Source organism: Paenibacillus sp. RUD330, from assembly GCF_002243345.2.
GTDB lineage: Bacteria > Bacillota > Bacilli > Paenibacillales > Paenibacillaceae > Paenibacillus_O.
Genome location: NZ_CP022655.2, coordinates 170,172 through 225,645, shown reverse-complemented (window position 1 = coordinate 225,645; position 55,474 = coordinate 170,172). Strand labels below are relative to the sequence as shown.

54 protein-coding genes and 1 riboswitch (2 of these 55 only partly in view) are annotated in these 55,474 nt (G+C 61.6%); of the genes, 18 read left to right on the top strand and 36 right to left on the bottom strand.

Translation table 11 applies throughout. From position 1 onward, the window contains the following. Positions 1-599, top strand: the 3' portion of a protein-coding gene (locus CIC07_RS01030; RefSeq protein WP_076359542.1) for an exodeoxyribonuclease III. It extends 184 nt beyond the left edge of the window; the window shows 599 of its 783 coding nt (coding positions 185-783); its start codon lies beyond the left edge, outside the window; the stop codon is at positions 597-599. A gap of 125 nt (positions 600-724) precedes the next feature. Here CIC07_RS01030 and CIC07_RS01025 read toward each other — a convergent pair whose 3' ends face one another. The 3 genes from CIC07_RS01025 to CIC07_RS01015 form a co-directional block, all read right to left on the bottom strand. Continuing rightward, complete coding sequence (locus tag CIC07_RS01025; protein WP_076359543.1) at positions 725-2,554, bottom strand: DUF2339 domain-containing protein; 1,830 nt, start codon at positions 2,552-2,554, stop codon at positions 725-727. 189 nt (positions 2,555-2,743) lie between these two features. Next, positions 2,744-3,682, bottom strand: a complete 939-nt coding sequence (locus CIC07_RS01020; protein WP_076359544.1) for a 3'-5' exonuclease — start codon at positions 3,680-3,682, stop codon at positions 2,744-2,746. A gap of 175 nt (positions 3,683-3,857) precedes the next feature. After that, on the bottom strand, positions 3,858-4,289 hold the full coding sequence (locus CIC07_RS01015; protein ID WP_234993101.1) for a VOC family protein: 432 nt from the start codon (positions 4,287-4,289) through the stop codon (positions 3,858-3,860). A gap of 409 nt (positions 4,290-4,698) precedes the next feature. On the opposite strand from CIC07_RS01015, the gene CIC07_RS25635 reads away from it, so the two are divergent. The 5 genes from CIC07_RS25635 (at position 4,699) to CIC07_RS00990 (ending at position 11,327) form a co-directional block, all read left to right on the top strand. After that, complete coding sequence (locus CIC07_RS25635; RefSeq protein ID WP_076359545.1) at positions 4,699-6,357, top strand: helix-turn-helix domain-containing protein; 1,659 nt, start codon at positions 4,699-4,701, stop codon at positions 6,355-6,357. Between the two features lie 179 nt (positions 6,358-6,536). Beyond that, positions 6,537-7,544, top strand: a complete 1,008-nt coding sequence (locus CIC07_RS01005) for an ABC transporter substrate-binding protein (protein WP_076359546.1) — start codon at positions 6,537-6,539, stop codon at positions 7,542-7,544. A 9-nt stretch (positions 7,545-7,553) separates the two neighbouring features. Continuing rightward, positions 7,554-8,561 carry a FecCD family ABC transporter permease gene (locus CIC07_RS01000; RefSeq protein ID WP_076359547.1) on the top strand — a complete coding sequence of 336 codons (1,008 nt, stop codon included), beginning with the start codon at positions 7,554-7,556 and terminating at the stop codon, positions 8,559-8,561. Next, positions 8,554-9,642: a FecCD family ABC transporter permease gene (locus CIC07_RS00995; RefSeq protein ID WP_083688700.1), complete on the top strand. Its 1,089-nt coding sequence runs from the start codon at positions 8,554-8,556 to the stop codon at positions 9,640-9,642. The genes CIC07_RS01000 and CIC07_RS00995 overlap by 8 nt, the downstream gene beginning before the upstream one ends. A gap of 17 nt (positions 9,643-9,659) precedes the next feature. Further along, positions 9,660-11,327: an alpha/beta hydrolase gene (locus CIC07_RS00990; RefSeq protein ID WP_076359548.1), complete on the top strand. Its 1,668-nt coding sequence runs from the start codon at positions 9,660-9,662 to the stop codon at positions 11,325-11,327. 115 nt (positions 11,328-11,442) lie between these two features. Here the strand turns inward: CIC07_RS00990 and CIC07_RS00985 are convergent, their stop codons facing one another. After that, positions 11,443-11,595 carry a DUF1540 domain-containing protein gene (locus CIC07_RS00985; protein ID WP_076359549.1) on the bottom strand — a complete coding sequence of 51 codons (153 nt, stop codon included), beginning with the start codon at positions 11,593-11,595 and terminating at the stop codon, positions 11,443-11,445. A gap of 239 nt (positions 11,596-11,834) precedes the next feature. Between CIC07_RS00985 and CIC07_RS00980 the strand changes: the two genes are divergently transcribed. Then, positions 11,835-13,433, top strand: a complete 1,599-nt coding sequence (locus CIC07_RS00980) for an ATP-binding protein (RefSeq protein ID WP_076359550.1) — start codon at positions 11,835-11,837, stop codon at positions 13,431-13,433. A gap of 80 nt (positions 13,434-13,513) precedes the next feature. Here CIC07_RS00980 and CIC07_RS00975 read toward each other — a convergent pair whose 3' ends face one another. From CIC07_RS00975 to CIC07_RS00930, 10 genes are all read right to left on the bottom strand, one after another. Beyond that, on the bottom strand, positions 13,514-14,701 hold the full coding sequence (locus CIC07_RS00975; protein WP_076359551.1) for an anhydro-N-acetylmuramic acid kinase: 1,188 nt from the start codon (positions 14,699-14,701) through the stop codon (positions 13,514-13,516). Continuing rightward, a complete protein-coding gene (locus tag CIC07_RS00970) occupies positions 14,698-15,645 on the bottom strand; it encodes an N-acetylglucosamine kinase (protein WP_076359552.1) in 948 nt (315 codons plus the stop codon). Before CIC07_RS00970 ends, CIC07_RS00975 begins: the two co-directional genes overlap by 4 nt. A 54-nt stretch (positions 15,646-15,699) precedes the next feature. Continuing rightward, a complete protein-coding gene (locus tag CIC07_RS00965; protein ID WP_076359553.1) occupies positions 15,700-16,842 on the bottom strand; it encodes an exo-beta-N-acetylmuramidase NamZ family protein in 1,143 nt (380 codons plus the stop codon). 86 nt (positions 16,843-16,928) lie between these two features. Continuing rightward, positions 16,929-17,636: a PIG-L deacetylase family protein gene (locus CIC07_RS00960; RefSeq protein WP_076359554.1), complete on the bottom strand. Its 708-nt coding sequence runs from the start codon at positions 17,634-17,636 to the stop codon at positions 16,929-16,931. Between the two features lie 2 nt (positions 17,637-17,638). Further along, positions 17,639-18,643, bottom strand: coding sequence for a GNAT family N-acetyltransferase (locus CIC07_RS00955; protein ID WP_076359555.1), 1,005 nt, complete (start codon positions 18,641-18,643; stop codon positions 17,639-17,641). Between the two features lie 39 nt (positions 18,644-18,682). Continuing rightward, a complete protein-coding gene (locus CIC07_RS00950; RefSeq protein ID WP_076359556.1) occupies positions 18,683-19,543 on the bottom strand; it encodes a carbohydrate ABC transporter permease in 861 nt (286 codons plus the stop codon). 18 nt (positions 19,544-19,561) lie between these two features. After that, positions 19,562-20,470, bottom strand: a complete 909-nt coding sequence (locus tag CIC07_RS00945; RefSeq protein ID WP_076359557.1) for a carbohydrate ABC transporter permease — start codon at positions 20,468-20,470, stop codon at positions 19,562-19,564. 190 nt (positions 20,471-20,660) lie between these two features. Beyond that, the gene (locus CIC07_RS00940) at positions 20,661-22,100 is read right to left on the bottom strand and encodes an ABC transporter substrate-binding protein (RefSeq protein ID WP_076359558.1); all 1,440 of its coding nucleotides are present in this window, start codon (positions 22,098-22,100) and stop codon (positions 20,661-20,663) included. A gap of 62 nt (positions 22,101-22,162) precedes the next feature. After that, entirely contained in the window at positions 22,163-23,077 is a 915-nt protein-coding gene (gene murQ, locus CIC07_RS00935; RefSeq protein WP_076359559.1) for an N-acetylmuramic acid 6-phosphate etherase, read from the bottom strand. 299 nt (positions 23,078-23,376) lie between these two features. Continuing rightward, positions 23,377-24,240: a MurR/RpiR family transcriptional regulator gene (locus CIC07_RS00930; RefSeq protein WP_076359560.1), complete on the bottom strand. Its 864-nt coding sequence runs from the start codon at positions 24,238-24,240 to the stop codon at positions 23,377-23,379. 540 nt (positions 24,241-24,780) lie between these two features. Here CIC07_RS00930 and CIC07_RS00925 point away from each other — a divergent pair. After that, on the top strand, positions 24,781-26,052 hold the full coding sequence (locus CIC07_RS00925; RefSeq protein ID WP_234993102.1) for a 6-phospho-beta-glucosidase: 1,272 nt from the start codon (positions 24,781-24,783) through the stop codon (positions 26,050-26,052). Positions 26,053-26,073: 21 nt separating this feature from the next. Then, on the top strand, positions 26,074-27,069 hold the full coding sequence (locus tag CIC07_RS00920) for an N-acetylglucosamine kinase (RefSeq protein WP_076359562.1): 996 nt from the start codon (positions 26,074-26,076) through the stop codon (positions 27,067-27,069). Between the two features lie 263 nt (positions 27,070-27,332). Here the strand turns inward: CIC07_RS00920 and CIC07_RS00915 are convergent, their stop codons facing one another. Together CIC07_RS00915 and CIC07_RS00910 are read right to left on the bottom strand one after the other, a co-directional pair. Beyond that, positions 27,333-27,836 carry a DinB family protein gene (locus tag CIC07_RS00915; RefSeq protein ID WP_076359563.1) on the bottom strand — a complete coding sequence of 168 codons (504 nt, stop codon included), beginning with the start codon at positions 27,834-27,836 and terminating at the stop codon, positions 27,333-27,335. Positions 27,837-28,098: 262 nt separating this feature from the next. Beyond that, positions 28,099-29,019, bottom strand: a complete 921-nt coding sequence (locus CIC07_RS00910; protein ID WP_076359564.1) for a DMT family transporter — start codon at positions 29,017-29,019, stop codon at positions 28,099-28,101. A 98-nt stretch (positions 29,020-29,117) separates the two neighbouring features. Here CIC07_RS00910 and CIC07_RS00905 point away from each other — a divergent pair, with 98 nt between their 5' ends. Further along, complete coding sequence (locus tag CIC07_RS00905; protein WP_076359565.1) at positions 29,118-29,825, top strand: ArsR/SmtB family transcription factor; 708 nt, start codon at positions 29,118-29,120, stop codon at positions 29,823-29,825. 277 nt (positions 29,826-30,102) lie between these two features. On the opposite strand, the gene CIC07_RS00900 is transcribed toward CIC07_RS00905, so the two are convergent. After that, a complete protein-coding gene (locus CIC07_RS00900) occupies positions 30,103-30,642 on the bottom strand; it encodes a DUF2062 domain-containing protein (protein ID WP_076359566.1) in 540 nt (179 codons plus the stop codon). A gap of 186 nt (positions 30,643-30,828) precedes the next feature. Between CIC07_RS00900 and CIC07_RS00895 the strand changes: the two genes are divergently transcribed. Then, on the top strand, positions 30,829-31,083 hold the full coding sequence (locus CIC07_RS00895; RefSeq protein WP_076359567.1) for a hypothetical protein: 255 nt from the start codon (positions 30,829-30,831) through the stop codon (positions 31,081-31,083). A gap of 126 nt (positions 31,084-31,209) precedes the next feature. Here CIC07_RS00895 and CIC07_RS00890 read toward each other — a convergent pair whose 3' ends face one another. The 15 genes from CIC07_RS00890 to CIC07_RS00820 form a co-directional block, all read right to left on the bottom strand. Beyond that, complete coding sequence (locus tag CIC07_RS00890) at positions 31,210-31,830, bottom strand: hypothetical protein (protein WP_139334463.1); 621 nt, start codon at positions 31,828-31,830, stop codon at positions 31,210-31,212. A gap of 44 nt (positions 31,831-31,874) precedes the next feature. Continuing rightward, positions 31,875-32,777: an aldo/keto reductase gene (locus CIC07_RS00885; protein ID WP_076359653.1), complete on the bottom strand. Its 903-nt coding sequence runs from the start codon at positions 32,775-32,777 to the stop codon at positions 31,875-31,877. A 208-nt stretch (positions 32,778-32,985) separates the two neighbouring features. Beyond that, positions 32,986-33,912, bottom strand: a complete 927-nt coding sequence (gene opp4C, locus CIC07_RS00880; RefSeq protein WP_234993103.1) for an oligopeptide ABC transporter permease — start codon at positions 33,910-33,912, stop codon at positions 32,986-32,988. Then, entirely contained in the window at positions 33,909-34,883 is a 975-nt protein-coding gene (locus tag CIC07_RS00875; RefSeq protein ID WP_076359569.1) for an ABC transporter permease, read from the bottom strand. The genes opp4C and CIC07_RS00875 overlap by 4 nt, the downstream gene beginning before the upstream one ends. 33 nt (positions 34,884-34,916) lie before the next feature. Then, a complete protein-coding gene (locus CIC07_RS00870; protein WP_076359570.1) occupies positions 34,917-35,915 on the bottom strand; it encodes an ABC transporter ATP-binding protein in 999 nt (332 codons plus the stop codon). Beyond that, positions 35,908-36,933 carry an ABC transporter ATP-binding protein gene (locus CIC07_RS00865; RefSeq protein WP_076359571.1) on the bottom strand — a complete coding sequence of 342 codons (1,026 nt, stop codon included), beginning with the start codon at positions 36,931-36,933 and terminating at the stop codon, positions 35,908-35,910. The genes CIC07_RS00870 and CIC07_RS00865 overlap by 8 nt, the downstream gene beginning before the upstream one ends. Positions 36,934-36,939: 6 nt before the next feature. After that, on the bottom strand, positions 36,940-38,568 hold the full coding sequence (locus CIC07_RS00860; RefSeq protein ID WP_157741988.1) for an ABC transporter substrate-binding protein: 1,629 nt from the start codon (positions 38,566-38,568) through the stop codon (positions 36,940-36,942). 226 nt (positions 38,569-38,794) lie between these two features. Beyond that, on the bottom strand, positions 38,795-39,574 hold the full coding sequence (locus tag CIC07_RS00855; protein WP_076359572.1) for a DUF1684 domain-containing protein: 780 nt from the start codon (positions 39,572-39,574) through the stop codon (positions 38,795-38,797). Continuing rightward, positions 39,571-40,440 (bottom strand): alpha/beta fold hydrolase, encoded by an 870-nt coding sequence (locus CIC07_RS00850; RefSeq protein ID WP_076359573.1) that lies wholly within the window; start codon positions 40,438-40,440, stop codon positions 39,571-39,573. Before CIC07_RS00850 ends, CIC07_RS00855 begins: the two co-directional genes overlap by 4 nt. Before the next feature lie 265 nt (positions 40,441-40,705). Then, a complete protein-coding gene (locus CIC07_RS00845; protein WP_076359574.1) occupies positions 40,706-41,161 on the bottom strand; it encodes a hypothetical protein in 456 nt (151 codons plus the stop codon). Between the two features lie 223 nt (positions 41,162-41,384). Next, positions 41,385-41,693 (bottom strand): hypothetical protein, encoded by a 309-nt coding sequence (locus CIC07_RS00840; RefSeq protein ID WP_076359575.1) that lies wholly within the window; start codon positions 41,691-41,693, stop codon positions 41,385-41,387. 273 nt (positions 41,694-41,966) lie between these two features. Beyond that, positions 41,967-42,995, bottom strand: coding sequence for a FecCD family ABC transporter permease (locus tag CIC07_RS00835; protein ID WP_076359576.1), 1,029 nt, complete (start codon positions 42,993-42,995; stop codon positions 41,967-41,969). A 3-nt stretch (positions 42,996-42,998) separates the two neighbouring features. Beyond that, positions 42,999-44,075 (bottom strand): FecCD family ABC transporter permease, encoded by a 1,077-nt coding sequence (locus CIC07_RS00830; RefSeq protein WP_076359577.1) that lies wholly within the window; start codon positions 44,073-44,075, stop codon positions 42,999-43,001. Between the two features lie 269 nt (positions 44,076-44,344). Continuing rightward, a complete protein-coding gene (locus CIC07_RS00825; RefSeq protein WP_234993104.1) occupies positions 44,345-45,337 on the bottom strand; it encodes an ABC transporter substrate-binding protein in 993 nt (330 codons plus the stop codon). A gap of 170 nt (positions 45,338-45,507) precedes the next feature. Continuing rightward, positions 45,508-45,690 carry a hypothetical protein gene (locus tag CIC07_RS00820; protein WP_139334464.1) on the bottom strand — a complete coding sequence of 61 codons (183 nt, stop codon included), beginning with the start codon at positions 45,688-45,690 and terminating at the stop codon, positions 45,508-45,510. 12 nt (positions 45,691-45,702) lie between these two features. Here CIC07_RS00820 and CIC07_RS00815 point away from each other — a divergent pair, with 12 nt between their 5' ends. Beyond that, positions 45,703-46,176, top strand: a complete 474-nt coding sequence (locus tag CIC07_RS00815; protein ID WP_076359578.1) for a DinB family protein — start codon at positions 45,703-45,705, stop codon at positions 46,174-46,176. A gap of 185 nt (positions 46,177-46,361) precedes the next feature. After that, positions 46,362-46,934 carry a GNAT family N-acetyltransferase gene (locus CIC07_RS00810; protein ID WP_076359579.1) on the top strand — a complete coding sequence of 191 codons (573 nt, stop codon included), beginning with the start codon at positions 46,362-46,364 and terminating at the stop codon, positions 46,932-46,934. A 75-nt stretch (positions 46,935-47,009) separates the two neighbouring features. Here CIC07_RS00810 and CIC07_RS00805 read toward each other — a convergent pair whose 3' ends face one another. Beyond that, positions 47,010-48,146, bottom strand: coding sequence for a glycerate kinase (locus tag CIC07_RS00805; RefSeq protein ID WP_076359580.1), 1,137 nt, complete (start codon positions 48,144-48,146; stop codon positions 47,010-47,012). 229 nt (positions 48,147-48,375) lie between these two features. On the opposite strand from CIC07_RS00805, the gene CIC07_RS00800 reads away from it, so the two are divergent. Continuing rightward, positions 48,376-48,699: a 2Fe-2S iron-sulfur cluster-binding protein gene (locus CIC07_RS00800; protein WP_076359581.1), complete on the top strand. Its 324-nt coding sequence runs from the start codon at positions 48,376-48,378 to the stop codon at positions 48,697-48,699. A gap of 177 nt (positions 48,700-48,876) precedes the next feature. Here CIC07_RS00800 and CIC07_RS00795 read toward each other — a convergent pair whose 3' ends face one another. Further along, positions 48,877-50,448 carry an ABC-F family ATP-binding cassette domain-containing protein gene (locus tag CIC07_RS00795; protein ID WP_076359582.1) on the bottom strand — a complete coding sequence of 524 codons (1,572 nt, stop codon included), beginning with the start codon at positions 50,446-50,448 and terminating at the stop codon, positions 48,877-48,879. A 158-nt stretch (positions 50,449-50,606) separates the two neighbouring features. After that, positions 50,607-51,398, bottom strand: a complete 792-nt coding sequence (locus CIC07_RS00790) for a TerC family protein (protein ID WP_076359583.1) — start codon at positions 51,396-51,398, stop codon at positions 50,607-50,609. A gap of 414 nt (positions 51,399-51,812) precedes the next feature. On the opposite strand from CIC07_RS00790, the gene CIC07_RS00785 reads away from it, so the two are divergent. Both CIC07_RS00785 and CIC07_RS00780 read left to right on the top strand, forming a co-directional pair. Beyond that, positions 51,813-52,136 carry a hypothetical protein gene (locus CIC07_RS00785; protein ID WP_076359585.1) on the top strand — a complete coding sequence of 108 codons (324 nt, stop codon included), beginning with the start codon at positions 51,813-51,815 and terminating at the stop codon, positions 52,134-52,136. A 38-nt stretch (positions 52,137-52,174) separates the two neighbouring features. Further along, complete coding sequence (locus CIC07_RS00780; RefSeq protein ID WP_076359586.1) at positions 52,175-52,576, top strand: transporter; 402 nt, start codon at positions 52,175-52,177, stop codon at positions 52,574-52,576. Between the two features lie 428 nt (positions 52,577-53,004). Here CIC07_RS00780 and CIC07_RS00775 read toward each other — a convergent pair whose 3' ends face one another. Beyond that, positions 53,005-53,856, bottom strand: coding sequence for a bifunctional 5,10-methylenetetrahydrofolate dehydrogenase/5,10-methenyltetrahydrofolate cyclohydrolase (locus CIC07_RS00775; protein WP_076359587.1), 852 nt, complete (start codon positions 53,854-53,856; stop codon positions 53,005-53,007). Between the two features lie 60 nt (positions 53,857-53,916). Then, positions 53,917-53,998, bottom strand: a riboswitch (ZMP/ZTP riboswitch). Positions 53,999-54,141: 143 nt separating this feature from the next. Between CIC07_RS00775 and CIC07_RS00770 the strand changes: the two genes are divergently transcribed. Continuing rightward, positions 54,142-55,077, top strand: coding sequence for a phosphodiester glycosidase family protein (locus CIC07_RS00770; RefSeq protein WP_076359588.1), 936 nt, complete (start codon positions 54,142-54,144; stop codon positions 55,075-55,077). A gap of 13 nt (positions 55,078-55,090) precedes the next feature. Beyond that, positions 55,091-55,474: the start of a bifunctional glycosyltransferase family 2/GtrA family protein gene (locus CIC07_RS00765; protein ID WP_076359589.1), read on the top strand. Its footprint extends 654 nt past the window's final position; the window shows 384 of its 1,038 coding nt (coding positions 1-384); it begins with the start codon at positions 55,091-55,093; the stop codon falls past the right edge of the window.

Below are 55,474 nucleotides of genomic sequence, written 5' to 3'. Positions count from 1 at the left end.
GTTATTCCGGAACGGCCGTCTGGACCCGGATCAAGCCGTTGGCCGTCCGGTACGGACTCGAGGACGACTTCGAGGAGGAAGGCCGCATCCTCACCCTCGAGTTCGAAGGGTGGTACCTGGTCAACGTCTATACGCCCAACTCCCGGCGCGACCTGTCCCGCCTTCCGTTCCGGCTGGAGTGGGAGGAGCGCATCCTGCGCTATCTTCAAGGCCTGGATGCCGTGAAGCCTGTCATCCTGTGCGGGGACCTCAACGTCGCCCATCAGGATATCGACCTCAAGAACGCGCGCGCCAACCGCGGCAACTCGGGCTTCACCGAGGAAGAGCGGGGCCGGATGACGACGCTGCTGGAAGCCGGATTCGTCGATACGTTCCGCCACTTCCATCCCGATGCGGAAGGCGCCTATACCTGGTGGTCCTTCATGCCGAAGGTGCGGGAGAAGAACATCGGCTGGCGCATCGACTACTTCCTCACTTCGGAGCGGCTCCGTCCGCTGCTGAAGGACGCCTCCATCGACAGCGCCGTGCTTGGCAGCGACCATTGTCCGGTCGTGCTGGAGCTGGCTGACGAGCCGGGCCGTCCCTCTGCGGAAGCCTAGGGACGCCGCGACGGCAAGCAAGGCGGCCGATGCTTCTGCGGCGGAAGCCGCAAAGGTCGGCATGCCCCAGGGCGCATACGCTCTGGAGGCAAGCAAAAGAGGGTCCCTCGCGGGACCCTCTTTTGCTACTCGTTTTTTTGCTTGCTGTACATGATCCTCGATACAGCGATGCCCACCACCCCGAGACCGATGAACAGAATCGCGCGGACGGCGATCGTCACGCCCGGAACGTCGATGAAGATGACCTTCAGCAGGGTAAGCAGCACGAGCAGCATGCCGGCGAATCGAGCCTTCGGCCGCCGCAGCATGATTCCGGCCGTGATCAGCGCGATCGCATAGACGACCCACGCCGCGGACAAGATCAGCCTCTGGCTGTCCGTCTCCAGCGGCCTCGACGCTGCCAGCGTGAGCTGGGTCAAGAACACCAGGCCAAGCACTCCGGTCAGCCATAAAAGCGCTGCGGCGCCCTGCTTCGCTTGCGGGCTCTGTTTATTCGCCAGAACCATTCGGTACAGGACCAGCAAGCCCGCCAGCAGGACGATCCAGCTCAAGGTTTCCGGCGATGCGACGGCATCGATGGGCATCCCGATGATCCGCATCGCGCCGATGAAGAATACGATCGCCCCCGCTCCCTGCTGGTAGGGAGCGCGGATGCGCAGGCCGATCGCCAGAGCCAGCGTCCCTTCGACCGCGAGTGCCGCTCCCGCATAAGTGCCCGGCAGCGACTCGAGAAGCAGCAGCATCCACCCGAGCGTCGCCGTGACGGCGAGCAGCTCGGCCGCTTCCTTTTTCTTGGACAGCTGCGAGTAGGCCAGAAGGCTGTAGACAGCCGCGCCGATCCCGACCAAGATCAAATACTGGCTTTCATGCTTCGGCATCAGCAGCAGGTATGCCCACCCTGCCGTAACCGCAAAGGAAGCGAACGCAAGCCCTCTCCGCTCGGAGTAGACCGGAGCCTCCCGCCTCTCCAGCAGATACGCTGCGAGGAGAATGGCCTGCTGCAAGAGCTGGGCGCAGAGGAACCACCATTCCGCTCCATCGCCGGCTCCAAGAAGGGCGGCGACGAGGAGCGAAGGCTGCAGAAGCAGATAGGAAGCGGCGTACACCCAGCGGAGCCGAAGCCTCCAGCCGATAAGCAGCGCGGAAGCAGCGAACAGCCCTTCATAGGCGACAAGAATGGAGACATGGGGGGCATCGGAATCAAGGAGAAACGGAATCAGGCATCCGGCAGCCATGGCGAGCAGCATGAGAGACTGCGAGCGGTAGGCGAGCGCTGTCCTGCCAAACAGCAGGATGGCGATGCCGTAGAGGACGCAGGCCAGCGGTACGGACATGAATCCATACAGCATATGCGCCGCGAACAACGTCAGCACGAGCAGCGAATGCGCTCCGCCAAGCAGCGCCTGGCCGAGCGCTTCCCGCTTATGCCGCATCTGCCGGATGCCGGCTGCGAACATGCATGCCGCCGCCGCAGCGCCGAGCCAGCAGCGGACCGGGCGCGTGATCATGCCGGCATTGACGGCTGCGGCGAAGCCCCACAGCACGCCGAGCAGCAGCACGACGATGAAGATCCGCGGCAGCCACACCCTGCCGAGCAGATGCTCCCAATCGACTGGAGGAGCGGGCGGGCGAGAAGCTGCCTGCAAAGGCGCCGCCCCTGCTGCCGCATGTCCGGGAGGACCGGCAGGCCCCGAAGCAGATCCCGGCATCGAAGGATGCCCGCCCCCTGCATGAGATTGGGCCGGCGCCGTCTGCAGCGGATGCTCGGAAAGTTGCCCCCCGCTTGCCTGCTCGGCGGCCTCGGTCCTTCCGTATGCCGGTGCCGCAGCGCCTTCCCTCCGCTCCCCGCCGGACAACGGCAGGTCAGCCGCCTGCCGCTGCCGCAGCTCCGCCAGCTCAAGCGCCAAGCCCTGAATAAGCCGTTCCAACCGTTCGACTCTCTCTTCGAGCTTCATTTGCTATCCCCTTTTGAACGCTAAAATATGCCGGCTTGCTAAGAAGCGGCTCCAACTTAAGTTACACGCATCCGGCCCATTCCAAATCCCATTTCAGGATTATATCGGTTCAGAGTCCTTGTTTATCCAATCGAGCTTCCGTAAAAAAATGCCGGCGATGGATCGCCGGCATTCTGCATATATACACGCTTAAGCGTCCGCGCCTCTCCCGCTATGGGATTGCCCGGACGGACCTGCCGACGCCTCGCTTACAGCCTCGGGCCCTTCCGAAACGGCCGCAGCTTCCCGATCTCCCTGCGCTTCCGGACCATCTGCCGCTTCAGGCGACGATTCACCAGCCGGACGCATGCCTGGACGCGGAGTCTGCGGCCTCTTCGGCGCCTTCACGATCTCCGCCTCGTAGTAGACCCGCAGCTCCGCCGCCTTTTTGGCGTTGTCCATGTCCACCTTCGCCTTGGCCAGCTTATCGGCCACCAGCTCCCAGGTCGGCTGCACCTTCTGCACGGCGAGGCCGCGGATCGCATTTTTCACCATTCTCCGTTCCTTGGCATTGGAGTAGGTGTCCTTGTACTGCCGCGCGTCCGTATCATGCTGAATGTCCGGGAAGATGCGCCGGAAAATCTCCGCCGTCATGCGGGCGTCGTCCAGAGCCCGGTGGGCGCTGCCCTCGGCCGGAATGGCAAGCTCCGCCAAAGCCGCTTCGACGCTGACATCGTTGGTCAGGCTGCGCGCGCGCAAATAGATCTTGAGCAGATCATAATAAGAAGCCGCGAGCCAATAGGCATCGTCAAGCTTGTGCATGCGGGTATCCAGCACGATCCGCTTCATATCCTCGCCGCCCCACGTCACGAACGTGCAGGCTTCGCTCTTGCCCAGCCAAGCCAGAAAATGGCGGATGACCGGAACAAACCCGCTCGCCGCATCGATGTCCTCCTGCGGTATGCCCGTCTTCTCCCGAATGAAGCTGTTCAGCTTCGCAAAATAAACCGGCTTGATCAGCGCCGTGAACTCGTCGATCTTCTCCAAGGCTTCGTTCAGCCGGACCGCGCCGATCTCGATAACCTCCATCGGCTTGTCGCTGGCGAACTTCCGCCCGTTGAACTCAATATCCAACACGATATAATCCATGCTCTACCTCCGCTGCAATATCCATTGCTCCCATCATACACGATATGGGACGGTCAAGGACAGCGGAGCATCCTCCGGAAAATCCCCGTTCCCTGCCTGGTATGGCAGCGTTTGCCTCCGGAAGCGGCAAGAAGCCCCGTTCCCTGCCTGGTATGGCAGCGACGGGGCTTCTTGCTTATTCCCTGCATATCATCAGCTTATTGCCGTCCGGGTCGAGAACGACAAACCACTGGCCATGCTCGATCTCCGTCACGAGCCGGGCGCCAAGCTCCTTCATATAAGCGAGCGATTCCTCCAGCTTGTCGGTGAGAAGCATGAACGCCGGCGTCAGGATCGAAGGGGCTCCATCCGGTTCGCCGCCTCCCCATCTGGGCATCGTATCGAGGATCAATCCCGTTCCCTGCATCGGCAGCGGGCACAGATGGCCGAAGTGGATCGGGCAATCGTCTTCCGACAGCCCCAGCACCTTGCAGTACCAGCTGCGGGAAGCCTCGATGTTCCGCACCGGAACGAAATAGCTGCCGACCTTGTTTTTGATCGGACTTGCAGCAATTGCCGAACCAAGTGTCTCTTCGTTGGCGCCCATCGTTTTCCCTCCATGGATCATGTTGAAAGCCTCCGGCGAACAGGCAAGCGCCAGACCGGCCTCTGATCGCCCACATCCTTCCAATTCTATATCATCATATCAAATATCCGAATGACGGGCGTGCCATTTTTTTCAATCAGCCCCGCCGGGTTCCCGGCCCCTTCGTGCCGCCGAGCTTTCGGAAGCCGGAAGCCTGGCGCGCAGCGAATCAAGAACCTTGCTGTGCATAAGGATGCCCTCAAGACTCCTTCATTCCCAGTCGGCCTGAAATCGGTTATACTATGATAATGAGAATCATTATCGAATAAACCATATCATTCATCTCATTTGTGTCATTCATGTCATTCATGTCATTCATGTTATTCGTGTCATTCATGTTATTCGTGTCATTCATAGCGTTCATATAAATCGTAAAAGGCGGAATCCATCCATGTCGTATCCATTCATTCCCCTTGCCGCGGCAAGCGATTTCGGAAGCTGGACCCTGCATCTGAGAGGGGCGGACATCGTCACGCCTGCGGAGGCCGATCCCGGAGGCTCCCGGAGGCAGCTGCTCGCTTATCCCGTCCTCATGGCCTTGCTCGGCGGAGAATGCCGGCTAATAAGGGATTCTCGGCTTACCCTCATGCAGCCGGGGGTGCTCTACATCTGCCGGCCGGGCAGCACGATGGATCTGGAGGCGCAGAGCAGCCAGGCCACTATCGCCGTCCTGCGGATCGGGCTGTACGCTCCCTCCTCCCCCGATTCGCTTCAGCTCCGGCCCATAACCCCGGAGGAGAGCCTCTCGGTTGCGGAAGAGACGCCCTTTCCCGATGGCCGGCTGGAGGATGTCATGCGCAGCATCTATAACCGCTATCTCAGCGGCGAGGATCTGCTTCGCTGGCAGGCCCAGGCAGACGCCTTCCAGCTGCTGGTCAGGACGGCCGAAGCCTCGGAGGAGAGCAAGGCCGGGAAGACAGCCGGCCTGCTGGAGCGCGCCCGCCGGTACATCGACGGGCATCTCGCCGAGCCGCTGACGATGGAGCAGATCTCGGCCGGTACCGGCCTGAGCGCCAAGCACTTCGCCGACGTGTTCAAGAAAGCCTACGGCGCCAGTCCCCATGACTACATGACGCAAGCCCGGCTCGAAAAGGCGAAGCGGCTCATGCTCCAGGGCAGCCGCAAGCTCAAGGATGTGGCCCATGCGGTCGGATACGAGGATGAATTCTATTTCAGCCGCCTGTTCAAAAAAGAGCATGGCCTGCCGCCATCCCGTTATGTGGCAAAACGCAAAGTCCGCACCGCCGCCTACGGCTGCCCTTCCGCGCTCGGCTACCTGCTTCCGCTCGGCGTCCTGCCGCTGGCGGCACCGATGCATCCCAAATGGTCGGGCTATTACATCGAGCGGTTCGGCGCGGACATCCCCTGCCATCTCGACTACGGACCTGCGGTTCTGTCCGCAGGCCGCAATCTGGAGATTCTGCAGCAGGCGCAGCCGGATCTCATTCTCTGTCCGTCCACCGCGAGCGAGGAGGAGAGACGGGCGCTGGAGGCCATCGGCTCCGTCATGACCCTCCCGGAGGAGGAGGGTCGCGGATGGGAGCGAGGCCTGCGCGAGCTGGCGGAAACACTCGGCCTGCCGGAGGAGGCCGGCCGCTGGATTTCCAGGTTCGAGCGGAGAACCTCACAGATCCGCAGCCTGATCGCTGCGGCTTCCGGTGGAAATGCAGCTCCCGATGTGCTTCCCGTGCGCATGTTCAAGGACCGTCTCTACACATTCGGCTCGCAGGGCATCATGGACTTCCTGTACAGGGAGCTCGGCCTGGGAAGGCCGCCGTCCCTGCCCGATACAGCCTCGGCGGCGCTCCCTCTTGAGCTGGAGCAGATCGCCGAGGCCGAGGCCGGCCGGATTCTCCTGCTCGTCTGCCAGGAGTCCGAGACGCTGGAGCATTGGGAGCGGCTCAGCCGGTCTCCGGAATGGCTGGCTCTGCCCGCCGTGCGCAGGAAAAGCGTGATCAGGCTGCCATCAAGCCCGTGGAGGGAGTACTCGCCCATAGCCCTGGAGAGGATCGGCGAAGAGGCGCTCCGCATCTTCGGATCCGGTTCCTAGCCGGGCACCGGCATGGCGGCGAAGTGGCTCCGTATGGATTTCAATCATCCCCTGGCCGCAGATTGTCCATGAACCGTCCGATTTTTGTCCATGGAGGGAAGCTTCCACGGTCTCTATGATGGTAATGAGAATCGTTATCAATGACGGTGACCATCATTCGAAGGGAGTCTATATAGACGATGAAAAAAGTTCTGCTCGGCCTTATGCTCGTCACGATGCTTGGAACGACCGCTGCCTGCGGCAGCAGCAACCATAACGGAGGCGCCGCGAGTCCCGCTCCCGCCTCCTCGCCTTCGCCGGACAGCTCCGCAAGCCCGGCTCCATCCGCCGACCCGGCCGCTGCGGCGGTCAAAACCGTAAGCTACCTCGGCAAGGACTACACGGTGCCTCAGACGGCCCAGCGAATCGTCATCACCGGCGCGGTGGAAGCGATGGAGGATTCCGTCCTTCTGGACATCCATCCGGTCGGAGCGATTTCCTTCTCCGGCGCTTTCCCGGCATTGTTCCAATCCATTACGGACAAGGCCGAGCCGGTCGGAGAGAAAACCGAGCCGAACTTCGAGAAAATCCTGGCCTTGAAGCCTGATGTCATCCTGGCGTCGAGCAAGTTCGACCCGGCGGTCACCGAGAAGCTGTCCCAGATCGCCGTGACCCTTCCTTATTCCCACGTCTCGACGGATTGGGAAGCGAACCTGACGCTGCTCGGCGAGCTGACCGGCAAGCAGGAGCAGGCGGCCAAGGAAATCTCCCAATACAAAGAAGAGCTGGAGCAGGCCAAAACCGCTCTCGGCGAGAAGCTCAAAGATCAGAAGGTCGCCGTCATCCGGGTCCGCAGCGGCCAGATCGCCATCTTCGGTCCAACGCTGTTCTTCAATCCGATCGTCTACTCCGACCTCGGCTTGACGCCTCCGCCGGCCATCGCGGCAGCCAAGAAGCAAGAAATGCTGTCCATCGAGAAGTTCGCCGAAATCAACCCGGACCTCCTGTTCATCCAATTCTCCGAGGATGAGAACAAGCAGGCGGCGACCGCGCTGGACGATCTGCAGAAGAACCCGATCTTCAAAAGCATCAATGCGGTGAAAAACGGCAAGGTGTTCATCAACGTCGTCGATCCGCTGGCCCAGGGCGGAACGGGATACAGCAAGATCCAATTTCTGAAAGCCTTTGTCGAAAAAGCGGGCGCTTAGTCGAATCCGATGAGAACCTACCCCAGGCTGCCGGCCGTTATTCTTCTGATAACGCCGGCAGCCGCTTTATGCCTTGTGCTGCTGTCGGCTCTCTTCGGAGCCAAGTCCATCCATGCGGTCGATGTCTGGAATGCGGTCGCGCATTTCGATCCCGACAACGTCAATCATCAGATCATCCGCCATTCCCGCCTTCCGCGCGTCTTCGGCTCGCTGTTGATCGGCGCCTTCCTGGCCGTCTCGGGCGCGGTAATGCAAGGTATTACCCGGAATGCCCTGGCATCGCCGTCCATGCTCGGCGTTTCCGACGGATCGGTCTTTGTCGTGACGCTGTGCATGGTCTTCCTCCCCCAGCTCAGCTCCACGGAACTGATCGCGATGTCCATGGCCGGATCGGCCTTGGGAGCGGCGCTCGTGTTCGGCATGGCCTGGCTCATTCCCGGAGGAGGATCTCCGGTCAAGCTCGCCATTCTCGGCACGCTGGCCGGCATGTTCCTGAACGGCGTCGCGGATGCCGTGGCGATGTATGCCCATATTCCGCAAAAAATCAGCTTCTGGTACAACGCCCGCCTGCATCAGCTCGATCCCGAGCTCATTACGCTGGCGCTGCCGTTCGCGGCAGCAGGCCTCATCCTGGCGCTGGTCCTCGCGCGCTCCATCTCCGCCCTCTCGCTCGGAGAAGAGATGTCGGTCAGCCTCGGGCAGCGCGTCCGCCTGATCAAGGGGCTGTCCATGCTCGCTGTCGTGCTGCTGACGGGCACATCCGTCGCGCTCGCGGGCAAAATCGCTTTTGTCGGCCTGATCGTGCCCCATGTCGCCCGCATGCTGGCCGGTACGGACTACCGCCGCATCATCCCCGTATCCGGCGTGCTCGGAGCCTTGTTCCTGGCTGCCTGCGACATTCTCTCGCGTTTCCTGAACGCACCCTTCGAGACTCCGATCGGCGTCGTCACCGCCTTGTTCGGCGTGCCGTTCTTCCTCTATCTGGTCAAAAAGAAGGGAGGCGCGGCCCATGCCTGACAGCGACCCTGCCCGCAAGGGGAGCCGAGGAAGAGACGGCGGAACGGGCGGAGCCGCCCATTCGGGAGGCGGCAATATCTGGGCTGTGGCCGGAAGCGCCGCGGCGCTTATCGTCCTGCTCATCTACCTTGGTCTCACGAACGGCGAATTCAACGTCCCCGCCTCCGACATGCTGCGGACGCTGCTCCGCATGCAGAACGACGCGGATCAGCAGCTCGTCATCTTCCAGTTCCGCTTGCCGCGCATTCTGCTTGGAGCGCTGGTCGGGCTCGCTCTTGGAGCAGCCGGAGCAGCCGTGCAGAGCGTGACGCGCAACAGCCTGGCCGATCCCGGCATTCTCGGCATCAACGCCGGAGCCGGCATGGCCGTCGTCTTGTTCATGCTCGTCTTCCAGGACCTGATCGGCTCCTCCGGAACGCTCGGCATCATGCTCATGCCCCTCTTCGGCGTGGCGGGAGGCATGGCTGCGGCGCTCACGATCTTCTCCCTGGCACGCTCCAAAGGAAGCCTGGATCCGCAGAGGCTGATCCTCGTCGGCATCGCGGTCACGACCGGCTTCGGGGCGGTGACGCTGTACGCTTCCTTGAAAATGAATCCGAGCGACTTCGAACGCGCCGCCATGTGGCTGTCCGGCAACCTGAACGCAGCCAACTGGACGTATATCCTCTCCGCGCTTCCATGGGTCGCCATCCTGATTCCGGTTCTATGGAGCAAAGCCCGGCTGCTCGATCTGCTCCGCCTCGGCGACGACTCGCTGGCCAGCCTGGGCATCTCTCTGGGCCGCGAGCGCGGCAGGCTGCTGCTCGCCAGCGTCGGGCTTGTGGCCGCAAGCGTAGCCGTATCGGGAAGCATCGCTTTTGTCGGCCTCATCGCTCCCCATATGGCTTCCCGGCTGATCGGGATGTCCCATAGGCGGATCGTGCCGGTCAGCTCCCTCATCGGCTGCGCGATGGTGCTTGCCGGTGACTTCGTCGGCCGCACCGTATTTTCCCCGTCCCAGCTTCCCGTGGGCATCGTCATCTCGATCATCGGGGCGCCCTATTTCGTCTGGCTGCTCGCCAAGCAGCGCAGGCATGGATAAGAGAGGAATTGACCGCCATGACTACAATTGAAGCGAACGGCCGCAAGCTCGAAATCTATCTGCCGCCCTCCTACGGCCATACGGATCAGCGTTATCCCGTCGTCTACCTGCAGGACGGAGGATCGCTTGCGGCATGCTGCTGGAATCTCCTCGACAAGCTTCAGCGCGAAAAATCGCTGCCCGAGCTTATTCTCGCAGGCGTTCCGTCGCCGGACAGGAATGGCGAATATACGCCATGGCCGGCTGCAGCCGTGTCTCCCGGCCGGCCGGACTTCGGCGGCGGCGGGCGCGCCTATGTGGACGAGCTGGCCGATGTGATCAAGCCGGCCGTCGATCGCGCGCTGCGGACCAAGCCGGAACGGGAGCATACCGCCGTGGCGGGAGGCTCGCTCGGCGGCCTGATCTCGCTGTTCGCCGCCTTATGGCGCCCCGACCGGTTCGGAGCCGCCGGGCTGCTCTCCCCTTCCCTCTGGTTCGATGGAGTCATGGCAAGCATCCGCACCGGCGCGACGCCGGATTCCGCTCTTCGGCTGTATGTCAGCGTAGGCAGCTGCGAAGGCCGGTTCAAAGCCAACAGGCAGCGCGATATGGTGCCCTTCGTGCTTGAAGCTTGCCGAATATGGGAGAGCGGCGGCTTTCCCGGCGAGCAGCTGCGGCTGCATGTGGAGGAAGGCGCCACGCATGACCTGCTGTTCATGGCCCGGCAGCTGCCGGATGCCCTGCGGCATCTATTCGCCGGCAGCGCCGCCGACGAGCCGCCGGGGACAGCTGCCTCTTCCAGCCCCGGCGAAGGAATGCTTCCGGCAGCAAGTCTCGCGGGAAAGAAGGCCGGTGTGCATCCGCGGGCCTCCGATGCGGAAGCCTCGGCCTCTCGCCCGAACATGGACCGTGAAGACGGCCGCTACCGCGTGTCCGGCACGGAATCGTTCCTCATGCGAAGCCGCCATACCGGGCAGGAATATGAAATCTATGTGCATGTTCCGGGCAAGCCCGCTCCCCCAGCCGGATACCCGGTTCTCTATGCGGTGGACGGCAACGCCTACTTCGGCACCCTGGCCGAAGCGATGCGGCTCCAGACCCGCCATCCGCGCGGCCTTCCTCCCGGGATGATCGTCGCGATCGGATACCGCTCGGACGAGCCGTTCGTCACCGGCCGCCGGTTCGTCGACCTCACGATTCCGGCCGAGCTGGACGGGGTCCGTCCCGACGGCTCCGCCTGGCCGGACAATGGAGGTGCGGATCCTTTTCTCGACTTCATCTCTCTCGAGCTCATGCCGGAGATCCATCGCCGCTACCCGGCGGATCGCAGCCGCCAGTCGCTGTTCGGCCATTCGCTCGGCGGCTTCTTCACCCTGTATGCGATGATCTCCAGGCCGGGCCTGTTCAGCTCCTACGTCGCCGGCAGCCCGTCCGTCTGGTGGAAGGAGCAGGCGCTGCTCAAGCTGCTGCCCGATCTGGAGGCCAGGCTTTCCGGCGGCACGCAGCAAGCGAGGCTGCTGATCGCCGTCGGCAGCGCCGAGAAGCCGTTCATGCTGCAGGATGCCCGCGATTTGTACCGGCGGCTGCAGCCTCACGAGGGACATGGATTCCAGGTCCGCTACCTCGAGTTTCCCGATGAAGGGCATGTGTCGGTGCTGCATCCCCTGATCAGCCCGATGCTGCGGTTCCTGTTCGCCGATGATTAGAACTTTTTTCTCTCAACCACTTGATAACAATTATCATTATTGGTTATTATAGTAGAAGAGCATAACGAAAAGGACAGCCGCTGCAACGGCTGCCCCAAAAGATTCATATGCGTGATTACAGTTTCGGTTCGAACGTCTTGCAATCCGTCTCTTCGGATTGGCTGGCTTGTCCACGGTGGCTGACCACGTAGATCGACGAAGCGCTGCATTTGTTGCCGTCGGCCCAGTTCTTGCAGGAGTTCACTTCGCACAGAACGTCTTTTGCCATGATGATTCACCTCCATGGTTGAATTGTCAGGGTGTACAATCCCTTTACCTCAAACAGCCTGATATGAATCGATTCCAGCGATTCTTCGGGCTTATTTGCGTCCTCATACACGTACACCTACTGCCATGATACCCCTTTTCCATAGAGTCCGCAATGCAAGTCTACAAATTTTCCGGAGAGTTGAACGGCCCGTTTATGGTATTCTCAAAGTAACGAGTGTTCAGACAGGAGAACAGAGAATGGAGCTGCTTGATTTCGAGGAATTGAAACGATATTACCAAGCCATAGGGCTGGATTCCTCCGTTATACCCGATTTCAAGGACCGGCTTGCTGTCGACGCCCTGCGTCAAAGGAAATCCGATTACGCCGATGTGCTCGAGGTGTCGCTTGATCTGGCCGAACGGTTCCTCGGCTTGCTGCCGCAGGACCCGATGCTGGTCGCCGTCTCCGACGGGGAGGGCCATGTGCTCGGCTTCGGCGGCAATCCGGCCATGATCGGCTCGCTTCACGAGTTCAATATTGCCGAAGGCGTCCGTTACGGGGAGGAGGCCGCCATCAGCTCCATCACGCTGTGCCTGGAGCGCAACGAGCCCGTGCAGGTGATCGGAGCCGAGCATTATCATCTTCCGCTCCAGCAGATGGCCTGCTATACGGCGCCTCTGCCGGATCCGGAAGGCTCGGGCAGGATATACGCCACCATCTCGATCATGACCGTAGCCGACAACGCCCATCCCCAGCTGCTCGCCCTGCTCGGCACGATGGCCGATTCCATCGAGAGGGAGCTGTTGCTGCGCAAGCGGAACACCCAGCAGCAGATTCTGACGCAGGCGCTGCTGGAAACAAGCCACTTCGGCGTGGTCCTCACGGATGAGCGCGGAACGATCCTGACCTTGAACGACTCCGTGTCCCGCATGCTCAGCCTCGCAGACAAGCGGGAAGGCCTCGATGTCCGCAGCCTGCCCGTCGTCGGCCCCTGCTTCCGCCGGCTTCTGGACGAAGGCGGCGATCACATCGTAGGACTCGAGCTCTCGGACAAGCGCTTCAGCGTCCAGAAGCACTTCATCCTCGACATCGTTCCCGTCGTAGACGGCGACGGGCGGCTGATCCGTACGGCGGGCACGCTGCGGGAGACGACGGAAATGAAGCGGGCCGAGGAGCAGCTCCGCCACAACGAGAAGCTCGTGTTTGCCGGCCAGCTGGCCGTCGGCATCGCGCATGAAATCCGCAATCCGCTCACCGCGATCAAGGGCATGCTGCAGTTCACCTCGAGCCAGCTTGATCCCGCCCATTATTCCCTGCTCATGAGCGAGATCGAGCGGATCAACCTCATCACGGACGACTTTCTCGTCCTCGGCAGGCCGAAAACGCGCCCGCTCGCTATCCGGGAATGCTCCGGCCTGCTGGAGGAGACGCTTCAAATGTTCGAATTCCAATGCCGCCTCGAGAACATCTCGATAAGGCGCGAATACATAAGCTCCGGGCTGCTGCTCTGCGAGTGCGACCAGATGAAGCAGGTGTTCCTCAACGTGCTTCGCAACGCCTCCGAAGCCATGCCGCGCGGCGGGGAAATCTCGATCACGCTGGAGGCTGCCGACGGCCGCCAGACCATCTCGATCTCGGATACCGGAGCAGGCATCGATGCGGAAGGGCTCAAACGGGCGGGCGAGCCGTTCCATACGACCAAGCCGGGCGGCAACGGCCTTGGTCTCATGATCGTCAAGCGCATCATGGCCGCGCATGAAGGCAGCTTTGCCATCGACAGCATCGCGGGAGAAGGCACGGTCGTCACGCTGGAGCTTCCGCTTGCCGGCAGCGGCCGGCAGCCGATGCTCGATTGAAACGGAAAAAGGGTCGCGGAATGATTCCGCGACCCTTTTTTTCATCATCCGCATTATTCTCCAGCCTGCAGAAGCCTACATCAAGGAAGCGCGAGCTTCCCCATGACGGTCGGGCGCGATGCCCCCGTCGCGCTCGGCAGGTTGTTGGCCTGGCCGAGCAGGAAATCATGCCCGAGCAGGGCGAAGATGACGGCTTCCTTGGCGTCGTCCGGAATGCCCAGGGCGCTCGAGGTCGTTACCGACAGCTCGGGGAGCAGCCCGGCCAGCATATCCAGCAGCGTCGCGTTGTGGGCCCCGCCGCCGCTGACGACCAGCTCGTGAACCGGGCAGCGCGGCAGCACGAGCTGCCGGCAGGCGTCCGCGATGGATCGGGCGGTCAGAGCCGTAGCCGTCGCGACGATATCCTCGGGGCCAAGGCCGCGATCAGCGGCCCGCTCCAGGAAGCTGTCGGCGTAAGCGGCGCCGAACAGCTCCCGGCCGGTCGACTTCGGCGGCGGCATGCGGAAGTACGGATGCTCCAGCAGCTCGGCCAGCAGCCCGGCGTCCGGCTTGCCGCGCGCCGCCATGGCCCCTCCCGCGTCGTAGCCGGCCGCGCCGCCGGTGAGGCGATGCACCGCTGCATCGATGACCATATTGCCCGGCCCGGTATCGAAGGCGAACACATCCTGCGGTCCGGCTCCGGCAGGAAGCGCCGTGCAATTGCCGATGCCGCCTATGTTCTGCAGCAGCCGGCCGCGGTCGGGATGGCGAAGCAGCACAAGATCGCCGTAAGGGACAAGCGGCGCGCCCTGGCCGCCGACGGCGAGGTCGGCAGGTCGGAAATCGCCGACCGCGAGCACTCCCGTGAGCTTCGCAAGCACCGACAGATCGCCGATCTGCAGCGTCGACCTCGACAGATGGGGCTTGCCGGCGGGCGGCTCCGGCATATGCCACACCGTCTGTCCGTGCGAGCTGACGAAGTCCACCTCCGACATGGAGAGCCCGGCATCCCGCACCGCCTCCAGAACGGCGGCCGCGAACAGCTCCGCCATATAGACGTTCATGCCGCACAGGCTCTCCACATCGGAAGCCCCGGGATCGCACAGCTTGCGGAGGCTTTCCCGAAGAGGCTCCCCGTACGCGCGGGTATGGAAATGAAGCAGCTCGGCGCGGGCGTCCAAGCCGCTGCCCTCAAGCCGAACGACGGCCGCATCCACGCCGTCGAGCGAAGTGCCCGACATCAGTCCGACGCCGATCGCGTACGGACGGGGAGGCGTCCAGGCCATCATCGGCCTTCCCCTCCCCTGGCGGACTCCAGCCTGCATCGTCTGGACTCCAGCGCCAGCAGCACCGCTCCGTAAGCGGCGTCCCGCTTGGGCTCGACGCATCGGAGCCGCGGCAGCCGCGCGGACAGCTCCGCCCGGAAGGCCTCCCTCACGTAGGAGCTGCGCTCCAGCACGCTTCCAAGCAGGGCGATCTCGCCGTCCTCCATATCGAGCGCGGATGCGACCGCCGGCACAAGCTCTGCCAGCGCAGCTCCGCTATCCGCGGCGAGCCGCAGGGCGGCAGCATCTCCCGCATCGCATGCCTCGCCGAGAAGCGGCGAGAGCGCGGCGATATCCGCCTTGCTTCGGCCCAGCGCATAGACGTAGCCGACCAGCTCCGGCACCGAGCCGATTCCGAGCGCTCCGTAGACGAGCTCCGTCAGCGCGGTCGGCCCGATCCGGCCGTCGGCTGCGCGCACGACAGACGTCAGCAGCCCGCGGCCGATGCTGTAGCCGCTGCCCTCGTCGTCGATCAGATGGCCGAAGCCGCCGGCGCGATGGGCCGCTCCGCCATGGCTGCGGCCATAACAGATCGAGCCGGTGCCGGCGATCAGCACGATGCCGTGCAGCCGGCCGTGCGCGCCGGCCAGCGCCGTTTCATGATCGCCGGCGAGCGTCAGCGCGCCGCCGTAGCCGCCGGCACGGAGGGCGGCCTGCAGACGCCCTCCGACCGAGGGGTTGCTCACCCCGGCCGCTCCGATGCACAGGTCGGTGACGGCGTCCAGCGAGCCGCAGGCCGTCTCCAGCCCTCGGCAGATTTCCCGGATCGAGGCTTCGACCCGCTGTTCGTCATGGCCATTGTAATTGAGCGGTCCCGCAGGGAAGGAATGAATGACCTCGCCCCTCCCGTCCGCCACCGCCACGGCCGTCTTGGTGCCGCCTCCGTCCAGTCCCGCCACATAGCTCATGCTGATTCCCCCAAGCTTCAAGTCTGCGCAATCGCCGCGATGCGGTCCGGCTGCCTATTCGTACAAATGATACGCCTTCTTGCGCTCCGCGAACAGACGACTCTCGTCTGCGAACCTTTCCAATAAAGCGTCCGGACTTTCCGTCCGGTACCCCTCGTCGCCGCCGAGCAGGTCGATGAACGGCCTCCCGCCCTTGCGGTAAGGAGCGAGGTATTCAAAGGCCGGGAACAGCTCCCTGACCTTGAACAGCAGCCGTACGCCTGTCTCCACCGGACGCAGCGCCCTCTCGTCCAGCACATGCGCATATACGCCGCCGCATAGGGAGCCCTGGTGCTTGGACATATATGGATTGAAGTGCACCGGGCGGAAATGCACCCCGGGCAGCTTCAAGCGGTTCATTTCCTTGGCAAGGACTTCGCCGTCCACGAAGGGAGCCCCGATCGTTTCAAAAGGCGCCGTCGTGCCTCTGCCTTCCGACAGATTCGTCCCCTCGAACAGGCATGTTCCGGGATAGAGCAGCGCGGTATGGAACCTCGGAATGCCCATGGAAGGCGGAATCCATGGACGTCCCGTCTCCGGGAACAGCATGCCGCGCTTCCAGCCCCGGCATTCCGCCACATGAAGCTCGGCGTTCCAGCCGCGCTCCGCATTGGCCATCGAGGCGACCTCCCCGGCCGTCAAGCCGTAACGGACGGCCAAAGGATACCCGCCGACGAAGGAGCTGAACTCCTCCCTCCGCACATTGCCCTCGACCGTCGCGCCGTCCAGCGGATTGATCCGGTCCAGCACGACGAAGGGAACGCCCGCGACGGCGCAATCCTCCAGCGCGTACAGCATCGTATAGATGAACGTATAGTAGCGCGTGCCTACATCCTGTATATCGTACACGACGATATCGACCTCGCGCAGCATCTCCTCGGTCAGCCTTTTGGAATCCTTGCGATAGAGGCTGTAGACCGGAACCCCCGTCTGAGGGTCGACATAGGCATCCACCAGATCGCCGGCGCCGAGATTCCCGCGCACCCCATGCTCCGGGGAGAAAAGGGCGGCAAGACCGTACCGCTCATGCAGCAGATCGATCGTGGAGCGGAATTCCGCATCGAGCCCGGTCGGAGCCGTGATCAGGCCGATGCGCTTGCCGCGCAGCAGGCTGTCATAATCCGAGATCCGGTCGATGCCGTTCTGAATGAGAGTCATCCCTGCCTCCTTCTGCGGAAGACGCCGGGGTTCTCCCGCCTTCCGCTATCCGGCCGAAGCCGTTCGGTATTTTCCCTGGCAACCGCTTACAGCTCGGATTGGCGCAGACGCATCGTCTCCGGCGGAATCATGAACGTCTCCGCGTATTCCTTGCGGGCTTCGAGACCGCGCACGCGCGCCAGGCTCTTGTAGTAGTCCATATAATTGAACGACTTGCTGCCGGTGACGAACCAATGGGTGGACAGCGCCTCGATCCAGAGATCGAACGCCGCCTGGTCGAAGTCGACATAGACGTAGGGGACGTAGCCGACTGCGTCCTCCCAGTTCTCCCCGTAGTAGAGCTTGCCGGCAAAATGGGCCGGATGCTCCCGCTCCATCGCCTTCAGCCCGGCGAAAAACCGCGCGTCATTGACGATCCGGTGCGTCGTGGCATGGTCCTTGTGCATGCTGTTGCAGTGATGGGTGATGATGATGTTCGGCTTCACCTCGCGGATGACATCGCAGACGCGCAGGCGGATCGCCTCGTCGTCGGGAATCTCTCCGTCGGGAATCTCGAACACTCTCGCTTCGCCGCCGAGCATGCCGGCGAACGTATGGGCTTCGCGGATTTTCTGCTCGCGGTAATCGTTCACATCTTGGCCCTCGGGCACGCCTCGCTCGCCTGCGGTCAGCGCCAGCGTCGCGATGCGGTCGCCCTTCAGGCAATGGCTGGCGAGCACGCCGCCCGCCACCAGCTCGACGTCGCCTACATGCGCGCCGATCCCAAGAATCGTCAAAGGCTTTCTCTCGCTCATGTTCAGAGCTCCTTTCTCATGACGGCGAATTCCTTCACCGTCCGGAAACCGGCTTTTTCGTAGATGCGCAAAGCGGGGTTGCCGCTTCCGGTGTACAAGGACATGTAGTCCGCGCCGGCGGAGCGGAACGCTTCGCAGAGGCGGAAGAACAGGATCGTGCCGAGTCCATGGCCTTCATGGCTGGGCTCGACCCCGATGCCGGCGAAGTAGCCGCGCCCGGAGTCCTCGCGGATGACCGGCCCGGCAAAGCCTGCCGCCCGCCCTTCGTGGGCAGCGAGCAGCACCGGCACGCCCGAAGCGGCCGCGGAAGCGATCTCCTGCTTCCACAGCGGATTGCCGAGCGCCTCCAGCATCTCGGCCAGTCCGGCATGACGCGCCGCATCGAGCCGCTCCACCCGATAGCCGGCGGATGCGGCCCGCTCTTCCTTGGCCCGGATTTCATCCGGCACGGAGAAATCGCCCAGAGGCAGATACATGGCCCTCTGAAGGGCCCGTTCGGCATAACCGCGCTCCAGGAGCAGGCGGTGAAGGGCGCTTCCCGCCGGAACGCCGGGAGCGTTGTTGTGCTCATGTCCCGGCGTATCCGGGATGTACCAGGCCAGCCTCATCGGATTGAAGAAGAGGACCTCCGCCTGTTTCTTGCCCAGCTCGCGGAACCTGCGCTCCAGCTCATCCAGCAGCCGGCCCCTGGCGGCATCCGCCTCCGGGCCGCTGCGGACGACGACGCAGGTGATGTAACCGGCGACGTCGCCGAGCGGCAGCCCGCCGCCCGTGCAGCCGACGGCAAACCCGTCGACCCGGCCTTCCTTCAGCATGACGAAGGCCGTCCCCGCATCAAAGCTCGGATGCCCAGTCATGGAGGACCGGAGCCGCTCGGCGCTCATTTCCTTATAGCCGTCGCGCACGGCTTCCTCGTTCCAGAGCGCGACCGCTTCCTCTTCATAACGGTTGTCCCATGCGGCAATCTTGATGCTGTCCGCCTCCTTTGCCGGCCGCCCGGCCGGCATCGCTTCAGCCCGGCGGGATTGCTCCCGCAGGCCGGCTCGTCAGCCTTTTACGGCTCCGACAGTGACGCCTTCCAGGAAGTAGCGCTGCAGGCTGAAGAACAGGATGAACATCGGCAGCGCCGATACGGTCGCGCCCGCCATCATCGGGGCGAAATACGTCGTATTGGCGAAGCGGAAGTTCTTGAGTCCGACCTGGATCGTCTGCATGTCCATCGTGTTGGTCACGAGGAACGGCCAGAAGAACGTATTCCACGCCTCCATGAACGTAAGGATGGCCATGACGGCCATGACGGTTTTGGACAGCGGCATGACGATGCGGGTGAGGATCTGCCACTGGCTGCAGCCCTCCACCTTGGCGCTCTCCAGAATTTCCTTCGGTATGGAGCCCATGAACTGCTTGGCCAGGAAGATGTTGTAGACGGTGACCAGGCTCGGCGCGATCAGCGCCGTATACGAGTTGGAGATGTTGAAGACGTTGACGATGAGGATGTACAGCGGAACCTGCGTCACCTGGTACGGAATCATCATGGCGACGAGCAGGACGCCGAACAGGACCTTGCTGCCCCGGAAGCGGATCTTGGCGAAGGCGTAGCCCGCCATCGTGGCGAACACGACGTTGGACACCATCGTCACGGTCGCGACGAGCAGGGAGTTGGCCAGCCAACGGTACGAGTACTCGCTGTAATCGAAGAAGAACTTGTAGGAATCGAGCGTGATCTTCTCCGGCCACAGGGAATAGCTGACCGCCCCCGCCTCCACCGGATCTCCGAAGGAGGAGATGAACATGAAGTAGATCGGGAACAGCGTCGCCAGCGCGAACAGCAGAAGGAGGAAGATGATGACGGCATTGCGCAGGTTGCGCAGCATCGTGTTGCCTAAGTGAGTGTTGTATAAGCCCATGTCCCGGCCTCCTTCCGCTTAATATTCCACGTCTTTGCCCAGGAACTTGAACTGGACAAAAGCCATGACGGCGATGACCAGCGCGAGCACGAGCGATTGCGCCGCGGCATTGCCGAATTCGAAGTATTTGAATGCCGTGTCGAAGATCAGCAGGCCGACCATCGTCGTGGAATGGTCCGGTCCGCCGCCGGTCATCAGGTAGGCGTTCTGGAACACCTGGAACGAGCCGATGACTCCGGTCACGAGCAGAAACAGCGTGGTTGGCTTGAGGCAGGGCAGGACGATATGCCACATCTTCTGCAGAAACGAGGCTCCGTCGATATCGGCCGCTTCATAATAGCTGTTGTCGATGCCGAGCAGGGCGGCGACGTAGATGATGATGCTCGTTCCGTGGCTGGACAGCCAGGACATGAGCACGAGGGAGAACATGGAGGTCGCGCTTGCGCCGAGCCAGTTCTGGTTGCTGATGCCGAAAAAGCCGATCAGCTGGTTCAGGATGCCCGACTGCAGCGGATCGAAGATCCACAGCCATACGACGGACAGGGCGACGCCGGAGGCGACCGCCGGAAGATAGTAGATGGCTTTGAAGCTGGTCTGCATCCATTTCTTGAGCGGCATGATGAGAATCGCCACGCCGAAGCTGAGCATCAGCGCGACCGGGACGGTAAGCACCGTGTAGAGCACGGTATTGCCCATCGACTTCCAGAACAGGTCGCTCTTGAAGACGGAGACATAATTGTCGAGGCCGACATACGACGAGCCGAGCGGCTTGTAGTCCTGGAAGCTGATGATGAAGGCACTGACGACAGGGTAGGCCGTGAACATGGCGTAGACGACCAGAGCGACGGCGATGAAGGCGTAGGCCCAGGCTCCGTCCCCTTTGTTCAAGCGGTATTTGGTCTTGATGGTTGAAGCTTCTCGTGCCATGATGCAGGACTCCTTTCCGCTTCCGCTGGTAGGCTTCCAAGCAGATCGACTTGGCCGCCTTGACCGGCGGGCGTTCGCTTGCCTGGAGTAGAGGGATAAAGCTTGCGCTTGTCATTCTTTCCGATCCGATAAAAGAGATCGGATAGCCGCTTGTGGCGGCTATCCGAGGCGGCGGCTATCGAGCAAGGGGCTAATCCTGTACGACTCCGTCCGCGCCGAACGTGTCGATGGCGGCCTTTTTCACGTCCTCGTACATTTTTTCCGGCGTCGTTTCGCCCGCGAGCAGCGCTTGCAGCTTCGGCACGATGACTTCCGTCTCCAGCTTGATCGCCTTGGCGCCCAGCTCGGCCGGGATGTCCGGACGGGCCGGAGCGGCCGTCGACAGCAGATGCTCTACCGCCGCCTTGTTTTCCGGGCTCTGCTTGCTTTCCATGCCTTCGGCAGCCTTGCGCGAGCTCTTCGTGATCGGCGCGGAGAACAGCTCGCCGTTGGTCGTTGCGGCAACCTGGCCGCTGGCCAGGAAGTAAGCCGCCTTGGCGACGTTCGCCTTATGCTCGGCCGTCGGCTCTTTCTTGCCGCGGAACGTGACATAGCCGTCGACGATGGAGTTCGCTACGGCCGGCTGGCCTGCGAAGGAAGGAACCGGAAGCACGACGTAGTCGGTCTTGATGCTGTCCTTGACGGCGCTGCCGTCGTTCTTGTCGATCTTCTCGTTGTTCAGGCGCGACGAGTTCTCGAAGACGGCCATGCCTTTGCCTGTAATCATCGTCTGGCCGGTCAGGAACATGTTCCAGCGCTTGCCGGCGTCGATGGAGCTGAGCTCCTTGGGCATCGAGCCGTCGTCGATCATCTGGCGGATGTTCGTGAGCAGCGTCAGATAGTTCTTGCTGGTATAGGCATATTTGAGATCCTTGTCGAAGGCGGCGGGCATGCCGGCGTTCTTGACGAGAATACCGAGGTAGTCCTTGGAAGTCACGCCCGCGGTGGCGAATACGAAGCCGTAGCGCTTCGTCGCATTGCCTTCCTTCACGACGCCCTTCTTGATCGCCTCGCGGAACTCGTCGAACGTCCAGCCGTTCTGCTGCACCTTCTTCCAGTCAATGCCGGCTTCCTCGAGGAACGGCTTGTTGCCGCCGATCGCGTGGACTTCCATGTAGGCCGGGAAGCCGTACAGGCCGTCGCCGTTGTACATATATTTCAGGGGACCTTCGTCGAAGTCGGCGATCATCTCCGGCGTCGCGGCGTCCTTGATGTCCATCACCATGCCCAGCGGAACGTATTTGGAAATGCCTTCCGAGCCCATGAAGGCGATATCCGGAGGGCTGCCGGCGTTCACCTGCGTATCCAGCTTCTGGGTCATGTCTTCCCAGCTTGCCGGCTCGATTTTCAGGGTCAGGTTCGGATACTGCTTGGTGAATTCGGCTTCCATCTGGTTGAAGTTGGCCTGGAAGTTGGCGGATACCGGAGGCAGAAGGGCTGTAATCGTGTCTTTCTTGGCGCTGGCGCCTTCCGAGCCGGTGTTGCCGGCTGCGGCGTTGCCGCCGTCATTGTTGCTTCCGCAGGCGGATACGACGCCGGCAGAGACGACGAGCGCGAGTGCGGTTGCGGCAAATCTTGATCTTTTTTTCATTTCAAGATCCTCCCTTTTAATGGTGAGCCAATTCTATAGGTTCGCATCCGGCCCTGAGCGGTTTAGTTGGCCTGTGCGCAGATACGTATCGCTGCCTTGAGGTTGCCGGAGCTGGCATCCAGCGCCGCCCTCGCCTCATCCGGCTCCAGGCCGGTCTTGATCATCATGATCGCAAGCTTGCTGTCCTTGGAAGCCCTTTCAAGAGCGCGTGCCGCGGTCGCCTCATCCGCCCCTGAAGCGTTCTGGATGATGCGCAGGGACCGGTCGTACAGCTTCTTGTTGCTCGCCTTCAGGTCGACCATCAGGTTGTTGTACGTCTTGCCCAGCTTCACCATCGTGCAGGTGCTGAGCATGTTGAGGACCAGCTTCTGCGCCGTTCCCGCCTTCAGCCTCGTAGAGCCGGAGATGACTTCGGAGCCGACGACCGGCGCGATGCAGATGTCGCACACTTCGCTGAGCCGCGTCCGCTTGTTGTTGACGACTCCAATGGCGGCCGCTCCGATCTCGCTGGCCCGACGGAGCGCTTCGATGACATAAGCGGCGCTGCCGCTGGCGGAAATGCCCACGACGACATCCTTGTCGGTGACGCCGATCCGGTCGATCGCCGCGCGGCCTTCGTCCCCGTCGTCCTCGCAGCCTTCCACCGCCGTCCGCAGCGCCTGGTCCCCTCCGGCTATATATCCTTGGATAAGCAGCGGATCAACGCCGAAGGTCGGCGGACATTCAGAGGCGTCAAGCACTCCAAGCCTTCCCGAGGTTCCGGCTCCGATGTAGAACATGCGGCCCCCGTTCGACAACGATTCGTAAATGACGTCCACAGCCTCGGATATAAGCGGAATCTCGGCCGCCACGGCCGCCGGCACTTTGGCATCTTCCCGGTTCATCAGCTGCAGCATCTGCTCGGTCGAGCATTCGTCGATGGACAGCGTATCGGGATTGATTCCCTCCGTCGTCAAGCTGGCAAGGTATTCATTCATCTTGATTCCCCTAACGTGATCTGGATCGCGGCGCCAAGGCGCCTGCGGATCGATTCGTTGATTGCGTCTTGCATCTCTAATATTAAGCATTCGCAAACGGGGTGGTCAATACATTTTGAAATAAATTTTTAAAATAAAACATTATGTTGATATTTTATATCAGATCTTGTCCAAAAAGATGATTTTCATGGGAGTTAAGTTAACATAAATTCCGGCTTTCCGCATCCCACAAAAACAGGGCATCCGGGACTTCATGCCCGAATGCCCTGTTTATGGAAGGTCGGAATGCATAATCCCCGCTATCTCCTGCGTTTGCTGGCGATGATGTTGTGGCTCCGGGAGAGGTAATGCTTCACCTGCTGGTAGTCCGCGCTCGCCACACCGGCGAAAAGCATGTCGATGACGGTCAGCATGGCGATCCGGGAGCCCATCGCTCCGCTGCGGATGGTGATCTCCGGCGTGGAGATGCTGAGCAGCAGGTCGGCTTTCTCGGACAGCTCGCTCTTGCCGTACTTGGTGATGGCGATCGTCAGCGCGCCGCTCTTGCAGGCGATGTCGAGGGAGTCCAGAATCTCCTCGGTATTGCCCGAGTTCGAGATGAAGATCGCCACGTCGCCCTCGCGCAGCAGCGTCGCGGCCGTCAGCTGGCTGTGGCCGTCCAGATAGGCGTGGCAGTTCTTGTTGATGCGCGTGAACTTCTGCTCCGCATCCTCGCATACGAGCCCCGATGCGCCGATGCCGAACAGGAACATGCGGCTGCAGGTGCGCAGCTCCTGGACCGCGCGCGCCACGGCATCCCGGTCGAGCAGGCTGAGCGTGTCCTCGATCGACATCATGTTGTTGCGGCCGATATTGGAGATGATCGTCTGCAGGTCGTCTCCCGGCTGGATGTCGGTATACTGCTCCTCGCCGGTCTCTTCCTTGTAGCCGAGCGCGGCCGATATGCTCACGATGAAGCTGCGGTAGCCGCTGAACCCCATTGTCTTGCAAAAGCGCAGGACGGACGCGTCGCTGGTGCGGCTTCCCTGAGCAAGGTTCTTGATGGACAGATGCGGAATCTCGTCCTTGTTCTCCAAAATATACTCTGCTACCATGCGCTCGACAGGAGTCAAGCTGTCTTTCCGCTCACGGATTTTGATGAGAACGCTGTCGTTGATTGCCATAGGCCGCCTCCTGCCGTTTCCGGGTGAAATAAGATGTATGAAGTGCGCAGCATTCTTTTTATTCTCTACTTGAAAGCGGCCCTTTGCCGTCGCCGCTCGAGAGGACGATCCGTATTGCTCGGCTGCCGCTTGGCTGGCGATGAAATCCGCTTGTTCAGCGCCATTATCGTATACGCTCCCGGTGCGAAAAACAAGGGTTGTCCGAGCAAAACGGCTTGAATCTCTCTTCGGGCCGCTGAAGGCTCGCGCGGAATAGAGAAGTCTCGATCCATGATGGCGATATAGAGGAATCCAGCTGTCGTCATCCAGATACTAAAATTTTATTTTAATTATTTATATACCATTCGAATAAAAATTTCAATTTTTCATTCCCGTACCGGAAAACCTGTGCTAGAATAGCCCACATAGCGGAAAGGCCCCTGCAAAACGGCTTCGCCCGCTTGGCGGCGGAGATCGATATCCGCTCGCGCGGACAAACGGCAAGCCGCATTTCTCAGCGTCCGGTTGGACCAGCAAAGGCTAAAGGAGATGGAATACGGGATGAAAATCGCCATTATCGGAGCCGGCAGCACGTACACGCCCGAACTGATCGAGGGCATCATCAAGCGCAAGGACGGGCTGCCGCTCAGCGAGCTCGCGCTGATGGACATCGACGAGCGGAAGCTCGGCATCGTCGGGGGACTCAGCGGGCGCATGATCGAAGCGGCCGGCATGGATTGCCGCGTCGCGCTCACTCAGGATCTGGACGAAGCGCTGCGCGGAGCGGACTTCGTGCTCGGCCAGATCCGCGTCGGCAAGCTGCCGGCCCGCGTGCTGGATGAGCGCATACCGCTGAAGCACGGCATGATCGGCCAGGAAACCTGCGGCATCGGCGGCTTCTTCAAGGCGATGCGCACGATTCCGGTCCTGCTCGACATCGCCAGACGCATGGAGCAGCTGTGCCCGGATGCTTGGCTGATCAACTTCTCCAACCCCGCCGGCATCCTGACCGAAGCCATCCTTACCCATACGAAGGTGAAGATGCTCGGCCTCTGCAACGTTCCCTACAATATGTTCAAGAGCATCCGCGCTTCGATGGAGCTGCCCGACGCAAGCCTTACTTATGTGGGCCTTAACCATCTGAGCTGGATCACGGCCATCGAGCACGACGGCAAGGACTACCTGCAGGAAGCGCTGGACGTGGGCCTCAACAGCGAGACGATGAAGAACATCCCTTCCAGCGGCTTCAGCAAGGAGCTCGTGCAGCTCGTCGGCGCCATCCCTTCTTCTTATCTGGAATACTACTATTTCAAAAACAAGAAGCTGAAGCTTCTCATGGAAAGCCAGCAATCGCGCGGGGAGCGCTGCATGGAGATCGAGGAGGACCTGCTCGGCATGTATGCCGACGCCAAGCTCCATACGAAGCCGGAGCTGCTGGCTTCCCGCGGCGGGGCGAACTACTCCGAGGTGGCGATCAGCCTCGTCGACGCCATCTGGAACGACAAGCAGGAGATCCATGTGGTCAATCTGCTGAACAACGGCGCTCTAGGCTTCATGGAAGACGGCGACGCGGTGGAAATATCGGCTGTCATCGGCAAGGACGGAGCGAAGCCGGTTGCTCTGCCGGAGCTCGACAACGCCCATATCCGCGATTACATGGTGATGATCAAGGCCTACGAGCGCGAGACGGTCGCTGCCGCCGTGTCCGGCAGCGAGGAAGCGGCCATGCGCGCCCTCATGATGAACCCGCTCGTCGGCGATTACAACGCGGCCCGCGCCTGCTTCGACGAGCTGAAGGAAGCTCACCGGGAATATCTCCCGCAGTTCGCGTAAGGCGCCGAGGAGGACCATCACATGAAAAACGCATTCGTCATCGGCGTTGACGGCGGCAACAGCAAGACCGATTATTATTTGTTCGATCTGGACGGCAGGAAGATCGACTCCATCCGCTCCGGCACATGCAGCCACGAGCAGTTCAAGGACGGCTACATCAGCGCCAAGCGGGTCATGGGAGAGCAGCTCGGCCTGCTCCTCTCCCGCAACGGACTGCGCGCCGAGGATGCCGCGGCAGCCGCCTTCGGCCTGGCCGGAGCGGATATCGCCTCCCAGAAGGCCAGCCTGAACCGGATCATCGGGGAGCTCGGCTTCGCCCGCTTCGCGATGGACAACGACAGCTTCCTCGGAGTGAAGGCCGGCAGCGAATCCGGCAGCGGCGTCTGCTCCATCAACGGGTCGGGCGCCTGCACCGGCGGCATCTCGCCTTCCGGCCGGCGGCTGCAGATCGGCGGCGTCGGCAGCGAGCTGTCCGGCGACGAGGCCGGCGGCTACTACTTGGCGCGGCGCGCGCTGCGCATCGTCTACGACGCCTTCTTCCGGCTCGGCCAGCCGACCGCCATGACCGAGCCGGTCATGAGGCTGCTCGGCCTGGACGGCAAGGAACCGTACATCGAGCGCGTCGTCGAGGCGGCGACGTCCCGCTCCCTGCCTTACACGGAGCTGGTCACCGTGCTGCTCGAGGCCGCCGCGGCGGGAGACGAGGCGGCGTTCGCGGCGGTCGATCATTCCGCCCGCCAGATGGCCCTGTCCGCTGCAGGCTGCATCCGCGGGCTCGACTTCGGAGAGGAGCCGGTCGATATCGTCATGGCCGGCTCCGTCTGGGTCAAGGCGTCCTCTCCCATCATGCGGGACCGGTTCAGGCATCATGTCGGAAGCCTGTCCGGGCAGGAGTGCCGCTATGTCCTGCTCGAGGCTCCGCCTGCTGCCGGCGCCGTCCTCTGGGCGCTGGAACTGGCGCTCGGCAAGCCTGCGGAGAAGACGGTCCGGGAGCGGGTATTGAGCTCCGTGCAGTAGCGGGGGGTCCGCCCGGCTGCGGCACTACGCGCTCGTTGCCTCTGCCTGCTCACAGCGGTGCATAGATTTGTCCGATTCGTCAAACCGATAAAAAAGAGGCCATCCAGAAATTCCTGGACGGCCTCTTTTTAGGAGCACAAGCCGAATATGCGAAGCGGGCTGCGTCGCAGGGACGTTTTTTCGCATGTTATAAAACCGGCAAATAAGAACGGAATTGAAAGCGGCAAATCCGGGACAGCCGATGCCGGCATGCTGCGGCTGCTCTAGCCGCTTTGCCTCACCGGACGGGCTGAAGCCGCGAGCTCGATCTGCTTCTGGTGATGGCGGTCATGGTCGACGAATTCTCCCAGAACGTAGAGCAGAGAGTAAGGGCTGCCCGTATGCGGGCAGTGGGAGGCGCCGTTGACGGATACGGCCCGGAGCATCTCTCCTTCTCCGACGGAGCGCAGCAGGGCGCACAGCTCCATGCGCGTGTCGGCGAATTCCGCGAGCAGCTGTTCCTGCTTCACCCCGGACTCGGCATACTCGTAGGCTGACGAGTTGAACGCGTTGAACTCGGGAAAGATGATCGCCTCCCCCTTCAAGACCGTCGGCACCGTATAAATGATCAGATAACGGTCCCAGTTAAGCAAATGAGAGACAATCCCTGCAATCGTGGCCTTGCCCTCCGCAATCGGGCGATTCCAAGCCTGCTCGGCGACGTCAAGGCTGCGTGCCCATTTTGAAGCCGATTCGAATTCGTCTAGAACAGTTGAAATGTCGTTCATGAAGCAAAACTCCTTTAACCCGCAAACTTTATGTATGCCTTTATTCTAACACAGGAACATACGTTTGCCTAATTCTCGAGCGGCTTGAATGGAAAAATCCCCGGCACGGACCTGCCGTGCCAGGGAGAAACGGAAGCGCGCAAGCCGCGCGGATGCCGAAATCCGCCGGGCTGCCCCGGTTCTATGATGAAGCCCGCGTCCATCAGAGAGTCTACAACTCCCCATCGCCAATGTCAACACTATTCCTATGTACTTTGTCGGATTAAAGGTTGTTCCCTTTTTCAGCTGCAAGAGAGGCTCCTTCGCCCGCCCCAGCGGCGGATCGCTGTCGGAGTCCGCTTCGGTTCGCCAGGAAGATGCCGGCTAGAATGCATGCGCCTCCTGCATACAGCGCAGGCTGGATGGCTTCTCCCAGGATGAAGCGGCCGGACAGGACGCCGAAGAGCGGCGCGAGGAACAGGAACGAGCTCGTCTTGCCGGGATCGGGACTGCGGCTCAGCACATAGTACCACGCGGCGAACTGGACGATCGATCCCATGAAGACCAGGTAGAGCAGCACGACGATTGAAGCCGGGTTCAGATTCAGCCGGACCGGCTCGGCGAGCAGGCTGAGCGCAAGCAGCAGAACGCCGCCGAACAGCATCTGCCCCGCTGTCAGCACCCAGCTGTTGAATTCCGTTCCCCAAGCTTTGGCGAGCAGCGTGGCGGCCGCCCAGAACAGCGCCGCTCCGAGGCCCAGCCACGTCCCTTCGGCGGCATGCATGCGGAAGCCGCCCAGCGCGATGAACACGCCTGCGGCTCCGGTCAGCACTCCGAGCCATTGGGCGAGCCTGTATTTCCTCCCGAGCAATGCCGAGCCGAGCACGACGACGAGCAGCGGGTTGACGAAGGTCAGGATCGAGGTCTCCCCGGAAGGAATCGTCCGCATGCTGAGGAAGATGCAGCCCATGACCCCCGTCGTCTGGAACAGGCCGACCGCCGCAAGCTTGGCCCAGCCGGACAGCTTGCGGGGCAGCGGCATCCGCCGCACGAACGGCGCCATCAGCAGGCCTGCCAGGGTGAAGCGCATGCCGGCAAGCAGCAGAGGCGACGCGTAGTCCAGGCCGATCCTGCCGACCGAGAACGAGGAGCCCATGAGGAAGGTGGCGAGGACGACAAGCGCCCCGTACAGATAACGATTCATTGCCGTTTGCTCCTTTATGTTCCGGATGCCTTCATGGTAGCATGGGATGAATTCGTCCGTCGTCGAACGATGCATGCAAAAGGAGAGAGGAACAGAACATGGACAGCAAACGGCTTCCCGACATGATTGCGATCGCCGCTCTGATCGGAGACGCTTCCCGCATGGCGATGCTGATGAGCCTGATCGGAGGAAAATCGCTGCCCGCCGGAGAGCTCGCCCAGGCGGCGCGCGTATCGAAGGCGACGGCCAGCTCGCATCTGGCCAAGCTCGTGGAGGGCGGGCTGCTGCGGCAGGAAGCCGCCGGACGCCATCGTTATTACCGGCTTGCCGGACCGGAGGTCGGCCAGGCGCTGGAGGCCATGCTTGTCATCGCGCCGGCCAAGGCCGTGAAGTCGCTGCGCGAATCGGACGAGCAGAGGCATATGCGCCATGCCCGCACCTGCTACGATCATCTCGCCGGCAAGGTAGGGGTCGCGCTGACCGACCGTCTGCTCGCCCTCGGCTTCCTCTCCGATTGCGGTCCGGATTACGCGCTCGCCGAAGCGGGCCGGGAGAAGCTGCTGGAGCTTGGAGTCGCAGTCGACGCCCCCTCAGGCCAGCGCCGCCATTATGCCCGGAAATGCCTGGATTGGAGCGAAAGGCGCCATCACTTGGCGGGAAGCCTCGGCGCCGCCATCGCTTCGAGGCTGCTCGAGCTGGAATGGCTGGAGCGCATACCGGGAGGCCGCGCGGTTCGGGTGACCGAGGCAGGCAGACGCGGGCTTGCGGAGAGCCTCGGGTTGGAGGAGCTTGCGCAGCAGCCATAGCGGACGCCTTGCGAATGCCTTGCTCAACAGCCATTGCGGGCGCCTTGCGAGTGCCTTGCTCAACAGCCATTGCGGGCGCCTTGCGAGTGCTTGCGAGCGCCTATGCGAGATCTTTCGGATGCCATTTCGAGAGCCTTGCGGGTTTCTTTTCGAGTGCTTTTTCGAATGCCTTTGAGTACCTTATGAGTGCCTTGACACGAACACGCAGAAAATCCTTCCCGCTTTTTCCGACTCAAAAAGACGGCGCCGTCCGGGGCGCCGTCCTTCCTTTTTGAAGTTATATTCCGGCCGCCACGGCTCTCGCACCTGCGATGCGGGCCCGCACATGCCTCAGCATGGAAAGACGGTACCGGGTCCAGACAATTCGGAGCAGGCCGTACATCGCCGCGGAAACGAAGATGCTGTTGAGCATCGATCCGATCAGGAAATCAACGCCGATGCCGCTCAGCGCTCCTAGGCTGTCGGCCGTCTCCTCGTAGCTGATGTCCGCGGCGGGCTCGGAGAGAAGCTCGTCCAATTCAGGCTCGGCCGGGCGGGCGAACAGCTCTCTGGCCAGCTGTCCAGTAAGGTAGTTGGCGTAGAAGAGAAACGGCCACAGGAAGGTCCCGACGGAAGCCGCGAACAGCCCGGACACGGCATTGCCGCGGAACAGGCGAATCAAGCCGAGCGACAGCGGAAGCCCGATGCCGAAGGTCGGATACCAGCACGGAAGGAAGCCGAGAACGGCTCCAAGCGAGATCCGGTGGGAGCCTTGACGCTGCCGAAGCAAGCGAATGCCGTGATAGGCTGCATTTCGTTTCCAGCGACGGAGCCGCATCCAAATCCCTCCCGGGTCGGCCGCTATTCAGGGCGAAAGATTAATTCAGGCACAAAAAAAGAGTCCCGAATTTTTCCAAGACCTTATTCAACATCATAACAGAGCCCGCCGAAACAGTCTATATTTTGAGGGCTCAGCATGTCACCATTTCCTCCGTACCCAATCTAATCTACGGAGGCCATGCTAATGATTCCAATCCGCTTCGAGCCATTCCGCTCCGCCCCGCTCATTCGGGAAGCGATCGCCTGGACGCTCCTTCGCCAAAGGGCATTGTCCGAGGTCTACCTGACAACGCTGCCTTCCGGGGAAACTCGAATCGTCAAGTGGGGAGGCAAGGAAATGGCCGCCGAGCATGCCGTCTACCGCGACCTGGTTGCTCCGCTTCGTCCCCAAGCCCCCGCATCTTCGGCTCGTTCGAAACCGGCGACAGCGCCACGATAGTCATGGAGGACGTGGGCAAAGGCAATCTGGAGCTTGATCCCGCCCCCGCTGCGTTCCTCGAAGCCGCCAGGGAGCTGGCTCGGATCAGGCGCGCCGCAACCGCGAATCTTACGCGCGCCGCTTATCTCAAGCCGGATCACGGTCCCGGAAATGAAGCCGAAGAACGGCAGGAGCATGGTCCTGTCCCATCTCCTCCCACTCCGGCAATCCCATTCCGGAAGCCGCCGCCGACCACCCGAAGGCACCGGCCAACGCCGCCAATGTATCCTCGGCGACAGCCTCTTCCCTCTCCCAGATCTCCGCCAGCCCCGGCTTGTCGGGACCCTCTTGCTGGAGCGGAAGCCATTTGGACAGCTGCCCCTTCCTCTGGCGCCGCTGCCCCGTCATCCCGTTGTAGAGCTCCGGGTCGCTGATGAACAAGTCCGCTGCCCGCCCCTGCTCGAAGAGCCTCATCCGCAGCAGCTTGCCGTCCAGTACGGCATTGCTCACGGCGTATGTGCCGGCTCTTAGCGACAGCTGCGCCGTCATGCCGTCAAGCTCGTCCCAATCGCCAGCCTCGATTCCCTCGTCGTAGATCGTCAGCCACTTGCCGTTCCGATCCCAGGCTACGTGAATCGTGCGGCCGGCAGGGACCTCGCTGCGCTCGCAGTTCCTTCCGTCCATGATGGCGTCCAACGCCTCCTCGAGCTCGGCCAACGTCATGGCACGGGGTATCTCGAGCTTGATATTGCTGAACAAAGACCCCATTTCCTCATTCCTCTCCGAATCCTTCCGCTCATGCCGCGCCAATGCTACCGATGCCGGGCGTAGACATTCGCCTTGCTCAGCCCGCGTATGATTCCGGCTTCCTCCTCCGTCAGCTCCGGCACCTCGGAAGCGGCGATATTCTGCAGCAGCTGCTCCCGCGAGCTCGCGCCCGGAATGGCGGCGGCGACTGCAGGGTGGCTCAGCGAGTAGCGGATCGCCAGCTGGGTCAAGCCCCGCTGCGGCGCCGCCAGCCGTTCCAGCCCGCTCCGCAGCTCGCCAAGCTCCTCCAGGCTGTAATCCGCCAGCCCCTTGGCCGGCTGGCGGCCTGCGGCAAGCGCTCCGCTCGCGAGCGGACCGCGCGCGATGACGGAGATGCCTCGCTGCTCCAGAAGGGGCAGAACCTCTTCCTCGGCACGGCGGTCGACGATGCTGTACGGGTTCATCACACTGGCCATCGAGGAGCGTGCGGCATACTCCCGGATGACGTTGGGCCGGATCGAGGAAATGCCGTATTCCCGAATGACTCCCTCGCGCTTCAGCTGCTCGAACGCTTCGATCGTCTCGCCGATCGGATCGCCGATCGTCCCTCCGTGCAGCTGGTACAGATCGATATAGTCCGTGCCGAGCCTTCGCAGGCTGTCCTTCACGGCGGACAGGATATAGGCTTTGGACGGATCCCACGTCCAGCCCTCCTGTCCGGGGTAACGCCGGTTGCCGACCTTCGTGGCGACAATGACGCGGTCCCGGCGTCCTTTGATCGCCAGGCCGACCAGTTCCTCATTGCGCCCGGCATCGTACAGATCCGACGTGTCCAGCAGGTTGACGCCGAGCTCCAGCGCTTCATGGACGAGCGCGACCGCCTTGCCCTCCTCCGTGCCGAGCGACATGCAGCCGAGGCCGATTTCGCCGACGAGCAGACCGGATGAACCGATTCGGTTTTTCTTCATGTCCGTTTCCTCTCCCTTCACGCGCCTCAATAGGCCTCCAGCATACCATTCCAGCTCCAGCGCCGCACGCCTCCGCCATTCCCTCTGCATGAGCAAGGGCCAATAAGCTTCATTTTATGAAAAGATTCCGGTCTTGTCATCCTCGGTCCCATCCCGCCGCCGAACGGCTTCATGCAAAAAAGCATCCCTGGAGCGGGATGCCTTCATGCTATCGGTGGTTCTTCGGATCGAGCGCATCGCGCAGCGCGTCCCCGACAAAGTTGACGGCCAGCACCGCGAGGATGATCATAAGGCCCGGAGGGACCCACATCCACGGCTGGCTGGTCAGGACGGTGAGCGACTGGGCGCTTGCCAGCATATTGCCCCAGCTGGAGTCCGGCGGCTGGACGCCGAGCCCGAGGAAGCTGAGCGCCGCCTCGTCCAGAATGGCGCCGGCTACGCCGGAGGTAGAATAGATGAGGATCGGAGCGACTGTATTCGGCAGAATATGCCGCAGCAGGATGCGCGGGCGGCGGTAGCCGAGCGCGATGGCCGCCCGCGCGTAGTCCGTCTGCTTGATCGCCAGCACATTGCCTCTCACAAGCCTCGCCACCCCGGGCCATCCCAGGAAGCCGAGGATGAGGATGATGTTGGCGAGGCCCGGACCGACGATGCTGGCGACGACGAGGATGAGCATGATATACGGGAAGGCCATGAAGATGTCGGTCAGCCTCATGATGAAGCCGTCCACCCATTTGCCGAAATACCCCGATATGAGCCCCAGCGCCGTACCGATGACGGCCGAGATCGCCATCGCCCCGATGCCGACGGCGAGCGATACCCTCGCCGCATAGATCATGCGGCTCAGCTGGTCCCGCCCGATCGCATCGGTGCCGAGCGGATGCTTCCAGGACGGCGCTGCGCCGAACGCATCGGTCACAGCGGCCGGATCATACGGGGCGATGAGCGGCGCCAGGATGGCGCACAGCGCCATGAAGCCGATGACGAAGGCACCGGCCACGCCAAGCTTGTGCCGCTTGAAGCGGCGGATGAACATGCCGCGGGAGCCCGCTACGCCCTCATCTCCCCGCAGGTCGAGGCCCGCGTCGGCCGGGGGCATGGACGGCCTTCCGAAATACCGTTTGAGTGGATTCATGGCCCGTTATCCCCCTGATAGCTGTTGTTGATGCGAGGGTCGACAAGGGCGTACACGACGTCCGTAGCCAGATTGGCGGCGACGACGACGACCGCTGCGACCAGGTTGAGCCCCATCAGGGTGGAATAATCGCGGCTCATGATGGAGGACAGCGTCAGCTGTCCGATGCCGGGCCACGAGAAGATCTGCTCGATGACGACCGCGCCGCCGAACAGGAGCGGAATCTCCATGCCGACGACGGTCACGATCGGAATCAGGGCGTTTCTCATCGCATGGCGGTTGACGACCAGGAATTCCCGGAGCCCTTTTGCCCGCGCGGTCCGCAAATAATCCTGTCCCAGAATCTCCAGCATGCTGGAGCGCACATAGCGGATATTCCGCCCCGCGACATTGGCGGTGAGGACGAGAACCGGAAGAATGAGGTGCAGCAGCACGTCGCCGGCTCCCCCTTCTCCTCCAAGCACGGTCATGCCTCCGGAAGGCAGCAGCTTCAGCTGAATCGCGAACACATAGATAAGTCCGAGGCCAAGGAAGAAGTTCGGCACCGAAATGCCGAGAAAGGAACCGGTCGAAGCCAGGTAATCCAGCCTGGAATACTGCTTCGTCGCGCTCAGCACGCCAAGCGGAATGGCGGCGGCCAGTCCCAGGACGAGGGCGGTGCCCATCAGCAGCACCGTCGGCCCCAGCCGGTCCATGATCATATGCCCGACCGGCTCGTAGGTGATCAGGGAGTAGCCGAGATCGCCGTGAAGGACCAGATTTTTGAGCCATTGCCAATACTGGATATAAGCCGGATCGTTGAGCCCGAGCTCGATCCGCTTGGCTTCGAGGGCCGCGGCGGGAAGCTTGGGGCTGACGAGCATGTCGACGGGATTGCCCGGCGCCATCCTCATGATGATGAAGTTGATGACCGTCACGCCGAGCAGCACCGGCAGCGCAGTCAGAATGCGCCGCAGCACATAGTTAACCATTCCAAGCACCTCGAATCATAAGCGGTGAGTCCTTCAATCGACCACATCGGAGAAGAAGCAGGCCGCAGCGCGTCCGCCCTCTCCGATCAGCCTCGGTTCTTCCTCCCGGCATACCGCCTGGGCAAGCGGACAGCGCGTATGGAAGCGGCAGCCGCGCGGCGGATCGACGGGACTCGGCACGTCGCCCTGCAGCTCGATCCTCTCCCTGCCGCGGCGGCGCGGATCGGCGATGGGATAGGCGTCCAGCAGCGCCCTCGTATAGGGATGCTTGGGACGGCGGAACAGCTCCTGGGACGGGCCGATCTCGACGATCTTCCCCAGGTACATGACGGCGATCCGGTCGCTGGCATAACGGACAGCGCCGAGGCCGTGGGCAATGAACAGATAGGTCAGGTCGAACTCCCGCTGCAGCTCCTTGAACAGGTTCAGCACTTGCGCCTGGATGGAGACGTCCAGCGCCGAGACGGGCTCGTCGCAGACGATCAGCTTCGGTCTCAGCGCCAGCGCCCGGGCGATGCCGATCCGCTGCCGCTGGCCTCCGGAGAACTCATGGGGATAACGGCTCCCGCTGCTCCTCGGCAGCCCCACCGCTTCCAGCAGCCGGCCCACCTCGGCGGACCGGTCCTTGTCCGGCACGATCCGGTGCACCTTGAGCGGCTCCGCGAGCAGATCGCCGACCGTCATGCGCGGATTCAAGGACGAATAAGGATCCTGGAAGACGATCTGCAGCTCGGTCCGCAGCGGGATCATCTCGGCATAAGAGCTGGCCGCGACATCCTTGCCCCCGAACAGGATGCGTCCTTCCGTCGGCCGCTCCAGTCCGACGATCGTGCGGCCCAGCGTCGACTTGCCGCAGCCCGATTCCCCGACCAGCCCGAGCGTCTCTCCCGCCGATAGGGACAGATCCACCCCGTCGACGGCCTGAACGCTGTTCACGACGCGGTTCAGCAGACCTTTGCGGATCGGGTAATATTTCTTCAGCCCCTGCAGCTCCAGAAGCGGAGGGGATGGAGGAGCCTGCTTGTTATCCATGACGCTCCCTCCTCCATTTCATCCCGGCTTCATCTCCATACCAGCAGCGCGCCGAGTGGCCGTCCTCCACAGCCAGCAGCGGAGGAGCATGATCGAGGCAGTTCTCCCTCGCGAGCGGACAGCGGTCATGGAACCGGCAGCCCTTGACCTGCTCGTACCTGGACGGCACGGTGCCCGGAATCGGGACGAGCCGGGAATCCCCGTCGGCCTCCAGCCGGGCGATGGAGCCAAGCAGCCCTTGCGTGTAGGGATGCTGCGGGCTCTCGAACAGCGTGAACACATCCGTATCCTCGACGACCTGGCCGGCGTACATGACCGCGACCCGGTCGGCCATCTCGGCCACGACGCCCAGATCATGGGTGATCAGGATGACGGCTGTGCCCGTCTCCGCGCACAGCTCCTTCACCAGCCTCATGATCTGCGCCTGCACGGTGACATCGAGCGCCGTCGTCGGCTCGTCCGCGATCAGCACCTCCGGCTTGCAGGCGAGCGCCATCGCGATCATGACCCGCTGCCGCATGCCCCCGGAGAGGGCGAACGGATACTCGTCCATGATCCGCTCCGGCTGCGGCAGCTTCACCTTCCGCAGCATTTCCACCGCATAAGCGCGAGCCTTGCGCTTGTCCGGCAGGAGATGCAGCCGGATCGCCTCGGTCAGCTGGTAGCCGACCGTGAAGACCGGATTGAGCGAGGTCATCGGCTCCTGGAAGATCATCGAGATCCGGTTGCCCCGGATGCGCTCCAGCTCCTTGTCGCCGCAGGCGAGCAGGTCGGCGTCGCCGAGCCGGATCTGTCCGCTTTCGACACGGCCGCTCTTCCCGAGCAGCCTCATGATGGATAGGGCCGTCACGCTTTTGCCGCTGCCGGACTCTCCGACGATCGCCAGCGTCTCTCCCGCGTCCAGCCCGAAGCTGACGTCGTCGACGCTGACGACGGCGCCGTGGTCGGCGTCAAATACCGTACGGAGATGGCTGACCGTCAGGACCCGGTCCTTCTCCGTATCCGCCCTGCTTGGCATGCGGCTCTATTTCACGTCCCATTCATTGACGTTGATGAACATGCCGAAGTCCTTCGGCTGGGCGCCTGATACCCGCTTGTTCACAGCTCCGAGAGCCTTGGCGGCATAGATCGAAGGCATCGGCACGTCCTGCGCCACGAGCTGCTGCAGCTTGCTGTACGATTCGGCGATCTTGGCCTCGTCCACTTCCGCTCCGATCGAAGCGATGAGCTTCTCGACATCCGCATTCTTGTACCCGCTCGGATTGCCTTCATTGAGGAAGTAGGCCAGATCGGGCAGCGGATTGATCGGAGTCAGGGACACCGTCAGGATGCCGAGATCGTAATCCATCTTGACCAGCTTGTCGATCAGCGTGGCCAGGTCCATCATCTGGATTTGCACCTTCACGCCGGCAGCCTTCAGATTCTCGGCGATGATGTTGGACGCCTGCTCCAGCGTGGCGTCGCCGGAGAGGACGTACATCCTCAGCGTCTTGCCGGCATCCCAGCCGGATTCCTGCAGCAGGCTCTTCGCCTTCTCGGGATCGTAGGCCGCCGGCTGGACGTTCCCGTCCTTGTAAGGGCTGTAGCTTGTGAAGAAGCCGTCCACGACTTCCCCGGCACCGTGCAGCAGCTTCTCCACGATCATCTCGCGGTTCATCGCATAGGAGATGGCTTGGCGCTGCTTCGCGTCCGGCACGGCCTTCTCATTGATATACATGAACTGGGTCGCCAGAGGCTGGCCCTCCACCGTCGTCACGTTGCCCAATCCCTTGACCTTCTCATAGTCGCTCACGGGAATGACGCCTGCGGACGGGATGTTCATGTCGATCTCGCCGCTCTGCAGCTGGGCGGCGACAGCCGTGCCCTGCAGCACCTTGAAGTTGAGCTGCTCCAGCTTGGGAGCGCCCTTGAAGTAGTCCTTGTTGGCCGTCATCTGGACATAGTGGTCCCGGTCGATGCTCGCGATCTTGAACGGACCGCTCGTCACGCCCGGCTTCTGCATGAAGTCGCTCTTGTTGATGTCTTCCGGAGCGATGTCCTTCAGCGCGGCCTGCGGCAGCGTCAGCAGGTTCTTGCCGATCGTATCCTTGAAGATCCGGATGGTCGTCGGCGCCTTCGTCGTGATCGTGAGCGTATGCTCATCGACCTTCTTCACGCCCCCGATGTCCGTCCTGCCTTCCGGCAAGTATCCGGAATCGTCCAGGCCTTCTACGATGGCGAACATGTAGGCGTAATTGGAAGCGACCTTCGCGTTGCTCATCAGGCCAAGCGTGAAGATGACGTCATCGGACGTCACCGGAGTTCCGTCGGTCCATTTCGCTCCCGGATTCAGCTTGATCACAAACGTTTTATTGTTGGCGGTTTCAATGGAATCGGCGAGCATCGGCTTATACTCCAGATCGGAGTCCAGATCGACGAGAGGCGGGAACATGAGGCTGGCCACGTAGGTCGACACCAGGCCGACGGGGGCGAGCGGGTTGATGCCGCTCGGGGCGTACGTCACGCCGACATTGACCGTTTTCTTGATGCTGCCGGACGGCTCCGGCGAGTCTCCGCTGCTGCCCGTGCTCGAATTGCTGCAAGCCGATACGACGGCGAGGCTGGCCGCAAGGACAAGGGCGAACGCGGATCTCTTGATTCCTTTGATAGGCATGATAACGCTCCTTAATTCCGATTGATTCACTATGATTTTTTTTAAGTATCCAGCGAAAGGCATCGCTTTGTCAATCCGAATGTCGAATCCTGTTGTCGAATGACAAGACTACTATGATACAACTCAGACAGATCCAATAGGAATCTGCCAAGGATTGCTAACCAAGGCCGCAAACAGAGAAGACCGGCACGGCTCCGGGCAGGAGCCTCCGGTCTATCTTGGAGCTTCAGGAATGGGCTTGGCGCCTGATCTGCTTCTCCCCCGCCGGCACCGCGAACGGCAGCCGGTTGCCCGCCGGCGGCAGCGGGCAGTTGAAATGCGGCGAGAAGGCGCAAGGCGGCAGGAAGGCGCGATTGAAATCGAGAGCCGTCTTGCCTCGTGCATCCGCTTCCGGAACGATCAGCATGCGTCCCCGTCCGTAGGTTTCCTCTCCATTCGTCTTGTCCCCGAACACCAGGATCAGCGAATCCCCCGAAGCGAACGGGCGAAGGCGGTACTCCGTCCCTTCCCTCTCGAACAGGATGTCGCCCGGCGACCGATGCCGCCTTGAGGTGCCCGCGCCGTCGGACGTATGCTCGAAGGAAACTTCCCTACCCGGCTCGTCCTCGTCGAACCGCGCTTCTACGATCCAGTCGGAACGATGCGGGTAAGCGTCGATGCCCTCGTAGTCCTGCAGCGCCTCCGCCTCGGAGTCCCAGACCGCAAGCAGATGGTCCGAACCCGGCTGGCTGGTCGCCTGGGCGGCAAGGCTCCCGGAGAAGCGGACGACCGATACATCCGGCCGCAGATGAACCGTGCCTTCCGCCGGCACGTCGTCTACCGAGATCCCGTCCAGCTCCGAAGCCGTCAGGATCAATCCGCCTTGCGGAGCGGGCGCCCACAGGCCGGGCAAGCCTGCCACAGCCGTCATGTCCGCGATGACATGCATCGCGGCCAGGCTCAGATCTCCCTGGAAGCCGGCGACGGAGCGTTCCCGATAGGAGCGCCATTCCTCGAAAGCGTTCATGGACGCTCCGCTGCTGCGGCCAGGAATTCGGACAAGCGGGCAATGAATTCCGCATGCTCTTCAATGAACGGCATATGGCCGCTGTGTTCGAATACCGTCAGCTCCGAGCCAGGAATCAGCCGGTGCATCTCCTCCGCCTGCGACAGCGGGGTAATCCAATCGTAGCGAGCTCCGACGATGAGCGTCGGCACCTGCAGCCGAGGCAGCTGGTCACGGACATCGTACAAGGGAATGAAGTGCTTGAACGTGTAGTTGGCCGCATCGAGCGAGCCGATCGGCCGATTCCCCGTTTCCCACATGACTTTCTCGTCCATGACATGGAAGTACAGAGGGTAGCATACATCCCACCAGCGGATCAGATGCTCGTCATCGGCGATGCGCCCTTCGAACAGCTCCGGAATCGTCGCGAGCTGCTCCGGCGTGGCAACCTTGCTCGCGTAATCCAGCGCGGCAGGATAGAACTCCTTGCTCGGCGCCGTGCAGAGCAGGATCAGCTTTTCAAGCGAATCCGGATAGCGCGCAGCGTACACCTGAGCCACCATGCCGCCGAATGAATGGCCGAGCAGATGAATCCTGCCGAAGCCGAGGTAAAGACGCAGTGCCTCGATGTCGTCGGCGAGCTGCTCCAGCGTGCAGGTCGCCGGATCGACGCGCTCGGATTGGCCGTTGCAGCGCTGGTCGAGATAGACGATCTGCAGCTGTTCCGCCAGGGGCGTGAGCCAAGGCTTGAAGTCGGAGTGGTCGCTGCCCGGGCCGCCATGGATCGCGAACAGAACGGGCCTCGGCACCATGCGCTCGGCTGCCGGCACATAACCGGAGCCTTCGATATCGAAGTAAAGGCGGGTTCCATTGATCGCAGCAAACATTTATCGTCACTTCGCTTTCATTAAGTTCCAGTCGGGCAAATGCACATCTCTAAATTATCTATTTCGCAGAGAAGCAAGTCAACAACGATGGAAGATGGGATATTATTCCTGAAATGGACGGGACCAGCCCATTCTTCGGAATCGAAAACCGATGCGGACATGGAAAAAAGCCCTTGAATGCCGATTCAAGGGCTTTTGCTGGAAATAGGAAGCGGCGACGGGAAGAGATCCGTCCTTCAGCCGACCGGCCTCTGCTCCCTCCGTGCTATTTTCCTGTAAATACGGCCATTCCGTTATCTCCGCTGTAAGGCGCGCCTCCGGGAACCGTCACGAAGCAGATGATCAGCTTGTAGGACTGGCCCTTCGGGATGGCTTGGCTGAAGGTCAGGACGAAGCTTTTGTTCTGGCCGTCGACCGGGTTGATCGAAACCTGGCTTCCCGTCAAGGCATTGTCGGGCATTACTTTATCATCCTTGCCCAGCGTCGCAATGCCGCTCGGCGCTGCGTCCGTCGTGCTCTGGACCCAGTAGTTGGAAGGCTGCATGCCTTTGACGACATCCACGCTGCGATCATAGGTGATCTGAATTTGATTGTCCGACACCTGGGACAGCGATTGCAGCATCGGAATCGGGTCTTTGGCGGCGCTGGCGCTACCTTGACCCTGGACGGCAAACAAAGCGATGGCTGCGATCGCCATCAGTTTCAAAAATGCGGTTTTCATGGAAAGTCCTCCTTTCTTTGAGACAAGATACCGAAATGATTTCCTGCGCCAGCTGTTTTTATGCATCGCGGATAGAATCTGCTTCCTTTTTCTCTATAAAAAAAGCCCCGCTGCTCAAGAGCAGGGGACTCAACGAGGGCTTGTTTGGCCATTTGCCGACCGGATCAGCCTTATATTTTGCTATACAGGCATTCAGGATGCCGGCCGATCCCCCAAAGGCGGATTAAGCCGCAATAATGCCTTTGGTCTGCAGTTCGGTTTGAGAGTGCTGATCCGCAGGCTGGTAACCCTTCTCCAGGAGCTCTTTAATATACATTTTGTTGTAGATGAACGAAAAGATAATTCCCGGTACCCACGCGCCGAATCCCAACGTAAAAATGCCGACTGCTGCCGATGCGACGAACATGATGACAGCCCACTTCAGATCTCCTCTGAAAAGAGCCGGGAAAAAGCCGAAGAAAAAGGTCGTCCAGCTGAATCCGACTTTTGCTTCCTTAACCCCGCCGGCTGCATTTTTCAAGCGAATGCGCATTTCAGAACCCCCACTGTTTTATTTTTCCAAATATGAATTTATTATAGGACCAAGGTAATGTATTGTCGATATATATTCCAATTATTAATGTATTTATCGCAAATTGATCATTTTTGTATATTTACATATTAATATATCGAAAAAATTTGAGCCTATATACCTGATCATAGAGATGGAGATTCGGCTTCGAGGCGAAAACAACCCGAAGGCATAAAAAAAAGCCGGAACCATTCCGGCGGGCGATCTTATAGGCTAAGCCAAGCAAGGACAGCTCTACTTCGAGCGATACAGCAAATACAGAAAATACGGAGCGCCGACGGCCGCCACGATGATTCCGGTCGGAATCTCCGCAGGCTGCAGGATCACCTTGGCGATCGTGTCGGCAGCCATGACGAGCAGCGCTCCGGAGAGAGCCGCTACCGGGAGCAGAGCCTGGTAGCGCTGCCCGACAAGACGGCGGGCCAGATGCGGGGCGATGAGGCCGACAAATCCGATGCTGCCGCTGACGGCGACGCAGGATCCGGCCAGCCCGACCGCCGCGGCCAGGAGCAGCGCCTGCTCACGGCTCACGAACGCGCCGAGGCCGGTTGCCATCGGAGTGCCCAGGTTGAGCACATTGAGCGTGCGTGCCTTGAACAAGACATAGGGCAGGAGGACCGCGATGAACGGCAGCAGCGCCAGCACGTAGCTCCAATCCTTGCCCCAGATGCTGCCGGCCATCCAGGTGGCGACGAACTGGTACTGCTCCGGGTTGATCCGCAGGGAGACGACGATCGTCACTGCGGCGAACCCGGAGTTGACGGCGACGCCGTTCAGGATGAGCCTGTTCGAGGACAGCCCCTTATGCCTTCGATACGACAGCAGGAAGACGAGCGCAGCAGCGACTCCTCCCCCCGCCCAAGCCAGCAGAGGCAGCAGGTAGGCCGGAGTTGCAGCCGGCGCCGGGTAATAAGCGATGAACAGCAGCACGATCAGCCCCGCCCCCGAATTGATGCCGATGATTCCGGGATCCGCGAGCGCGTTGCGCGAGAGCGCCTGAAGCACGGCGCCGGATACCGCCAGGCCGGCTCCGATCAGCAGGGAGATGACGATCCGCGGCAGGCGGAAGTCGAACAGGATGAGCTGCTGGCGGTCCGTCCCGCCTCCGGCCAGCGTCCGCAGCACATCGATCGGAGAGAGCCGGATCACCCCGGTATTCATGCTGACGACAAAAACAACGGCGATCGCCGCGCTCAGGATGGCGGCGACAAGCCAGGCTTTCCTGCGCTTGCGCCGCTCCGATTCCGACATGAATGCGCCCATCGTCTACAGCTCCCTCCTTTCCTTGTTGGCCAGATAGATGAAGAAGGGAACGCCGATGAGCGAGATCATCGCTCCGATGGGCGTCTCGAAGGGCGGATGGACCGTCCTTGCCGCCAGATCGGCCAGCACGACGAGCAGCGCTCCGAGCACGGCCGAAGTCGGGATGATCCACCGGTAATCGACGCCGACGAGCTTGCGCGCCAGATGCGGCACGAGCAGCCCGACGAAGGAGACTGCGCCGACGGCGGACACCGCTGAGCCGGCCAGCACAACGACGATGGCGAGGCCCAGCCCCTTCACCAGCCCGGAGCGCAAGCCCAGTCCCCGGGCAACCTCTTCGCCGAGGCTCAGCATCGTGATCGACCGGGAGAGGGCCATGGCGCCGGCCAGCGCAAGGGCGATCCATGGCGTCATGATCTTCAGCTCCAGCCAGCGCATGTTGGCGACCCCTCCCGCGAACCAGAAGGCCAGATCCTGGCCGATGCGGAAGTACAGCGCGATGCCCTCGCTGAGAGCCGTCAGCAGCGCCGAGAGCGTCACGCCGGCGAGAACGAGCCGCGTCGGCGTCAGCCCCCCGCGGACGGAGGAACCGAGAGCGAAGACCAATGCCGCGCTCAGCGCTGCCCCGACAAACGCCAGCAGCACGACATAACGGTACGGAAGCCCGGGCAGGAAGGCGAGGCAGAGCGCGATCGCGAAAGTCGCTCCCGAATTGAGGCCGATGAGGCCCGAATCCGCCAGCGGATTGCGCGTCATTCCTTGCATGACCGCTCCGGCAACCGCGAAGCTGCTGCCGACGAGCATGCATCCGAGCACACGCGGCAGGCGCAGCTCCTGGATGACCTGATGCTCCTTCAAGTCGGGGTTGTAATGGAAGACCGCTTCCCATACCATCCGGAGCTTGATGTCCATCGCGCCGTACGAGACCGACAGCGCCAGGCTGAACAGAAGAGCCGCCACCCCGGCGACAATGAGGACCAGAGCCGTCCTTGGCCTGGAATGGAGCTTATGTAGGGCGTCGTCCGCCTTCTCGCCGGCAGGCTGTCCGCCGTCCCTTCCCTTGCGAGTCGTTGCTGCCATAGTCCCGATTCCCCAGTCTGCTTGTAGTTTCAGGCGTATCCGCCCTCCCGGCCGGCCACCCGCATGGTTACGGTGAACTTCCGCATGGATAAAGCGGAGCTCTCCAAAGCTTTAAGTTATAGAGCTCTCCAAGGCTTAAGAAAATTGAGTTCTCCATGGCTAAAAAACAGAGCTCTCCAAGGCTTCGATAAATAGAGTTCATCCAAGCTTGGATAAATGGAGCTCCAAGCGAAAAAAGGGAGCCGCGGCTCCCTCCTCTCTTTCCGTTCTTACTTTACGATATCCTGGAGCAGATTGTCGATCATCTGCGAGCTTGCGACCGGACCATAGTAGAGCCAGCTGGACGATTTCGGATATTCGAATACGTTGCCGTTCTTGACGGCCGGCACGGATTTCCACAGGGCGTCGTTCAACGCGGCGGATCCGGAGTCCTTGTCGCTGTTCACGAGAATGAGGTAATCCGCATCCAGATCGGCCAGCTTCTCCAGCGAGATGGCGTTCCAGTTGCCTGCGCCCGAGGCGGAAATCTCCTTGACGACTTCCGGCGCCTTCAGGCCGAGATCCTTGTAGAGCACCGCTCCGCTCGACAGCTTGTCGCTGACGACGAAGAATTTGCCTTGGACGAGCCAGACGGCGGCAACGGATTTGCCCGGAATCGCCGCTTCAAGCTTCGCCTTGGCGTCTGCGGCCTTCTTCTCGTAGTCGTCCAGCACCTTCTGGGCTTCGTCGCTCTTGTGAAGAACTTCGCCGATCTTCAGCAGCGCCTTGCGCCAGTCGTTGTTCACTTCGTCGCCGAGCACGAAGGTCGGGGCGATCTTGGCGTATTGATCGTACTTGCCGCCCTCGACGGCGCTGTTCGAGCCGATGATGAGCAGATCCGGATCGAAGCTGGTCACCGCTTCAAGCGGAAGATCGTACGAAATCGTCGGCAGATCCTTGAGCGAATCCTGCAGATACTCCTGGGTGCCGTTGGCGACAGACCACTGGGCTACCGGCTTCACGCCGAGCGACACCAGGTAGTCCTCCAGGTAGGAAGCGATGATGCGCTGCGGATTGGCCGGCACCTCGACCTCGTGGCCGAGCCCATCCGTCATTTTGGTTTGCGCCGGTGTTTCAGCCGGTGCGGTCGAGGCCGGCGGCGGCGATGCGTCGTTGCCTGCCGCCGTGTTCGAATTATTGCCGCTTCCGCAGGCTGCGAGCAGCATGGACATGAATGCGATGCTGAGCAGCAGCGCAGGAACTTTCAGTTTGCTTTTTGCCACGGGATATCCTCCTTGATGATGGAACCGATGCCGCCTGCATGGCCGGCTTGCCCGATTGTCCATTCATGACTGGTCGTTGCGCCCGCCGATATCCGATCCGGATAGACAGGCTTCGAAACCCTCAGTTAGTAATGATAATCAATATCAATTCATAGATCAACCTATTTGGCTTATTTCCAGAAAATATTGTGTCCAAAAAGAAACAGATCCCGTTCCTTCTCAAAAGAATCGGTTCCTCCCGGCGGCTTGCCGCCGCATGCCGGATCATGCCGCAAGCCGCAATCATCATTCGATGGCTGACGAAATAACGAGGCCGTACAATGGCTGTAGCCCGAATTCAACTCATCCCACATTAGGAGGCTCCCATGGACGCCAAACAACTCATCCTGCTGGATCTGCGCGAAACCCGCCGGCGCTTCCTCAAGACGGCCGAAGGCATCCCGGATGTCCGGCTGGCCTGGCGGCCCGACGCCGCGGCCCTGTCGATCGGACAGATGATCCGCCATGTGCTGCTGCATGACCGCTCCTGGCTGCTGATCTTGAAGGAAGGCCGCCTGCCGACGGAAGAGGAGAGGGAGCTGCTGTGGAATTCCCCCTTCATCAGCGTCAAAGAAGAAGCGGACCGGACGGAGCTCCACCACATCCGCTTCCTCGACTATGTCTCTTCCCTCGACGCGGCCGACTTCGCCACGAAGAAGATCCGATGGCCGCATAAGCCTATCGAGAGGCTGCTCGGCGACGCCTTGGAGCGGAAATCGTATCACGATGCCGTCCATACCGGCCAGCTGCTCCAATACATGCGGATGCTGCAGCTCGAGAGGCCGGATATATGGGATTGATCGGTCCTTTTTCCGTGCTTATACTTAAGCTATAAGCCGCCTTGCAGCCTTCAAAAACACCGGAGATGGACGCCGAACATGGACAAGACGGCGTCTGCGGACTCGGGTCGCGCCTTGTTGCGGCCTGCTGCTCCCGCGCAGGGGAGAGACTCTCCGCAGCAGTTGCATTCCAGGGGAGGATTTCAATGTCGACGCTGAAAGGAAACCGCATCGAGCTGAGCTTTGTCGAAGAGAAGGACGCGCCTGCCTTGCTGAAGCTCGAGCAGAGCAACAAGGATTTTTTCCAGCTGTATTCCGGAACGAAGACCGGACGGTTCTACACGCTGGAAGCGCAGGAGGAGAGGATCGCCGGCGCCATGAAGCAGCGGGAGCAGGACAGAGGCTATCAAATGCTGATCCGGCTGCAGGCAGCGCCGGAGGTGATCGGGACGATCGCGCTGACCGAGGTCGCCCGCGGCAATCTGCAGAGCGCCTGGCTCGGCTACATGCTCGACCGCGGGCACAACGGCCAAGGGCTCATGACCGAAGCGGTGCGGCTTCTCGTCCCTTATGCCTTCGGCGAGCTCGATCTGCACCGCCTTGAGGCGGGCGTGATGCCGCATCATGAAGGCTCCATCCGAGTGCTTGCGAAGGCCGGGTTCCAGAAGGAAGGCCTGGCCCGCAAAAACGTGCGGATCAACGGCCGCTGGGAGGATCATGTGACGCTGGCCATCGTCCGCGAGGAGCCGGAGGAGCTGCCGAAGTCCGACCGGGCTTGAATGCCGTATACGAGCAAATAAAGCCGTGCCCGTCTCCAGCGAGACTCGGCACGGCTTCTTGCGTCCTGCAGCCATCTACCGGCCGCCGGCTCCAAGCAGGCGCCCGAGATTCCGCGACGCCTCGTACAGATTGGATTCGGCTTGGGCGAGAGCCGCTTCGGACGTCGACGGCCGCATGACGGTCGACAAGCATGCGGAGAAATGGGGCAGCAGCTCCGTCCAGCCCTCTCCGAGGCTGCCGGAGAGCAGGTAGACCGGCTTGCCCTCGGCGCTGGCGCAGCCGGCCACATGCAGCGGCAGCTTGCCGTACTTCGTCTGCGCGTCGCTGCAGCCCTCGCCCGTGACGACGCAGTCTCCCCTCCGGATCCGCTCCGCCAGGCCGCACAGCCGGGCGACGACGGCGGCGCCCGGCTCGATGGCGGCGCCAAGCGCCAGCATCGCGAAGCCCAGTCCTCCCGCCGCTCCGGCGCCCGGAGACTCGGCCAGTCCCGGCGGCGCGATCGCCGCCATTCTATCCGCATACCGGGCCATCGCCAGCTCCAGCCGCTCGACAGCGTCCGCATCCGCGCCTTTTTGCGGACCGTAGACGCGGGTAGCCCCTTCCGCACCGAGCAGCGGATTGGCGACGTCGCTGGCCGCGACCAGGGCGCAGGCCGCCAGCCTCGGGTCCAGCCCCGACGGATCGATCGTCTCGACGGCGGCCAGATCCTCTCCGAAGCCTGTCAGCTCCTCACCGCAGCCGTCCAGGAAGCGCATGCCGAGCGCGGCGAGCATGCCCATCCCGCCGTCGTTGGTCGAGCTTCCGCCAAGCCCGATCACGATGCGGCGATATCCCGCATCCAGCGCCGCCAGCATCGTCTCGCCGAGGCCTCTGGACGTCGTGCGAAGCGGGCCGCGCTCCTCCGGCTTCAGCATCGGCAAGCCGACGACCTCCGCCGTCTCGATGACGGCCCAGTCCTCCTCTCCTTGCCGGATGGTTCCATAACGGGCGGATATCGCCGCTCCAAGCGGTCCGCTGACCGCGGCTCCGCGCAGCCTGCCCCCTGCCGCGGCTACGACCGCGTCGAGCGTTCCTTCCCCGCCGTCGGCCATCGGAACGGCATCGAACGAGGCACCCGGCAGCTCGGCCCGGATGCCCCGCTCCATGATGGCGCATACTTGAGCAGCGGTCAGCGTTCCTTTGTAGGAATCGGGCGCGAGGATGATCTTCATGGACTGCCCCTCCCTTTCAGCTCTCTGGAATCGTTCCTGTCCCTTTAACTCCATCTTAGTCCAATGCCGGCTTCAGGGCATCCCAATCGGCAAGAATCATGCAAAAAGGAATGGATTCATACTCCTATTCGCGAGATAATAGGAGCCTTTGTGCTATGCTTTAGCAGGAATCAGGGGCATGGAGCTGGAATCTAATCTAGAACGGTAACTTTCAAAGGAGGGATCGCGCATGCCGACGATTCAAATCGAGGGAAGAGAAGCTCTTCAGGCGAGCGAAGGCACGAAGCTCGTGCTCGCGCTGGAGGATAACGGGGTCGATGTGCTCCACCGCTGCGGCGGCAACTCCCGATGCACCACTTGCGCCGTGGAAGTGCTGTCCGGCGGCGCTCCCGAGATGGGAGAAGCCGAAGCGGCTACTCTACGGAGCAAAGGCATCGAGGACCCGGCCGTCCGGCTGTCCTGCCAGATCAGGCTGGAGGAAGACCTCGAGATCCGGCTGATCAAGACGGCTTCTTCAACGGGCTTGGAGCCCGGGCCGCGTCCCCAGGACTGAACGGAGCCTCCGCCTTCTTTGCTTGACCCAGGGGTTCAGGCAGCAAAAAGGCCAGGCAGCGTCCCTCAAGGACGCCGCCTGGCCTTTAGTTGTCCACCTGCATCATGCGCGGCTTCTGCATCAGCTCGTTCCCACCGCCCAAAAAAGCGGGCTGCCCTCGGAGCCTTCCGCCCCGCCTCACAGATTCTGCATCGTCACCCCGGCCTCCGGATCGAAGGCCAGCATCTTCGTGCCGATCTTGTCGATGAAGAAGCGGTCATGGCTGACCGTCACAACGGCGCCGGGGAAATGGATCAGCGCCTGCTCCATGACCTGGATGCTCGTCAGATCGAGATGGTTCGTCGGCTCGTCGAGGATGATGACGGCGGAGCCGGACAGGAGGCACTTGGCCAGCGCCACCCTCGCCTTCTGTCCGCCGGACAGATTGCCGATCGTCTTGCTGAGATCCGCCTCGGAGAACTGGAGCATCGACAGGAACTTGTTCACCTTCTTGCGCGGCGCGTCCAGCCCCAGCCCATACGTGTTCACGGCATGGCTGACCGTATCCTTCGGATCGAGCTCCTCCCACATGCGGTTGAAGTAGGCGTACCCGACGCCCTTCTCCCAGCTCACCTCGCCTCTCTCCGGCTTCTCCTGTCCCGTAAGCGCCTTGATGAGCGTCGACTTGCCGCTTCCGTTCGGACCGGCGATGACGAGACGGTCTTCCTTCTGGATATCGAAGCTGACGTTCTCGAAGATGGTCCGGCCGCCGTAGGCTTGTCCGATTGCTTTGACCTCCGCCAGCTTGTCCGGGAACCGGAGCCTCTCGTAAATGTCGGTGATGAGCACGTTCACGGGATGAGGCTCGATCCGCTTCCTGCTGTCGGCCAGCTTGCGCGACAGACGGTCCTTGGCCGCCTTGCGCTCCGCCCGGCTGTCGATCGCCTCCGACTCCATGAGCAGGAGCTCCTCCTCCCACTCGAACTGGCGGTCGAGCTCCTTCTTGCGCATCTTCTTCTTGCGGACGTAGTCGGTGTAGTTTCCTTCATACTCCTGGAAATGATAATTCTCGATCTCGATCGTCCGCGTGACGACCTTGTCGATGAACTGCCGGTCATGGGAAATCAGGATCATGGCGCCGCCGAACCGGTACAGCCACTGCTCCAGCCAAGCGATTCCCTCAATGTCCAGATAGTTGGTCGGCTCGTCGAGCAGGACGACATCAGGCTGCTCCACGAGCAGCTTGGCGAGCGCGGCGCGGTTGCGCCAGCCTCCCGACAGCTCGTCCACCGGCTGATGGCGCGAGCGGTCGTTGAACCCGAGCTTCGTCAGCACCGTATTGATTTCGACGGACACGTTCCAGCCGTCCAGATGCTCCATCTGCTCGAACAGCTCCGCCTGCCTCGACAGCAGCCGGTCCATCTCGCCGTCATCCGTGACAGTTCCCAGCTTCTCCGCCACCTCCTGCAGCTCCCGCTCGATCAGAGCCACCTGCTCGAAGCACAGCTCCAGCTCCTGCTGGACGGACAGGCTGCCGCTCATCTCCGAAAATTGGGAGAAGTAGCCGATCCGCGCCTTCGGATCGACCTCCACCTTGCCCGATGTCGGCTCATCCTTGCCCATGATCAGCTTGAACAGCGTCGACTTGCCGGCGCCGTTGCGCCCGATGACGGCGACGCGCTCGCCCTGGCCCACGCGAAAATAAATTTCGCGAAATATGAGAGCATCCTCGTATTTCTTCGTGACATTTTCTAGCCTTATGACGCTCATCTTTTCCCCTCTTTCCCGTTCCCCCGACTGGAAGCACTCTCTTCATTCTACCAGCAATGGCGGCGAAGGCGACAATATTCCGAGCAGCCGGTCCGATGACGAAAAAAACCGGACGCCGCTGTCGGCGTCCGGCCTTGCATGCCTTGATGAATTCCGCGTTACATCGAGCTTCCCGTCTCCGCTTTCACCTCCGGCTTGGCCTTGCCGGACAAGAACCAGCCGCAGGCCGCAATCAGCACAAGCACGATGTAGAACGTCAGCTTCCAGGCTGTCGATTCGGCAAAGTCATGCGGGATGACATGGAGCGCGGGATGCGCCAGCGTGTGCACCGCCAGCTTGACGCCCACCCAGCCGACGATGACAAAGGCGGCGACTTCGAGCGACGGCCTGCTCTCGAGCAGCTTGACGAACCAGTTGGCCGCGAATCGCATGATCAGGAGGCCGATGAAGCCGCCCAGGAAGATGACGGCGAAGTGGCCGCCGTCCATGCCGCCGATCTTCGGCAGGCTCGTCGCCGGCAGCGCCACGGCCAGCGCCACAGCAGCCAGGATGGAGTCGACGGCGAAGGCGATGTCCGCCAGCTCCACCTTGATGACCGTCGGCCAGAACCCGGCTTTGGGCTTGGCTCCGGTATGCGGCTCCGCGTTCCGCTCGCCTTTTTTGACGATCACTTTACGGAAGATGTGATTGAGGGCAATAAACAGGAGGTACAGCGCTCCTATCGCCTGAACCTGCCATACGTCCACGAGGAACGAGATGACGAACAGGGACGCGAAGCGGAACACGAACGCTCCGGCGAGGCCGTAGAAGAGAGCTTTCTTGCGTTCCTTCTCCGGCAGATGTTTCACCATGATCGCCAGCACGAGCGCATTGTCGGCCGCCAGCAATCCTTCCAGGGCAATGAGGACGAGCAGCACCCATCCATATTCCATCAATAAAGCGAAATCCATCTTCTTCCTCCTCCAAATGAGCTGGCCGAACGCAAAAAGACCCTTGTCTCCCGAGGACATGAATGGCCTCGGATGCACAAAGGTCTCGCTAACAATGCGGTTCGGCATTGCCAGTAAAGCCGGAGAGCGGGCTCTCGTATTGACGACTTTACTGTGGCAGCTACTCCCCTTCGGAGTCCGGTTTTCTTTTGCGTGCTACAACAGCTTTAATGATTGGTCTGTTGTAGTACGGGGATGAGCCCGGATGGTTTCTTTTTTATTCGGAAAATGTCCAGGGCCCGGCAAGGCTCGGGATCCGCCATCGCCGCAGCAAGCCGAATGGCAGCGCATGCCGGCTTGCCTGTCCGCGCCGTAACCTCGCCATAGGCATCTGCATAGGATAACCCAGGTTTGAAAAAAAGGAGGGTCATCCTCATGAGCTCATCCTATACCCACACGGAAGCGGCGGTTATGGAGCCGTTCTACAAATGCGAGCCGCATGTCGACCACACGCTGCGGTCGGTCAAGAGCCATCTGCATCAGCTCTGCTCGCAGCATGCGAATCGGCTCGTCAAGGTGGAGACGATCGACGGGGACGTCTTCGAAGGCTACATCGTCCATTGCCACAAAAGCATCCTCTGCATCCGTCTCTCCAATGAAGGCTGCAGCCGCGCCTTCCTGCCGGGACCGGTCAATCCGTACAACAATGTGATTCTGCCGCTGGTCCTGTTCGATCTGCTCGCCATCACCTTGCTGTAGCCTCTCGCCGTCAGCATGATCTGAAAGGAGTTTTGACCATGGGTTTCATGCTTCCTACGCCCCCGGGATTGCCCGGAGGATTTCCGGGCGGGTTCCCAGGCGGTGCGCCAGGCGGTGTTCCGGGCGGGTTCCCGGGCGGAGTTCCGGGCGGTGGGCCGGGCAGTGTTCCCGGCGGTCCGGCAGGCGGGGCTCAGGCCCCCTCCTCGCCGCCGCCTCAAGCGGTGCCGCAGAAGCCGCTCGTCTCGACCTTCGCCGTAGATCCCGGCGCCATCTCGGGCTGCTCCTTCCGCTTCACGTACATCTGGCCCCGTTTCGGGCCCGGCTTCTGGTTCTATCCCGTCTTTGTCGGGCGCACATCCGTCGCAGGGTTCCGCTGGACCGGATTCAGCTGGGCATTCTCAGGCCTGGATCTGCAGAGCGTCGAATCCTTCACCTGTTAACAGCAAGAAACAAGGCTGTTGCCGAGCAAGACTCGGCAACGGCCCCACCCCACGATCACTTTCGCTTCGCTCCAAGGCCCGATTCGGGCCTTATTTGCTCTCCATGACCACTCTCGCTTCGCTCCAAGGCCCGATTCGGGCCTTATTTGCTCTCCATGACCACTCTCGCTTCGCTCCAAGGCCCGATTCGGGCCTTATTTGCTCTCCACGACCCCTCTCGTTTCGCTCCAAGGCCCGATTCGAGCCTTATTTGCTCTCCATGACCACTCTGCTTCGCTCCAAGGATCAATTCGAGCCTTATTTGCTCTCCATGACCACTCTCGCTTCGCTCCAAGGCCCGATTCGAGCCTTATTTGCTCTCCATGACCCCTCTCGCTTCGCTCCAAGGCCCGATTCGAGCCTTATTTGCCCCGCTTCCGTCTTCTTGATCAACGGGCGGAGCAGGCTTTCTCCGCCGCATCCACCGTATGCTTGAGCAGCATCGCGATCGTGACCGGACCTACTCCTGCGGGAACCGGGGTGATCGCGCTCGCCCTGACGGCGCAGGCCTCGTAGTCGGCGTCGCCGACATTTCCTTCGTTGTAGCCGGCATCGAGAACGACGGCGCCTTCCTTGATCCATTCTCCCTGAATGAACTTCGGCTTGCCGACGGCCGCCACGACGATATCTCCAAGCGCTACGATCTCGCTGAGCCGCTGCGTCCTGGAATGGCAGACGGTCACCGTCGCGTTGCGGTTCAGGAGCATGAGCGACACCGGCTTGCCAAGGATCGGACTGCGTCCGACGACGACGGCATGCTTGCCCTCGATCGGAAGGCCGTAATAGTCGAGAATGGCGACGATGGCCGCAGGCGTGCAGGAGGGATAGGCTGCGTATCCGAAGGCGTTTTGCGCAAAGCCGAGCGCCGTGACCCCGTCCACATCCTTGTCGATCGCGATGGCCTCGAACGCCTCCCTCTCGTCGATCTGCTCCGGCACGGGATGCTGCAGCAGGATGCCGTGAACGGCGGGATCCTCGTTCAGTCCGCGGATCACGTCCACCAGCCCGCCTGTCGTCGTTCCCGAATCGAGATGGATTCTCTTGGACTCCATGCCGAGCTTGCGGCAGGCATTGCCCTTCATGCGGACGTACGTCTCCGAAGCCGGATCATTCCCCACCAGGATCGTAACCAGGCACGGCACGACTCCTTTTCCGGCAAGAGCTTCGACTCTTCTGGCCAACTGCTCCTTGATTTCCCCGGCCACTCGGGCCCCATCCAATATCAGCGTTTGCTCCGGCATTTCGGCAGCTCTCCTTTTTTTGTCCGCTTAAAAACGCAAAGAGGCAAGGGGTATCCCCCTTACCTCTGCCCAGGCGTACGGCTGCTGTATCCATGCGCTCCCTCATGGTTGGACCCATGCTCCGCCAGTCACGCACAGTCGGAATTTACTTTTGATGATACTGAAATCCGGAAGGATTGTAAATGCATTTTCTGCGGCTGGCGGATCGGCGCCCACGCATTTAAGTTTCATTACAGGTAGCGGATCTAAGATAACGGCAACAACCTCTCGAAGGAGTGATCGGCCATGTTCCGCCGGCGCAAAAAAACCAAAATCATCGCCATCATCGCGATGTTCCTCCTCATCCTGTCCGCCGTCCTGTACCGTCTGGCAGACCGCTATCTGATCGAGCATGCCGAAGTCGTCGTCGCCCCGAACAGCACCGCCGTCAGGCAGACGACGGCCGCTTCGTCCACAGCGCAGGTCCAGTCGGATGACTGGAATTATTCCGATGACAACCAGACGATAAGCATCCAGAAAGTCCAGACAGGCTCCGGCTCGGATGCCGTCACCTACTTCGTGGCGGACGTGAAATTTGCCGACAGCGCGAACGTGCTGACCGCCCTGGCGAAAAACACCTTCGGCACGAACATCACCGAAAACACGTCGGCGATCGCTGCGGCGAACAACGCCGTGCTGGCGATCAACGGCGACTACTACGGCTTCCGCAGCGATGGAGTGATCATCCGCAACGGCACCTTGTACCGGGACGAGCCGGCGCGCGACGGCCTGGCGCTGCTCGGCAACGGCACCCTGGAAACCTATGACGAAGAACAGACCTCCTCCGCCGACCTGCTTGCCGAGGGAGCGACGAACACATTCTCCTTCGGCCCGGTTCTCGTGAAGGACGGCGAGGTCGCAGGCGACTTCAGCAGCGTGCGCATCGACAGCAACTTCGGCAACCGTTCCATTCAAGACTCCAATCCTCGGACCGGAATCGGGATGATCGCGCCCAACCATCTGGTGTTTGTCGTGGTCGACGGAAGGAGCAGCGGCTACAGCCGCGGCATGACGCTCACCGAGTTCGCGGACCTGTTCAAGAAGCTCGGCGCCACCGAGGCCTACAATCTCGACGGAGGCGGATCGTCCACGATGTACTTCATGGGCCGGGTCGTGAACAATCCGCTCGGCAAAGGCCGCGAGCGAGGCGTGAGCGACATCATCTATGTTCCCGAGTCCTAAGGAGGCAAACGACATGACGATCCTGATTCCCTCCTACGAGCCGGATGAGCGGCTTCTCGCCCTTGTCGGCAGCCTGAAGGAGGTCAGCTCCGACCCGATTCTGGTCGTGGACGACGGCAGCGGCGAGCGCTACCGGACGATCTTCGATTCCTTGGAGAAAACGGGCTGCACCGTGCTGACGCATCGGTCGAACCAAGGCAAAGGCAGCGCGCTCAAGACCGGCTTCGACTATGTGCGGCGGCAGGGCGGCGGCGAAGGCGTCGTCTGCGCCGACAGCGACGGGCAGCATCTGCCGGGAGACATTCTGCGGATTACGGAGGCGGTCCGCGAGCATCGCCGCCATATCGTGCTCGGCAGCCGGCAATTCACCGGCAAGGTTCCCATGCGGAGCCGCTTC

What these genes read in the sequence shown, in the direction of transcription:
- CIC07_RS00785 (WP_076359585.1), top strand. Translation starts at nt 51,813, where the DNA reads ATGAGCTCATCCTATACCCACACGGAAGCGGCGGTTATGGAGCCGTTC.
- CIC07_RS00845 (WP_076359574.1), bottom strand. Translation starts at nt 41,161, where the DNA reads ATGAAAACCGCATTTTTGAAACTGATGGCGATCGCAGCCATCGCTTTG.
- CIC07_RS00855 (WP_076359572.1), bottom strand. Translation starts at nt 39,574, where the DNA reads ATGAACGCTTTCGAGGAATGGCGCTCCTATCGGGAACGCTCCGTCGCC.
- CIC07_RS00910 (WP_076359564.1), bottom strand. Translation starts at nt 29,019, where the DNA reads ATGAATCGTTATCTGTACGGGGCGCTTGTCGTCCTCGCCACCTTCCTC.
- CIC07_RS00820 (WP_139334464.1), bottom strand. Translation starts at nt 45,690, where the DNA reads ATGTGGGATGAGTTGAATTCGGGCTACAGCCATTGTACGGCCTCGTTA.
- CIC07_RS00865 (WP_076359571.1), bottom strand. Translation starts at nt 36,933, where the DNA reads ATGCCAAGCAGGGCGGATACGGAGAAGGACCGGGTCCTGACGGTCAGC.
- CIC07_RS00860 (WP_157741988.1), bottom strand. Translation starts at nt 38,568, where the DNA reads ATGCCTATCAAAGGAATCAAGAGATCCGCGTTCGCCCTTGTCCTTGCG.
- CIC07_RS00955 (WP_076359555.1), bottom strand. Translation starts at nt 18,643, where the DNA reads ATGCCGGCCGGGCGGCCGGCAAAGGAGGCGGACAGCATCAAGATTGCC.
- CIC07_RS00915 (WP_076359563.1), bottom strand. Translation starts at nt 27,836, where the DNA reads ATGAACGACATTTCAACTGTTCTAGACGAATTCGAATCGGCTTCAAAA.
- CIC07_RS01000 (WP_076359547.1), top strand. Translation starts at nt 7,554, where the DNA reads ATGAGAACCTACCCCAGGCTGCCGGCCGTTATTCTTCTGATAACGCCG.
- murQ (WP_076359559.1), bottom strand. Translation starts at nt 23,077, where the DNA reads ATGAATGAATACCTTGCCAGCTTGACGACGGAGGGAATCAATCCCGAT.
- CIC07_RS01020 (WP_076359544.1), bottom strand. Translation starts at nt 3,682, where the DNA reads ATGGATTATATCGTGTTGGATATTGAGTTCAACGGGCGGAAGTTCGCC.
- CIC07_RS00775 (WP_076359587.1), bottom strand. Translation starts at nt 53,856, where the DNA reads ATGCCGGAGCAAACGCTGATATTGGATGGGGCCCGAGTGGCCGGGGAA.
- CIC07_RS00920 (WP_076359562.1), top strand. Translation starts at nt 26,074, where the DNA reads ATGAAAAACGCATTCGTCATCGGCGTTGACGGCGGCAACAGCAAGACC.
- CIC07_RS00780 (WP_076359586.1), top strand. Translation starts at nt 52,175, where the DNA reads ATGGGTTTCATGCTTCCTACGCCCCCGGGATTGCCCGGAGGATTTCCG.
- CIC07_RS00950 (WP_076359556.1), bottom strand. Translation starts at nt 19,543, where the DNA reads ATGGGCTTATACAACACTCACTTAGGCAACACGATGCTGCGCAACCTG.
- CIC07_RS00830 (WP_076359577.1), bottom strand. Translation starts at nt 44,075, where the DNA reads ATGGCAGCAACGACTCGCAAGGGAAGGGACGGCGGACAGCCTGCCGGC.
- CIC07_RS01015 (WP_234993101.1), bottom strand. Translation starts at nt 4,289, where the DNA reads ATGATCCATGGAGGGAAAACGATGGGCGCCAACGAAGAGACACTTGGT.
- CIC07_RS00875 (WP_076359569.1), bottom strand. Translation starts at nt 34,883, where the DNA reads ATGGTTAACTATGTGCTGCGGCGCATTCTGACTGCGCTGCCGGTGCTG.
- CIC07_RS00800 (WP_076359581.1), top strand. Translation starts at nt 48,376, where the DNA reads ATGCCGACGATTCAAATCGAGGGAAGAGAAGCTCTTCAGGCGAGCGAA.
- CIC07_RS00810 (WP_076359579.1), top strand. Translation starts at nt 46,362, where the DNA reads ATGTCGACGCTGAAAGGAAACCGCATCGAGCTGAGCTTTGTCGAAGAG.
- CIC07_RS01025 (WP_076359543.1), bottom strand. Translation starts at nt 2,554, where the DNA reads ATGAAGCTCGAAGAGAGAGTCGAACGGTTGGAACGGCTTATTCAGGGC.
- CIC07_RS00960 (WP_076359554.1), bottom strand. Translation starts at nt 17,636, where the DNA reads ATGAGCGAGAGAAAGCCTTTGACGATTCTTGGGATCGGCGCGCATGTA.
- CIC07_RS01005 (WP_076359546.1), top strand. Translation starts at nt 6,537, where the DNA reads ATGAAAAAAGTTCTGCTCGGCCTTATGCTCGTCACGATGCTTGGAACG.
- CIC07_RS00900 (WP_076359566.1), bottom strand. Translation starts at nt 30,642, where the DNA reads ATGCGGCTCCGTCGCTGGAAACGAAATGCAGCCTATCACGGCATTCGC.
- CIC07_RS00835 (WP_076359576.1), bottom strand. Translation starts at nt 42,995, where the DNA reads ATGGGCGCATTCATGTCGGAATCGGAGCGGCGCAAGCGCAGGAAAGCC.
- CIC07_RS25635 (WP_076359545.1), top strand. Translation starts at nt 4,699, where the DNA reads ATGTCGTATCCATTCATTCCCCTTGCCGCGGCAAGCGATTTCGGAAGC.
- CIC07_RS00985 (WP_076359549.1), bottom strand. Translation starts at nt 11,595, where the DNA reads ATGGCAAAAGACGTTCTGTGCGAAGTGAACTCCTGCAAGAACTGGGCC.
- CIC07_RS00980 (WP_076359550.1), top strand. Translation starts at nt 11,835, where the DNA reads ATGGAGCTGCTTGATTTCGAGGAATTGAAACGATATTACCAAGCCATA.
- CIC07_RS00850 (WP_076359573.1), bottom strand. Translation starts at nt 40,440, where the DNA reads ATGTTTGCTGCGATCAATGGAACCCGCCTTTACTTCGATATCGAAGGC.
- CIC07_RS00990 (WP_076359548.1), top strand. Translation starts at nt 9,660, where the DNA reads ATGACTACAATTGAAGCGAACGGCCGCAAGCTCGAAATCTATCTGCCG.
- CIC07_RS00930 (WP_076359560.1), bottom strand. Translation starts at nt 24,240, where the DNA reads ATGGCAATCAACGACAGCGTTCTCATCAAAATCCGTGAGCGGAAAGAC.
- CIC07_RS00925 (WP_234993102.1), top strand. Translation starts at nt 24,781, where the DNA reads ATGAAAATCGCCATTATCGGAGCCGGCAGCACGTACACGCCCGAACTG.
- opp4C (WP_234993103.1), bottom strand. Translation starts at nt 33,912, where the DNA reads ATGAATCCACTCAAACGGTATTTCGGAAGGCCGTCCATGCCCCCGGCC.
- CIC07_RS00815 (WP_076359578.1), top strand. Translation starts at nt 45,703, where the DNA reads ATGGACGCCAAACAACTCATCCTGCTGGATCTGCGCGAAACCCGCCGG.
- CIC07_RS00975 (WP_076359551.1), bottom strand. Translation starts at nt 14,701, where the DNA reads ATGATGGCCTGGACGCCTCCCCGTCCGTACGCGATCGGCGTCGGACTG.
- CIC07_RS00895 (WP_076359567.1), top strand. Translation starts at nt 30,829, where the DNA reads ATGATTCCAATCCGCTTCGAGCCATTCCGCTCCGCCCCGCTCATTCGG.
- CIC07_RS00795 (WP_076359582.1), bottom strand. Translation starts at nt 50,448, where the DNA reads ATGAGCGTCATAAGGCTAGAAAATGTCACGAAGAAATACGAGGATGCT.
- CIC07_RS00940 (WP_076359558.1), bottom strand. Translation starts at nt 22,100, where the DNA reads ATGAAAAAAAGATCAAGATTTGCCGCAACCGCACTCGCGCTCGTCGTC.
- CIC07_RS00905 (WP_076359565.1), top strand. Translation starts at nt 29,118, where the DNA reads ATGGACAGCAAACGGCTTCCCGACATGATTGCGATCGCCGCTCTGATC.
- CIC07_RS00970 (WP_076359552.1), bottom strand. Translation starts at nt 15,645, where the DNA reads ATGAGCTATGTGGCGGGACTGGACGGAGGCGGCACCAAGACGGCCGTG.
- CIC07_RS00995 (WP_083688700.1), top strand. Translation starts at nt 8,554, where the DNA reads ATGCCTGACAGCGACCCTGCCCGCAAGGGGAGCCGAGGAAGAGACGGC.
- CIC07_RS00770 (WP_076359588.1), top strand. Translation starts at nt 54,142, where the DNA reads ATGTTCCGCCGGCGCAAAAAAACCAAAATCATCGCCATCATCGCGATG.
- CIC07_RS00890 (WP_139334463.1), bottom strand. Translation starts at nt 31,830, where the DNA reads ATGGGGTCTTTGTTCAGCAATATCAAGCTCGAGATACCCCGTGCCATG.
- CIC07_RS00790 (WP_076359583.1), bottom strand. Translation starts at nt 51,398, where the DNA reads ATGGATTTCGCTTTATTGATGGAATATGGATGGGTGCTGCTCGTCCTC.
- CIC07_RS00805 (WP_076359580.1), bottom strand. Translation starts at nt 48,146, where the DNA reads ATGAAGATCATCCTCGCGCCCGATTCCTACAAAGGAACGCTGACCGCT.
- CIC07_RS00840 (WP_076359575.1), bottom strand. Translation starts at nt 41,693, where the DNA reads ATGCGCATTCGCTTGAAAAATGCAGCCGGCGGGGTTAAGGAAGCAAAA.
- CIC07_RS00885 (WP_076359653.1), bottom strand. Translation starts at nt 32,777, where the DNA reads ATGAAGAAAAACCGAATCGGTTCATCCGGTCTGCTCGTCGGCGAAATC.
- CIC07_RS00945 (WP_076359557.1), bottom strand. Translation starts at nt 20,470, where the DNA reads ATGGCACGAGAAGCTTCAACCATCAAGACCAAATACCGCTTGAACAAA.
- CIC07_RS00870 (WP_076359570.1), bottom strand. Translation starts at nt 35,915, where the DNA reads ATGGATAACAAGCAGGCTCCTCCATCCCCTCCGCTTCTGGAGCTGCAG.
- CIC07_RS00965 (WP_076359553.1), bottom strand. Translation starts at nt 16,842, where the DNA reads ATGACTCTCATTCAGAACGGCATCGACCGGATCTCGGATTATGACAGC.